This is a genomic window from Paraburkholderia sp. RL17-368-BIF-A (assembly GCF_046054045.1).
Lineage (GTDB): Bacteria > Pseudomonadota > Gammaproteobacteria > Burkholderiales > Burkholderiaceae > Paraburkholderia > Paraburkholderia graminis.
Window position 1 is genome coordinate 397,515 of sequence record NZ_JARESN010000002.1, and the last position, 57,671, is coordinate 455,185.

General features: G+C 64.3%; 49 protein-coding genes (2 of these 49 cut by a window edge). 32 read left to right on the plus strand and 17 right to left on the minus strand.

All coding sequences use genetic code 11. The features are described from left to right. Positions 1-157, plus strand: partial view of a YodC family protein gene (locus P0D87_RS04870; RefSeq protein WP_006046941.1) — the 3' portion only. Its footprint begins 113 nt before the window's first position; 157 of the gene's 270 nt are visible here — the last part of the coding sequence; the start codon falls outside the window, past its left edge; it ends in the stop codon at positions 155-157. Positions 158-191: 34 nt separating this feature from the next. On the opposite strand, the gene P0D87_RS04875 is transcribed toward P0D87_RS04870, so the two are convergent. After that, positions 192-503, minus strand: coding sequence for a superinfection immunity protein (locus P0D87_RS04875; protein WP_006046942.1), 312 nt, complete (start codon positions 501-503; stop codon positions 192-194). Positions 504-721: 218 nt separating this feature from the next. Between P0D87_RS04875 and P0D87_RS04880 the strand changes: the two genes are divergently transcribed. The 3 genes from P0D87_RS04880 (at position 722) to P0D87_RS04890 (ending at position 4,672) form a co-directional block, all read left to right on the plus strand. Further along, positions 722-2,185 (plus strand): M20 family metallopeptidase, encoded by a 1,464-nt coding sequence (locus tag P0D87_RS04880; protein WP_006046943.1) that lies wholly within the window; start codon positions 722-724, stop codon positions 2,183-2,185. 91 nt (positions 2,186-2,276) lie between these two features. After that, a complete protein-coding gene (locus tag P0D87_RS04885) occupies positions 2,277-3,380 on the plus strand; it encodes a malate/lactate/ureidoglycolate dehydrogenase (RefSeq protein ID WP_053859185.1) in 1,104 nt (367 codons plus the stop codon). Positions 3,381-3,784: 404 nt separating this feature from the next. Further along, positions 3,785-4,672, plus strand: a complete 888-nt coding sequence (locus P0D87_RS04890) for a crotonase/enoyl-CoA hydratase family protein (protein WP_029965677.1) — start codon at positions 3,785-3,787, stop codon at positions 4,670-4,672. A gap of 73 nt (positions 4,673-4,745) precedes the next feature. Here P0D87_RS04890 and pdeR read toward each other — a convergent pair whose 3' ends face one another. Beyond that, positions 4,746-6,749 carry a cyclic di-GMP phosphodiesterase gene (gene pdeR / locus P0D87_RS04895; protein WP_006046946.1) on the minus strand — a complete coding sequence of 668 codons (2,004 nt, stop codon included), beginning with the start codon at positions 6,747-6,749 and terminating at the stop codon, positions 4,746-4,748. Between the two features lie 267 nt (positions 6,750-7,016). Then, positions 7,017-11,723: a DEAD/DEAH box helicase gene (locus P0D87_RS04900; protein ID WP_082367081.1), complete on the minus strand. Its 4,707-nt coding sequence runs from the start codon at positions 11,721-11,723 to the stop codon at positions 7,017-7,019. 241 nt (positions 11,724-11,964) lie between these two features. Here P0D87_RS04900 and P0D87_RS04905 point away from each other — a divergent pair, with 241 nt between their 5' ends. After that, positions 11,965-13,014 (plus strand): aldo/keto reductase, encoded by a 1,050-nt coding sequence (locus P0D87_RS04905; protein WP_006046948.1) that lies wholly within the window; start codon positions 11,965-11,967, stop codon positions 13,012-13,014. A gap of 312 nt (positions 13,015-13,326) precedes the next feature. On the opposite strand, the gene P0D87_RS04910 is transcribed toward P0D87_RS04905, so the two are convergent. From P0D87_RS04910 to P0D87_RS04925, 4 genes are all read right to left on the minus strand, one after another. After that, positions 13,327-13,899, minus strand: a complete 573-nt coding sequence (locus P0D87_RS04910) for an FUSC family protein (protein WP_006046949.1) — start codon at positions 13,897-13,899, stop codon at positions 13,327-13,329. A 67-nt stretch (positions 13,900-13,966) separates the two neighbouring features. Then, complete coding sequence (locus P0D87_RS04915) at positions 13,967-15,286, minus strand: cation:proton antiporter (protein WP_053860711.1); 1,320 nt, start codon at positions 15,284-15,286, stop codon at positions 13,967-13,969. 162 nt (positions 15,287-15,448) lie between these two features. Beyond that, on the minus strand, positions 15,449-15,859 hold the full coding sequence (locus P0D87_RS04920) for a DUF3175 domain-containing protein (RefSeq protein WP_053859184.1): 411 nt from the start codon (positions 15,857-15,859) through the stop codon (positions 15,449-15,451). Positions 15,860-16,061: 202 nt separating this feature from the next. Continuing rightward, positions 16,062-16,577 carry a PRC-barrel domain-containing protein gene (locus tag P0D87_RS04925; protein ID WP_006046953.1) on the minus strand — a complete coding sequence of 172 codons (516 nt, stop codon included), beginning with the start codon at positions 16,575-16,577 and terminating at the stop codon, positions 16,062-16,064. A gap of 237 nt (positions 16,578-16,814) precedes the next feature. Between P0D87_RS04925 and P0D87_RS04930 the strand changes: the two genes are divergently transcribed. Then, the gene (locus tag P0D87_RS04930) at positions 16,815-17,111 is read left to right on the plus strand and encodes a hypothetical protein (RefSeq protein WP_006046954.1); all 297 of its coding nucleotides are present in this window, start codon (positions 16,815-16,817) and stop codon (positions 17,109-17,111) included. Between the two features lie 74 nt (positions 17,112-17,185). Here P0D87_RS04930 and P0D87_RS04935 read toward each other — a convergent pair whose 3' ends face one another. Then, a complete protein-coding gene (locus P0D87_RS04935) occupies positions 17,186-18,556 on the minus strand; it encodes a DNA topoisomerase IB (protein ID WP_053859183.1) in 1,371 nt (456 codons plus the stop codon). Between the two features lie 170 nt (positions 18,557-18,726). Here P0D87_RS04935 and P0D87_RS04940 point away from each other — a divergent pair, with 170 nt between their 5' ends. From P0D87_RS04940 to P0D87_RS04960, 5 genes are all read left to right on the plus strand, one after another. Then, on the plus strand, positions 18,727-19,074 hold the full coding sequence (locus tag P0D87_RS04940) for a hypothetical protein (RefSeq protein WP_006046956.1): 348 nt from the start codon (positions 18,727-18,729) through the stop codon (positions 19,072-19,074). Between the two features lie 185 nt (positions 19,075-19,259). Then, complete coding sequence (locus P0D87_RS04945) at positions 19,260-19,811, plus strand: type 1 glutamine amidotransferase domain-containing protein (RefSeq protein ID WP_029965665.1); 552 nt, start codon at positions 19,260-19,262, stop codon at positions 19,809-19,811. A gap of 71 nt (positions 19,812-19,882) precedes the next feature. Beyond that, positions 19,883-20,449 (plus strand): DUF4142 domain-containing protein, encoded by a 567-nt coding sequence (locus P0D87_RS04950; protein ID WP_006046958.1) that lies wholly within the window; start codon positions 19,883-19,885, stop codon positions 20,447-20,449. Further along, positions 20,446-20,790: a DUF1488 family protein gene (locus P0D87_RS04955; RefSeq protein ID WP_053859182.1), complete on the plus strand. Its 345-nt coding sequence runs from the start codon at positions 20,446-20,448 to the stop codon at positions 20,788-20,790. The genes P0D87_RS04950 and P0D87_RS04955 overlap by 4 nt, the downstream gene beginning before the upstream one ends. 117 nt (positions 20,791-20,907) lie before the next feature. Next, positions 20,908-21,489: a hypothetical protein gene (locus P0D87_RS04960; protein ID WP_006046960.1), complete on the plus strand. Its 582-nt coding sequence runs from the start codon at positions 20,908-20,910 to the stop codon at positions 21,487-21,489. Between the two features lie 120 nt (positions 21,490-21,609). Here the strand turns inward: P0D87_RS04960 and P0D87_RS04965 are convergent, their stop codons facing one another. Next, complete coding sequence (locus tag P0D87_RS04965) at positions 21,610-21,867, minus strand: hypothetical protein (protein WP_006046963.1); 258 nt, start codon at positions 21,865-21,867, stop codon at positions 21,610-21,612. Positions 21,868-22,150: 283 nt separating this feature from the next. Between P0D87_RS04965 and P0D87_RS04970 the strand changes: the two genes are divergently transcribed. Beyond that, positions 22,151-22,600 (plus strand): ferritin-like domain-containing protein, encoded by a 450-nt coding sequence (locus P0D87_RS04970; protein ID WP_006046964.1) that lies wholly within the window; start codon positions 22,151-22,153, stop codon positions 22,598-22,600. A 104-nt stretch (positions 22,601-22,704) separates the two neighbouring features. Here P0D87_RS04970 and P0D87_RS04975 read toward each other — a convergent pair whose 3' ends face one another. Next, complete coding sequence (locus P0D87_RS04975; protein ID WP_006046965.1) at positions 22,705-23,043, minus strand: BON domain-containing protein; 339 nt, start codon at positions 23,041-23,043, stop codon at positions 22,705-22,707. A gap of 339 nt (positions 23,044-23,382) precedes the next feature. On the opposite strand from P0D87_RS04975, the gene P0D87_RS04980 reads away from it, so the two are divergent. The 9 genes from P0D87_RS04980 to P0D87_RS05020 all read left to right on the plus strand — a co-directional run bounded on the left by P0D87_RS04980 (position 23,383) and on the right by P0D87_RS05020 (position 34,159). After that, on the plus strand, positions 23,383-23,565 hold the full coding sequence (locus tag P0D87_RS04980) for a hypothetical protein (RefSeq protein ID WP_132384603.1): 183 nt from the start codon (positions 23,383-23,385) through the stop codon (positions 23,563-23,565). After that, entirely contained in the window at positions 23,552-25,030 is a 1,479-nt protein-coding gene (locus P0D87_RS04985) for an RNA polymerase factor sigma-54 (protein WP_006046966.1), read from the plus strand. The genes P0D87_RS04980 and P0D87_RS04985 overlap by 14 nt, the downstream gene beginning before the upstream one ends. Before the next feature lie 172 nt (positions 25,031-25,202). Continuing rightward, positions 25,203-26,372: a pyridoxal phosphate-dependent aminotransferase gene (locus tag P0D87_RS04990; RefSeq protein WP_053859181.1), complete on the plus strand. Its 1,170-nt coding sequence runs from the start codon at positions 25,203-25,205 to the stop codon at positions 26,370-26,372. Between the two features lie 84 nt (positions 26,373-26,456). Further along, positions 26,457-27,185, plus strand: coding sequence for a FadR/GntR family transcriptional regulator (locus P0D87_RS04995; protein WP_029970512.1), 729 nt, complete (start codon positions 26,457-26,459; stop codon positions 27,183-27,185). Positions 27,186-27,347: 162 nt separating this feature from the next. Further along, positions 27,348-28,091 (plus strand): (Fe-S)-binding protein, encoded by a 744-nt coding sequence (locus P0D87_RS05000; RefSeq protein WP_029970513.1) that lies wholly within the window; start codon positions 27,348-27,350, stop codon positions 28,089-28,091. Beyond that, positions 28,088-29,479, plus strand: coding sequence for a lactate utilization protein B (locus P0D87_RS05005; protein ID WP_053859180.1), 1,392 nt, complete (start codon positions 28,088-28,090; stop codon positions 29,477-29,479). The genes P0D87_RS05000 and P0D87_RS05005 overlap by 4 nt, the downstream gene beginning before the upstream one ends. After that, positions 29,466-30,056: a LutC/YkgG family protein gene (locus P0D87_RS05010; RefSeq protein WP_029970515.1), complete on the plus strand. Its 591-nt coding sequence runs from the start codon at positions 29,466-29,468 to the stop codon at positions 30,054-30,056. Before P0D87_RS05005 ends, P0D87_RS05010 begins: the two co-directional genes overlap by 14 nt. 54 nt (positions 30,057-30,110) lie before the next feature. Beyond that, a complete protein-coding gene (locus P0D87_RS05015) occupies positions 30,111-31,898 on the plus strand; it encodes a VRR-NUC domain-containing protein (RefSeq protein ID WP_053859179.1) in 1,788 nt (595 codons plus the stop codon). Further along, on the plus strand, positions 31,895-34,159 hold the full coding sequence (locus P0D87_RS05020; RefSeq protein ID WP_053859178.1) for an ATP-dependent DNA helicase: 2,265 nt from the start codon (positions 31,895-31,897) through the stop codon (positions 34,157-34,159). Before P0D87_RS05015 ends, P0D87_RS05020 begins: the two co-directional genes overlap by 4 nt. A gap of 34 nt (positions 34,160-34,193) precedes the next feature. Here the strand turns inward: P0D87_RS05020 and P0D87_RS05025 are convergent, their stop codons facing one another. After that, positions 34,194-36,938, minus strand: coding sequence for a mechanosensitive ion channel family protein (locus P0D87_RS05025; protein ID WP_053860710.1), 2,745 nt, complete (start codon positions 36,936-36,938; stop codon positions 34,194-34,196). Between the two features lie 598 nt (positions 36,939-37,536). Beyond that, positions 37,537-38,988, minus strand: a complete 1,452-nt coding sequence (locus tag P0D87_RS05030) for a sigma-54-dependent transcriptional regulator (protein WP_053859177.1) — start codon at positions 38,986-38,988, stop codon at positions 37,537-37,539. Between the two features lie 1,195 nt (positions 38,989-40,183). Between P0D87_RS05030 and P0D87_RS05035 the strand changes: the two genes are divergently transcribed. From P0D87_RS05035 to P0D87_RS05050, 4 genes are all read left to right on the plus strand, one after another. Next, the gene (locus P0D87_RS05035) at positions 40,184-40,591 is read left to right on the plus strand and encodes a hypothetical protein (RefSeq protein WP_310033772.1); all 408 of its coding nucleotides are present in this window, start codon (positions 40,184-40,186) and stop codon (positions 40,589-40,591) included. Positions 40,592-40,729: 138 nt separating this feature from the next. Further along, positions 40,730-42,175 (plus strand): nicotinate phosphoribosyltransferase, encoded by a 1,446-nt coding sequence (locus P0D87_RS05040; protein ID WP_053859176.1) that lies wholly within the window; start codon positions 40,730-40,732, stop codon positions 42,173-42,175. A gap of 171 nt (positions 42,176-42,346) precedes the next feature. Further along, positions 42,347-42,826, plus strand: a complete 480-nt coding sequence (locus tag P0D87_RS05045) for a nuclear transport factor 2 family protein (RefSeq protein WP_006046978.1) — start codon at positions 42,347-42,349, stop codon at positions 42,824-42,826. A gap of 54 nt (positions 42,827-42,880) precedes the next feature. Continuing rightward, positions 42,881-43,792, plus strand: coding sequence for a 2OG-Fe(II) oxygenase (locus P0D87_RS05050; protein WP_408636738.1), 912 nt, complete (start codon positions 42,881-42,883; stop codon positions 43,790-43,792). A gap of 39 nt (positions 43,793-43,831) precedes the next feature. On the opposite strand, the gene P0D87_RS05055 is transcribed toward P0D87_RS05050, so the two are convergent. The 3 genes from P0D87_RS05055 to P0D87_RS05065 form a co-directional block, all read right to left on the minus strand. Further along, positions 43,832-44,293 carry a GNAT family N-acetyltransferase gene (locus tag P0D87_RS05055; protein WP_053859174.1) on the minus strand — a complete coding sequence of 154 codons (462 nt, stop codon included), beginning with the start codon at positions 44,291-44,293 and terminating at the stop codon, positions 43,832-43,834. A 28-nt stretch (positions 44,294-44,321) separates the two neighbouring features. After that, entirely contained in the window at positions 44,322-45,776 is a 1,455-nt protein-coding gene (locus P0D87_RS05060) for an MFS transporter (RefSeq protein WP_053859173.1), read from the minus strand. A gap of 462 nt (positions 45,777-46,238) precedes the next feature. Then, the gene (locus P0D87_RS05065) at positions 46,239-47,120 is read right to left on the minus strand and encodes an isocitrate lyase/PEP mutase family protein (protein WP_053859171.1); all 882 of its coding nucleotides are present in this window, start codon (positions 47,118-47,120) and stop codon (positions 46,239-46,241) included. Positions 47,121-47,339: 219 nt separating this feature from the next. Between P0D87_RS05065 and prpR the strand changes: the two genes are divergently transcribed. From prpR to ahpF, 3 genes are all read left to right on the plus strand, one after another. Next, on the plus strand, positions 47,340-49,364 hold the full coding sequence (gene prpR / locus P0D87_RS05070) for a propionate catabolism operon regulatory protein PrpR (RefSeq protein WP_053860709.1): 2,025 nt from the start codon (positions 47,340-47,342) through the stop codon (positions 49,362-49,364). A 126-nt stretch (positions 49,365-49,490) separates the two neighbouring features. Then, positions 49,491-50,054: an alkyl hydroperoxide reductase subunit C gene (gene ahpC / locus P0D87_RS05075; RefSeq protein ID WP_006046984.1), complete on the plus strand. Its 564-nt coding sequence runs from the start codon at positions 49,491-49,493 to the stop codon at positions 50,052-50,054. Between the two features lie 179 nt (positions 50,055-50,233). Then, positions 50,234-51,826, plus strand: a complete 1,593-nt coding sequence (gene ahpF, locus P0D87_RS05080) for an alkyl hydroperoxide reductase subunit F (RefSeq protein WP_053859170.1) — start codon at positions 50,234-50,236, stop codon at positions 51,824-51,826. A gap of 169 nt (positions 51,827-51,995) precedes the next feature. Here the strand turns inward: ahpF and P0D87_RS05085 are convergent, their stop codons facing one another. Then, positions 51,996-52,721, minus strand: coding sequence for a pirin family protein (locus tag P0D87_RS05085; RefSeq protein ID WP_006046986.1), 726 nt, complete (start codon positions 52,719-52,721; stop codon positions 51,996-51,998). Between the two features lie 176 nt (positions 52,722-52,897). On the opposite strand from P0D87_RS05085, the gene P0D87_RS05090 reads away from it, so the two are divergent. Then, on the plus strand, positions 52,898-53,788 hold the full coding sequence (locus tag P0D87_RS05090; RefSeq protein ID WP_053859169.1) for a LysR family transcriptional regulator: 891 nt from the start codon (positions 52,898-52,900) through the stop codon (positions 53,786-53,788). A gap of 59 nt (positions 53,789-53,847) precedes the next feature. Here the strand turns inward: P0D87_RS05090 and P0D87_RS05095 are convergent, their stop codons facing one another. Next, positions 53,848-54,864 carry a 1-aminocyclopropane-1-carboxylate deaminase gene (locus P0D87_RS05095; RefSeq protein ID WP_053859168.1) on the minus strand — a complete coding sequence of 339 codons (1,017 nt, stop codon included), beginning with the start codon at positions 54,862-54,864 and terminating at the stop codon, positions 53,848-53,850. 161 nt (positions 54,865-55,025) lie between these two features. Between P0D87_RS05095 and P0D87_RS05100 the strand changes: the two genes are divergently transcribed. The 3 genes from P0D87_RS05100 to P0D87_RS05110 form a co-directional block, all read left to right on the plus strand. Further along, positions 55,026-55,553, plus strand: a complete 528-nt coding sequence (locus P0D87_RS05100; protein ID WP_006046989.1) for an Lrp/AsnC family transcriptional regulator — start codon at positions 55,026-55,028, stop codon at positions 55,551-55,553. A 203-nt stretch (positions 55,554-55,756) separates the two neighbouring features. Continuing rightward, the gene (gene msrA / locus P0D87_RS05105) at positions 55,757-56,500 is read left to right on the plus strand and encodes a peptide-methionine (S)-S-oxide reductase MsrA (RefSeq protein ID WP_053859167.1); all 744 of its coding nucleotides are present in this window, start codon (positions 55,757-55,759) and stop codon (positions 56,498-56,500) included. Positions 56,501-56,897: 397 nt separating this feature from the next. Then, positions 56,898-57,671: the 5' portion of a MipA/OmpV family protein gene (locus P0D87_RS05110; RefSeq protein WP_006046992.1), read on the plus strand. Its footprint extends 123 nt past the window's final position; 774 of the gene's 897 nt are visible here — the first part of the coding sequence; its start codon is at positions 56,898-56,900; its stop codon lies beyond the right edge, outside the window.

Sequence of the window (57,671 nt, forward strand, 5' to 3'; positions counted from 1 at the left end):
GGTGGCGCTCAATCCTGGCGAGTGGCTGATCTGCGAATGGTTCGACGACCACGGCGAACTGCGCCGCGAAATGTTTTCGCCTTCCAGCGTGCGCGCCGAGCCGCGCTGCATTCCGGCCGGCTCCGTGCAGTGGAACCGGATCGGCCGCGCGGCGTAAGGCCGTCGTCTGTGAACACACGGCTGCGCGCTTGTTATCTGTCGGGATGATCGCGCGCCGTGTCACGCCTTTGCACGCGTAGCAGTAGCGCGGACGAAAACGCGCGCATCCGCACCAGCTTCCGTTTTTCCACCACCTCGCCCGCGAGATCCTTCGGCGGGTTCGGCTGCAACGCCCAGTAGAGCGCGAGCAGCCAGCCAAGCACCGTCCAGCCCATGCACGCGTTGAACAGCGCGAGCGTCAGCACGTCGACGCGCTTGCGGCGGTCGGCCAGAATCGCCGGCAGGAAATACAGCGCCAGCGCGATCACCACGGCGATGATCTGAATGGCAACACGCTCATTCATATGCCGCCTCCCCGAAACGCGACCTGCGTGTCTTACGCGACGTAGGCACCTGACATCGATTGTCGCGCGATTGTTTGCCACGTGCAGCTTCGTTGAAAGGCTTCCGCGCGTGCAGCCCCGCGCTGCGTTGCACCGATGAGCGACGAGCCCTTCAGCACATTCGCCATCAGGACTATCATGTTCGTTTCGAGTGAACGAAACCGTTACGGACCGCGACCATGATCTCCGACGATACGACCCAGCAGACGCAGCGCCTTAACCCCGACACGCTCCGCGAGTTCGTGGACCGCAAATGGAACGACGAGATCGTGCCCGCGCTGACCGACTACATCGCGGTGCCGGCCAAGAGCCCGGCGTTCGATCCCGAGTGGGTCAAGCACGGTTACCTGGAGCGCGTGATTACCGACGCCGCGCAATGGGTCGAGCAGCAGCCGGTGCGCGGCCTGAAGCTGGAGATCGTGCGCTTGCCGGGCCGCACGCCGGTGATTTTCTTCGAGACGCCGGCCACGCGTTCCGGCAGCGACGAAACCATCGTGCTGTACGGCCATCTGGACAAGCAGCCGGAGTTCGACGGCTGGCGCAGCGACCTGGGTCCGTGGACGCCGAAGCTCGAGAACGACAAGCTCTATGGGCGCGGTGGCGCCGACGACGGCTACGCGATCTACGCGAGCATCACCGCGATCGCCGCGCTGGACGCGCAAGGCGTCGAGCGACCGCGCTGCGTCGGCCTGATCGAAACCTGCGAGGAGTCCGGCAGCTACGATCTGCTGCCTTACGTCGACGCGCTGCGCGAACGGCTCGGCAACGTCGGGCTCGTCGTGTGCCTCGATTCGGGCGCGGGCAATTACGATCAATTGTGGCTTACGACGTCGCTGCGCGGACTCGTCGCCGGCGATCTCGAGGTGCAGGTGCTCGACGAAGGCATCCACTCGGGCGGCTACGGCGGCATCGCGCCGTCGAGCTTCCGCATCATGCGGCAACTGTTCGACCGGCTTGAAGACGCCGCTAACGGCACGCTGCTGCCGAAGGGTTTTCACAGCCCGATTCCCGCCGACCGTCTGCGTGAAGCCGAAGCCACTGCACAGATCCTCGGCGACGATGTGTGGAAGAAGCTGCCGTGGGCTTGCGGCCAGGACGGCCGTCAGGTGCTGCCCACCACGACCGATCCGAAAGAGGCGTTGCTTAATTCGACGTGGCGTCCGTCGCTGTCGGTGACCGGCGCGGCCGGCTTGCCCGCGCTCGCCGACGCCGGCAATGTGCTGCGTCCGCGTACCGCATTCAAGCTGTCGCTGCGGCTGCCGCCGCTGATCGAAGCGGAGAAGGCCGTCGCGGAACTCAAGGCGCTGCTCGAATTCGACCCGCCGTACAACGCGAAGGTGACGTTCAAGCCGGACGCGGGCGCGGCGAGCGGCTGGAGCGCGCCCGACCTCGCGCCGTGGCTCGCCACCGCGCTCAACGACGCATCGCGCGAGCATTACGGCGCCGATGTCGCCTACATGGGGCAGGGCGGCACGATCCCGCTGATGAACGTGCTCAAGGCGGGCTTCCCGAAGTCGCAATTCATGGTGTGCGGCGTGTTGGGACCGAAGTCGAATGCACACGGCCCGAATGAGTTTCTGCATGTGCCGTATGGCAGGAAACTTACGGCGGCGGTGGCTGAGGTGATTGCAGCCGCGCCTTGAGGGGGCGGATTTTCGTTGCTGATCTTCGTCGCGAATTTCGCTGCCGATAAGTGCCCAACTCGAGCGCTCGATTTCGAGCGCCCAACTTCGCATGACCGATAGCAATCTCGCTCGATCCAGCACGCCCCGCATCGCGGCCGACCAACTGCACGCCTACGTGAGGGCGATCTGGGAGCGGGCCGGCAGCGCGCCGCGCGAAGCCGAGCTGGTCGCGGATCATCTGGTGGCGGCGAACCTCACGGGGCACGATTCGCACGGCGTCGGCATGATTCCGCGCTATGCGGCTTCGCTGGCCGACGGGCAACTGCAACTGAACCTGCATGCGGAAGTCGTCAAGGACGCGGGCGCCGTGCTCACCGTGGAAGGCCACAAGGGCTTCGGCCAGGTGGTTGCCTTCGAGGCGATGGAAGCGGGCATCGCTCGCGCGCAGCGCATCGGCATTTGCGCGGTGGGCTTGCGCGGCGCGCATCACATTGGCCGCATCGGTCACTGGGCCGAGCAGTGCGCGCGCGCCGGGCTCGTGTCGTTTCACTTCGTCAACGTGGCCGGCGATCCGCTCGTCGCGCCGTTCGGCGGCGCCGACCGCCGTATCGGCACGAATCCGTTTTGCGCGGCTTATCCGCGGCCCGGCAAGCCGCCGCTCGTGCTCGACTTCGCGACCAGCACCGTGGCTTACGGCAAGACGCGGGTCGCGTATAACCAGCGCAAGCAGGTGCCGGCCGGCGCGCTCATCGACCATGAAGGCGTGCCGACCGCCGATCCCAAGGTCATGCACGAGGCGCCGTTCGGATCGCTGACGCCGTTCGGCGGCCACAAGGGTTTCGGGCTCGCGGCCATGTGCGAGATTTTCAGCGGCGCGCTCGCGGGCGGCTTCACCACGCATGCGGACACGCTGGGCACGACTAACGCGATCATCAACTGCATGCTGTCGGTTATCGTCGATCCGGCCGCGTTCGATGCCCCCGACGCGCAAGCCGAAGCCGACGCCTTCATCGCATGGGTCAAGGCTTCGCCGCTCGCGGTGGGCACCGAGCGCATCTATGAGCCGGGCGAACCGGAACGCGTCACGCGCGCGGAGCGCGAAGCCAACGGCATTCCCGTCGACGCCGCCACGTGGACGCAGATCTCCGCGGCGGCACTCGCGGTCGGCATGAGCGCGGATGAAGTCGCGCGCTGGTCGGCGTTGCTCCAATAGCCTTCATCATGCCGACGAGCGGTTGCGCATTCATGCAATATACATATTCCGTCTGCCACCCCACCAACAAAACCCCATTCGCAAGCAGCAATTTCGACTGCCTCGTCTAATCGGCCTTTATTGCTTTTTCTTTCACCTTTTCAACGCGCATTTCCACTCACACGCGCCACCGGGCCTTTCCATCGATAGCGCAAAACATCGCGCTATCTCGCACCATTTTGGCCGCGCAAGCGTTTGCGCGCCAGCGCACGTCACGGCACGGAATCGCCCCGCTGCGACGCCCGCCGCGCAAGGGTTTGACATTTCCTTGCGTTGCTCTGTTGGTTATCCCGCTCCCATCGGATTCCGGTCTGTTTTAGGCTCGCACTGCAATATCAGTGTTTAACCTTAAAGGACCGTTCAAAATGAATCTGCATAACCACCACGCCTGCCGCCCGTTCCTCGAAGCCGGCAATCTGTCGCAAATCGCCGCTTACTACGAAGAAGGCCGCAATGTCATGTGGATGATGCTGCGGGCGCAGCCGCGTCCCTGTTTCAATCTCGATCTGGTGCACGACATTCTCGGGCTCGCGCAGGCAGCGCGCGAGTCGGGCTTGCCGATCGATTTCTGGGTGACGGGTTCGCTGATTCCGAACATCTACAACGTGGGCGGCGACCTCGATTTCTTCGCCGACGCGATCCGCTCGGGCAAGCGTCAGGCGCTGATGGCCTACGCGCGCGCTTGCGTCGACTGCGTTCATGCGGCGGCGCGCGGTTTCGATACCGGCGCGATCTCGATTGCAATGGTGGAGGGCACGGCGCTCGGCGGCGGCTTCGAGGCGGCGCTCGCGCATCACTTCCTGCTCGCGCAGTCGGACGCGCGCATGGGCTTCCCCGAAATCGCCTTCAATCTGTTCCCCGGCATGGGCGGCTATTCGCTCGTGGCGCGCAAGGCCGGCATGCGCCTCGCCGAGGAACTGATCGGCGGCGGCGAATCGCATACGGCCGAGTGGCATCAGGAAAAAGGGCTCGTCGATCAGTTGTTCGAACCCGGCGACGCGTATGTGGCGACCCGCACGTTCATCGACACGCTCAAGCCGAAAATGAACGGCATCCGCGCGATGCTGCGTGCACGTCAGCGCGTGCTGCAACTGCCGCGCGCCGAGTTGATGGAGATCACCGAGGATTGGGTCGACGCCGCGTTCATGATCGAAGAGAAGGATCTCGCCTTCATGGAACGGCTCGTGATGCTGCAAAACCGCCGCACGTCCAACCTGCGGCAGACGGCCGCGAGCGCGGCCAATTTCGGCTGACTCTATCGCACCAAGCGCATTCAAGCGCACTCAATCGCGATGCGGCCCGCCGTGCCCGTCGCGGCTGACAGGCTCAGGCGATCAGCCTGAGCTTCTGCCGGTCCTGCAACCAGCGCTCGAAATCGGCGGCGGGCATCGGGTGAGCGTACAGGTAGCCTTGCACATACTCGACGCCCAGCCCCTTCATGAAGGCTTCTTCCGATTCGGTCTCGATGCCTTCGGCGACCACCTTGAAGCCGAGTTCCTGCGCGACCACGACCATCGAGCGCACCAGCGCTTGCGCTTTCGTATCGGCGTTGATCGAGCGCACGAAACTGCGGTCGAGCTTGATGACGTCGAGCGGAATGCGGCCCAGTTGCGACAGCGACGAATAGCCGGTGCCGAAGTCGTCCAGATGCACCTGCGCGCCGATCTGGCGGAAGTGCTTGATGAGGTCGATGGCCGCGGCTTCGTCTTCGATCAGGCAGCTCTCGGTCAACTCGACATCGACGAGGCACGGCTCGAGATTGGCCGCGGCGAGCGCTTCGGTGAAATGCCGGACCACGGCGGTGTCCACCAGTTGCCGCGCCGACACGTTGATGGCGATGCGCAGGTTGTAGCCGTCCGCTTTCCATTTGGCGGCCTGTTTGGCGGCCGTTTCCATGACCCAGCGGCCGAGCACGCCGATCAGTCCCGACTCCTCGGCATAACGAATGAATTCGGCCGGCATGATCTGCCCGCGCTCCGGCGAATTCCAGCGGACCAGCGCTTCCACGCCTTGCACCACGCCGGTTGAAAGCACCAGCTTCGGCTGATAGTGCAGCGTCAGTTGGCCTTCGTCGAGGCCGCGCCGCAAGTTCGTGTCGAGCCACATGTACTCGGCGACCTTGCGGTTCATCTCCGGCGAGAACACGCGATGCGTGCGCTTGCCTTCGTCCTTGGCGACGTACATGGCGGTATCGGCCGAGCGGATCAGCGACTCGAGGTTGTCGCCGTGTTCCGGATAGCGCGCGATGCCGATCGAGCAGCCCGTATAGACTTCGACGAGCCCAAGGCTGAACGGCGTACGCATGCGTTCGAGGATGCGCTGCGCGGTCGCTTCCAGTTCGTGCGCCGTGCCTTTTGCCGCAAGCACGATGAACTCGTCGCCGCCGAGCCGCGCGAGCGTGTCGCCTTCGTTCAGGCACATGCCGATGGCGGCCGACACGTCGCGAATCAGACGGTCGCCGAATACGTGGCCGTAGTGATCGTTGACCTTCTTGAAGTTGTCGAGATCGAGAAACAGCACGCCCACCGATTCGCCGGGCGCCGCTTCTTCGATCGCGGTGCGAATGTAGTCCTGAATCGCATTGCGATTCGGCAGGCCGGTGAGCGAGTCGGTGTTGGCGAGTTGCCTCAGGCGTTCCTGCGCGAGACGTTCTTCGGTGATGTCGGTGCCCGAGCAGATCAGATATTGCTCGTCGATGCCGCTGCCGCTTTGCACGAACTTGTTGCGAAACAGGAAGAGCCGCTCGCCGTGCAGCGTCTTCACGCGCCGCTCGACTTCATACGACACGCCGCGATTGAAGAAGCCCGCAATGTTCTGACTCGACGCCGCGCCGTCTTCCGAGGACATGAACAGCGCCCACACATTGCGCCCGATGATGTTCTCTTCCTTCACGCCCGTGAGCTCTTCGGCGAGGCGGTTAAAGCGCTGGATTCGCCCATGCCGGTCGACGATCACGACCACTGAATTGACTTCCGACACGACCTGCTCGGCGAACGACAAACCATGCATCAGATCGCGCGCGACCGACTCCGTGTCGTCATAAGCCGAGGCCGTGCCCGCCCAACTGATGCTGTTGATTTTTCTGCCGACGAGATGCAGCCGCAGCGGCTCGCCGAACAGGCGAACGTCGAGAACCACATGCGAGGTGATGCCCGTGAGGCAACGGATTTGCGATGCCTGCTGGGGATTCAGCGGAATGGCCACGTTGGCCGGCACGTCCCCGGTGACTGGCGTCAGTTCGAGCGCGTTGCTGTCGCTCGACAGACGCCAGCAAGGGCTGCTTGTGCCGAACTGCGCAAAAAGCACCTGCTCGTGTTGGTCGTCATTCATGGAATCCCCGGGCGGTGTGCCGTTCGGCCCTGATGGCGGATAGCGGCAGACAGTCTTCATCATACTTAAAGACGGGCCCATTGTAGCGAAGCCACTGAAATTCGGGCCATAAAACAATGAAGGACGCGCGGTTGTGTGGCGCGCGCGTCGATCGGTAAAAGGGAGTGGGGAGGGTGCGTGGTGAGGCATTCTTTACATCGGGGCGTCGCGCATGGGGCATGGGGCGCGCGGCTGATGCGGCTCACGCTGCTCACGCGGCGCCAGGCATCAGAAGCGCCGCGTCAGCCAGCTCCGCGCGCGCTCGCGCTCAGCCGGGCTTGCTTCGAGCGACGCGTCGAACCAGAACGCGCCCGCCACCAGCGTGGCCACGACGACGCCGTCACGATACAGAACGCGGTTGCCGCCCACAGCCGGCACCCGTTCCCCGACCAGCAGCGTGCCCGCCAGATTCAACGGATCGGTGCCGCCGACGCACACAAAAGCACCATCGTTCGCATGCCTTCGTACTTCGCGCAGCAACGGAATCGCTTCGGGCAACGCGAATTGCTCGCCGGCCAATCCATTGACGAAGCGGCCGCCGCGAATCACGCCGCGCGCTTCGAGCCGCTGATATACACGAAGCAGATCGCGCCACGGCGGCAGCCAATCGGCTTCGCGCTCGAGCAGGCGCCAGAAAACGACACCGTAGCGCCGCAGCAACGTCATCGCGACATGTTCGACGATCTCGGGCGGCAACGTGCGCCGCCGCTGACTTTGCAGTGGTTGCGGCGGCGCCTCGTTCGCGCTGACGGCCGCCGGAACAGGGCGGTTGACGAGCGCCCAACGCCCGGCATCGTCCATTCCGCCGATCAGCGCCGTCGAGCGCACACGCCGGCTGCCGGAATAAGCATTGCGTTTGGCGGCCGGCTTGAGCAGCGCGCGCAGGCCCGCGAAACTGTCCGAGTTCACGAGACCGGCCGCCACCAGTTCGCCGAGCGCGTTTTCCAGTTCGATACGCAAGACGCGAAGTTCGTGCAGCAATTCGTCGAAGAACATCGCGCCGTGTTGCGACAGCGCGTCGTGAACCGCTTGCGCACGCGGCGATAACTCCGGCTGACGCGCCGGATCGATCAGTGCGCTCCACACGCGCACCTGTGGACGCGGCAGCAACACGATAGGCGTGCCGCGCACGGGGCCCGCTGCGCTGCGCGAGCGCTCCGTAAACCGCGTCCAGACGATCTTGCCGGCGCGGCATAGTTCGTCGAGCGAAGTATTCGTGTATGCCTTCACGCGCGCGGGCAGAATGTCTTCCTCCCAGGCGCTGGCCGCGGCCTCGAAACCTTCCAGTTGTTCGAGCACGGCCGCGAGCGCATCGCGGCCTTCGCTGCGCGTGTCCGGCGTCAGATGCTGCCACTCGAACAGAAAACGCATGAAGTCGTGGCGTTCGACCGGCTCGATTTCGCGGCGCAAGCGCCTGACCGTGTAGCGGTGGATGCGCGCGAGCAGGTGCCGCTCGCACCATTCGTCGCCGGGTGCGTCGGGTGCCTGGAGCGCTTGCGGCGTGAAGCGGCCGCGCATCACATAGCCTTCGGCTTCGAGGCGGATGAGCGCCTGTTCGACCGATGTCTGCGGCAGCCGCAACGTGTCCGCAATCGCAGCGGCGGGCAGTGGACCGAAGCCTGTGAGCCGCGCGCGCAGCACGTCGACGAGGGCGTCGTCGGCGCTCCACTCGTCGGCGTAGCCCTTCGGCGCGGTCAGCGGCGGCGCGAAGCGCGGGCCGTCCGGCTCCGGGTAAAGCGCGGCGAAGCAGGTGAGCCGTTCGGCGGGCAGCCACAGCGCGGCGTCGGCGGCAATTTGCAGGCGGGTCGCGCGGCCCGACTGCGCGAGCGACTCGAGCCATTGCGGCCAGCCTTCGTTCCCGCGTGCCTCAGCCTCGGTGATGCACGCGAGGCCCGTGAGCGCCTCGTGCATTTCGTCGACGCTGCGCGCCTGCGGCCAGGCTTCGTCGCGCACGCTCGCAATCGCGTCGGGGTCGAGCGCGCCGAGGTCGTCGGCGCTCGACGGATCGGTCCAGCGGCGGTTGAGCACGGCCTGCGTGCGACGCTCCTCGATGGGCGCGTCGTCGAGATAAGCGTAGGGCTTCGCGTTGAGGATTTCGGCGGCAAGCGGCGAGGGCGCAGGCAGATCGCGCGCGACGAGCCGCACGTCGCCGCTTTCGATACGGCGCAACAGCGCGATCCACCGCTCGCTGTCCATCGCGTCGTGCAGACAGTCGTCGACGGTCTGATCGACTAGCGGATGACGCGGCAGTTCGCGCTCGCCGACCACGTTCTCGAGACACGCGGCCTGTTCGGGAAAGACGCTCGTCAGCAGATCCTCGCTGCGCATGCGCTGCAATTGCGGCGCCGTCTTGCGTCCACCGGTGTAGCGCGGCAGTCCGAGCGCGGTCGTCGCGTTCCAGCGCCAGCGCACGCCGAACAGCGGCGCGTCGAGCAGCGCCTGGATCAGCAGATGTTCGGCGCTCGCCGAATGCAGATAGCGCCACACTTCGTCGAGCACGAACGAGTGGCTGCCGGTCAGCGACAGCACGATCGCGTCTTCGGTCGCGGCCGCTTGCAGCTCGAAGTTGAACTGGCGGCAAAAGCGCTTGCGCAGCGCGAGGCCCCACGCGCGATTCACGCGGCTGCCGAACGGCGCATGAATCACGAGCTGCGTGCCGCCCGATTCGTCGAAGAAACGCTCCATCACGAGCGTGTCATGCGTCGGCAATACGCCGAGCGCGGCGCGCGCCCGTGCGAGATAGTCGACGATCTGACGCGCCGCGGCTTCGTCGAGGCCGAGCTCGGCGATGAGCCAGTCGATCGCGCGTTCGAGGCGCGCGGGCATGGGGTTGTTGGGGGTTTGTGTCGGCTGGGTGACTTCTGTGACTTCTGTGACTTCTGTGACCTCTGTGACCTCTGTGACCTCTGTGGCTTGCGTGGCTTGCGTGGCTTGCTTGGCTTCGGCGGGCGCTTCGCCATTCGTTGCCCGCTTGCTTTGCAACCGCGCTCGCGTCTTCGGCGACTGCGCAATGAGCGGCGCCGCGGACGCCATCGCCGCCTCGTCCGCGTCGAGCAGCGCAGCCGACGCCGTCGGCTCATCCGCCTCCAGCAGCCGCCCGATCTGCTCGCGCAGCCGCGCGACGCCCAACGACAATTCATCGCTGCGGCCCGGCGCCTCGCCGAGCCAGAACGGGATGTTCGGCGGCTGGCCTTGCGCATCCTCGACGCGCACGCGGCCGCTTTCGATCCGCAGAATCCGGTACGACGCGTTGCCGAGCTGGAACACATCGCCCGCGAGACTTTCGACCGCGAAATCTTCGTTGACCGTACCGATGTTGATCGCTTGCGGCTCGAGCACGACCGCATAGTCGGCGTTCTCGGGAATCGTGCCGCCCGACGTGACCGCGACGAGTTTGCCGCCGCGCCGCCCGCGCAACGTGCCGCTCACCACGTCGCGATGGAGGTAGGCGGCGCGCGGTCCGTTGCGGCTCGTGTAGCCCTCGGCGAGCATGCGCAGCACCGCGTCGTACTGCTCGCGCGTGAGTTCCGCGTAGGGCGCGGCGCGTCGCATCAGGTCGAACAGCGCGTCCTCGCTCCATTCGGCGCTCGACACCTCGGCGACGATCTGTTGCGCGAGCACGTCGAGCGGCGCGCGCGGAATGCGCAGCGCGTCCAGTTCGCCGCGCCGCACGCAATCGAGCAGCGCGGCGCATTCGATCAGATCGTCGCGCGAAGTCGGGAAAAGCCGGCCTTTGGGCATGCCGCCGACCTGGTGGCCCGAGCGTCCGACGCGTTGCAGAAACGGCGCGATCGCGCGCGGCGAACCCATCTGGCAGACCAGATCGACGTCGCCGATATCGATGCCGAGTTCCAGCGACGCCGTCGCGATCAGCACGCGCAGTTCGCCGCGCTTGAGCCGCTGTTCGGCGTCGAAGCGATGCTCTTTCGCGAGGCTGCCGTGGTGCGCGGCGACGGCCTCCTTGCCGAGCCGCTCGGTCAGATGACGCGCGGCGCGTTCGGCCATGCGCCGCGTGTTGACGAAGATCAGCGTCGTGCGATGCAGCGCGACGAGTTCGGCGAGCCGGTCGTAGACGCGCTCCCATACCTCGTTCGGCATTACCGCTTCGAGCGGCACCGGCGGGATCTCCAGCGCGAGATCGCGCGCGCGGATATGGCCGACGTCGATGATCGCGCAATCGGCCGGAACGTCGCTGTCGATACTCGCGCCGCCTACGAGAAATCGCGCAACCGCGCTCACCGGTTTTTGCGTCGCGGACAGGCCGATACGCGGCAGACGGCGCCCGCACAACGCGTCGAGCCGCTCGAGGCTGAGCGCGAGATGGCTGCCGCGCTTGCTGCCCGCGAGCGCATGGATTTCATCGACGATCACCGTGCGCACCGTCGACAGCATCCGCCGGCCCGAGTCCGAGCCGAGCAGCACGTATAGCGATTCCGGCGTGGTGACGAGAATGTGCGGCGCGCGCTTTCGGAGCGCGTTGCGCTCCTGCTGCGTGGTGTCGCCGGTGCGCACGGCGGTGCGGATGTCGAGCGGCGGCAGCCCGCGCGCGTCGAGTTCGGCGGCGATGCCTTGCAACGGTATCTGCAGGTTGAGGCGGATGTCGTTGGAAAGCGCCTTGAGCGGCGACACGTAGACCACCAGCGTTTCGTCGGGCAGCGCGCCGTGGTTCGCGAGACCTTGCTGGACGAGATCGTCGAGCGCGGACAGGAACGCGGTGAGCGTTTTGCCGGAACCCGTCGGCGCGGCGACGAGCGTCGAGCGGCCACGGCGGATCTGCGGCCACGCGGCGGCTTGCGCGTCGGTCGGCGCGGGGAAGGTCTTCAGGAACCAGCCGGCCACCGCGGGGTGGAAGGCCGCGAGCGGGCCGCCGTGCTCGGCTGCATGCGCAGCGGGCGGCGTGGCGGCTGTCGTGGTGGCGGTGGCGGCTGAAGTCATACGTGTTTAGATGGGGACGCGATGCCCAATATCCAGACGACGGAAAACCCCCTGCGTTGCGAGAAAACCGCAATCGCGGGATGGGGAAATCAGTCTCGCAGGTTTTGATGGGGTTTGCCAAATGCTGCATCGGTCGATGGTTCGACCGCAAACTTGCTGCGCCCGCCACCCAACCGACCTCACCCAATTGCAGTACCCTTTACAGCTAACCTGTCCACTCATCCACAACGGAGTTCCGACAATGCGATACAACCAGCTTGGCCGTACCGGCGTCTTCGTTTCAGAACTGTGTCTCGGCACGATGACCTTCGGCGGCGGCGAAGGCATGTGGAAGCAGATCGGCGATCTGCAGCAGGCGGACGCCGAGCGGCTGGTCGGCCGGGCGCTCGACGCGGGCATCAATTTCATCGACACCGCCGACGTCTATGCCGAAGGCCTGTCCGAGCAGATCACCGGCCAGGCGCTGAAAAATCTCAAGGTGCCGCGCGACAAGGTCGTGGTGGCCACCAAGGTGTTCGGCCCGACGGGAGAGTTTCCGAATGCGCGGGGCGCGTCGCGGTATCACATCATCGACGGAGTGAAGGCCAGTTTGAAGCGCCTGCAACTCGATCACGTCGATCTGTATCAGATTCACGGTTTCGATCCGGCCACGCCGATCGAGGAAACCGTGCGCGCGCTCGATACGCTCGTGCAGCACGGCCACGTGCGCTATGTCGGCGTGTCGAACTGGGCGGCCTGGCAGATCGTGAAGGCGCTTGGCATCGCCGAGCGTCTGGGGCTCGCGCGCTTCGAAACCCTTCAGGCTTATTACACCGTCGCGGGCCGCGACCTCGAGCGCGAACTGGTGCCGATGCTGCAAAGCGAAGGCCTCGGACTGATGGTATGGAGTCCGCTCGCGGGCGGGCTGCTGAGCGGCAAATACGGCCGCGAGCAGCAGGGTGAAGCGGGCAGCCGGCGCACCACGTTCGACTTTCCGCCGGTCGATCGCGAGCGCGCGTACGGCTGTATCGACGCGATGCGCGAGATCGCCGAAGCTAAGCGCGTGTCGGTCGCGCAGATCGCGCTGGCGTGGCTGCTGCATCAGCGGGTGGTGACGTCGGTGATCGTCGGCGCGAAGAAAGTCGAGCAACTCGACGACAACATCGCGGCCACCGGCGTCGCGCTCACCGCTGACGACCTGGCGAAGCTCGATCAGGTGAGCGCGCTGCCCGCCGAGTATCCGGGCTGGATGCTCGCGCGCCAGGGCGAGGCGCGCCGCAAGCAACTGGAGGAAGCGCGCCGTCTGGTGTGACGCTTTGCGTGAAGTGCGGCCGCTTCGTCGATACGCCGGGCTCGTCGGCCTTGCTGCTGAACGCGCTGCGCGATCCGTTGCACGGATTTCCTCATGCAAACCCGTATGACGATCAACGATCGCCTGCGATCCGCAGCGCCGGACCGCAGCGCAGCGCCGCGAAAATCGGCGAAACGATGCGCTATCAATCTGAAGCGGCGCTCGGCAAAGCGTTTCAGCAAAACGTCGGCGTGACGCCGGAACGCTACCGACGTCCACCGCACGACAACGCGCCGGCTGCAACTGCCTGGCCCGAACGGCGAACCCTGGCCCTCAGCGCCCATCGTCGCCCGCGCCGAACACGCGTTTTTCGACAACCGACATCAACCATGCGACCAGCAACGCGCATACGGTGCCGAGCGTCACTTCGCCGAGGCGCAGGATCGCCCTGTCCCACGCGGGGCCGATGCCAGGCACCAGCAGCATGATGGTCGCGGTGATGCCGCCGAGCCGCGCCGCGCTGCCCACGTTGACGATCCAGCAGATCACGATGGCCGCCGCCACCGTCGCCGCGTAGGCCGCGAAATAGCCGTCGCCGAGCGTCGCGCCCGCGAGCCCGCACAGCCCGCCGACCATCGCGCCGATGAACTGATCGCGCGACAGCTTGCGCGTGTCGATATAGCTGTGCTGGCTCACGGCAATGGCGGTGATCGCGGCCCAGAACGCCTGCTCGGTGTGGAGCGCCTGGCCGATGCCGAACGCGAGGCTCGCGCCCGTCACCGCCTGCAATGCCATCAAACTGCCTTCGACGAGCCGCTCGCCGAACGGCAGCGATTTGAGGAAGGCGAACAGCGACTCGCCGGCGCTTGCGCGTTTCGTTCGTGCTGGGTGATCGGAAGGAGTCATCGGCGGGCGAGGTAGCAAAGGCTGGTGAAAACGAAAGGTACGCGAGCTGCGAAAGCCCGCCCGTATTCTAGCTTTCGCTACGACGCAGCCGGCGATAACGGTTCATCAGCGGCGTCGCCGACACGCCGTGAATCACCACCGACGCAGTCACCACCGCGAGCGCGAGCGGCACGAGCGGCTTGATGTCGGCGGCTGGCCCGTGTTCGAGCGAATACGCGAGGTAGTAGAACGAGCCCACGCCGCGAATCCCGAACCAGCTCATCAGGCGGCGCTGCGTCGGCGAAGCGGCCGAGCCGATCAACGACAACGCGACCGACGCCGGCCGCACGAACATGAAGAGCGCAATGACGAGCGCGAGCGCCTGCCACGTGAAGAGCGGCGCGGCGAGTGTGGCGAGCACGTTGCCGACCATCGCCATGATGATCACTTCGGCGATACGTTCCAGTTCGATCGTGAAGCCGAGCACCGACTCGGTCATGAACGCGTGCGCCTTGTCGGGATCGGACGCGGTCGCTTCGACGTCGGCGGAATCGACGGTGCCGATCGTTTCGCGCGGCGACGTGCCGCCGCTCGCGCGATATTCGACGCGGCGCATCGACACGCCCGCCGCGAACACCGCGAGAAAACCGTAGGTGCGCGCGAGCTGCGCCGCGCCGAACGACAGGCCGATCAACCCGAGCGCGAAGAAACCTTCGAGGCCGAGCGCATGCGCAAAGCGCGTGCGCAGCCAGGCGACCGCATGGGTCGTCACCCAGCCGAGCAGCGCGCCGATCGCGATGGCGCCGAGCACGCCCCACACGGCGGACGCGGCGAGTTTAAGGTTGAGCACGTCGCCCGCGCCCGCGCCGTGCATCGCGCAAAACGCGAGGCCGATCATCGCGAAGGGCAACGCGATGCCGTCGTTCAGACCGCCTTCGCCGGAGAGCGCGAAGCGCAACAGATCGTGATCGCCGGGGTTATGCACCTGCACGTCGTGGGCAAGCACCGGGTCCGTCGGCGCGAGAATCGCGGCCAGCAGAATCGCGGGCCCCCAGCCGAGATGAAGCACGTACACGCAGAAGAGGGCGAGAAGCGGCACGGTCGCGAGCATCGCAAGAAAGCCAAGACGCAGCGGCACCATCCACAGTTTGTCGAGCACGCCGACGCGCAGGCGCAATCCGATCGCGAAGAGCGACACCAGCAGCGCGACTTCGGTGAGCATGCGCAGCAAGTGCGCGTCGGCGGCCATGTCGAGATGCAGCAGCCCGACACCAGGCGGCCCGAGCGCGTAGCCGATCGCGACATACACCATCGCCGCGCTGACGGGCAGGCGGCGCAGCGTCGTCGCGGCCACGCCCATGAAAACGAGCACGGAGCCGACGATGAGAAACCACAAAGTTTCGTGCATGAGCATCCAGTCAAGGCCGGCATGCAAACGGCGCGTGCCGGCCGGGGTGGAAGGGCGCAAGCCTTGATGCGTCACGCGCACATGAGGGCATGGGAGCGCATGTGATGCGTCAGAGCGCGCATGAATGCGGTGAAAGGCGAATGGATGCGGACGAAAGCGGCTTCAGGGCGCGCGTCCAAACGCTTCGCGCAGCTTGCGCTTGGCTTGCTCCAGCGTTGCGCGGCGAGTTTTCGGCAGGTTTCGGCCCGCGCGGTTGATGTAGAAGTTGAGCATCGACATCGCCGATTGAAACGGTGTGCCTTTGCGGCGGCGGCTTTTCGTCGACGACTGTTTGAGCGACTGTGCGATTTCCTCCGCGTTGCCGTTCTTGAAGATGTCCCGCTGGAGGTCCATCGCGTCGCTCGTTTCCATCACGTGATGCGACCACTTGTGCGGGCTCTTGCCGCCGTTCGCGCGCGACGCCTTCTTGTGCTGCGCCGCATGAGCCTGCGCGTGACGTTGCCGCGGCGGACGTCCGGACCGGCTTTGCGCCTTCGGGCGCTTCGTCTTGCGTGTGGTCTTGCTGGTGGCCATCGGAGCCGCCTCCTTTGCCAGATGTCTGGTGCTGTTTGCGGGTCGTACTCGCTTTGCATGCGTGATGCGCGATTCGTGATGCGCTATTCGCGACGCCGTTCTCTCGTTCGAAATTAAAAGCGCCGGCCGCCGCAACGGCGGCATGCCGGCGCGTAGTCTATAAACCGCGCAGCGAACCGCGCGGTTTCGCGTGCCTCGCCGATTACAGCTTCACGCCACCGGCTTCCGGCGCGTCCGACGAGCCTGCCGGAATATCGCCGACGCCGGCGTCATCGCGCATATCGAAACGGTCGCGGCTCCAGTACGGCTCGCTGCCGTAGTACTGGTGCACGGACGTGGCCCATGTCGCGTCCGCCATCGACGGCCAATGGTCCTTGTCGAACCCCGGCGCGTTTTTCACGCGCTCGGCCGGCATGTTCAGCACGAAGCATTTCTGCTCGGTGTCGAGCGTGAGCGCGTGCCACGGAATGGCGAGCAGTTTGTCGCCGATGCCGAGGAAGCCGCCGCTCGAAAGCACTGCATACGCGATACGCCCTGAGCGCACGTCGAGCATGATGTCCTTGATCTTGCCGATATCCTCGCCGTCGCTGCTGAGCACTCTGTTGTCGTCGAGTGTGTCTGCCGCCATTACGTCCGGGCCCGGGCCTTCCGCCGTCGCGCTGCCTTTACCGACGATGCGTGCGCCTTGCGTGCCTTGCGTCTGACTTTGCATGACCATGATCTGTCTCCTTCGCAGGTTTGGGGGTGATGACGAGTGCAGCAACGCGCGTTCCTCGTCCGCTTTCGCCAAGCGTTTGCCACGCGCTCGCGCGGTCCGCGTAAATGATGCGCGCCCCATTGAAATTCCTGCGCCGGTGCCGTGCTTTCGAACGCGTTGTAAAGAATGCGCTCGGCATGTCGATTGCTCGATTCATGGTGAGCATCATGAATCCACGCATCTGTGGGAGACCTCATCATGAACAACCGAATTCACTATCAGTCGAACATCTGCGGCGGCGATTTCGCGCATGTACTCGAATGCTTTCGCGACTGGAAATCGCAGACGCTCGTGTATCGCAGGGATCAGCGCATGTTCGAAGGCAAGCAGGAAGTCCGGCCCTTGACGGAGCGCGTGTTCCCCAACGGCGAGATCGCGCATGAAGCGCTCGCGCAGATTTGCGATCCGCGCGATCCTTATGCGTTGGCCGCGGAAATCCGCGACGGCGAGCGCGACGTGTGGCTCGTGATGGCCGCATTCGAAGAGAAAATGTGATTCGTTGCCCGAACTAATTGCGCGGTGTACGCGGTGCAATCGTGCAGCGCAGCGCTGATCCGAAGTGAGCCGATTCAACTCGCTGCGGGTTTGTCCGCGGACTGCGGCGAGCCGACGCGCTCCCCCGCGGCTCGCCGCGTGCTTCGCGCGCCGGTTTTCCGGCTGGCTTTTCCGGTGACTTCCTCGTTGACCTTAGCGCGAGCAGCCCGGCCGGTTTTTGCGCCGGCTTTCGCCGCGGCCTTGTTCGCTTCCTTGCGAATCACACGCGACTTCTGAAGCAGCGTCGAAATCGAGCCGTTGATGCTGTCGGCGGCTTGTGCTTCGCGCAGCTTGCGGCCCTTCGCGCCCGCCTGACGCGCGAGTTTCGCCGCGCGTTTTTCCGCATGTGCGAGCAACGCGGCAAACGCCACTTCGTCCACTTTCAGACCGCGCCTCGACTGGCCCGGCGGCAAGGTCTGCAATTCGTCGGCTTCGAATGCGCTGATGACGGCCGGATGGATATAGCAGCGCCGGCAGACAGCGGGCGTATTGCGCAGCAGGCCCGCGACTTCCTTCACGGTCGCGACGATATGGCGCCGCGCTTCCGTGGCGCTCTCGCACACGAGGCGCCGCAGCGTTGCGAGCGCATACACGCTGCCGGCCCATGTCCGATAGTCTTTCGCGGTGAAGTCCGCGCCGCTTGCACGGCGCAGATAGTCGTTGATGTCGGCAGAGCCGACGGTGCGGCGCGTGCCGTCCTCGTCGAGATACTGGAACAGGTCGTGCCCCGGCAGTTCCGCACAGCGCCGCACGATGCGCTTCACGCGCGGGTCGTCGACCGTGACGTCGTGCTCGATGCCGCTCTTGCCGCGAAACCTGAAACGCAACTGTCCCGCTTCGACCTTCACATGTTTCTTGCGCAGCGTCGTCAAACCGTATGACTGATTTTCGCGCGCATATTCGACGCTGCCGACGCGCACAAGCGTCGTATCGAGCAGCCGCACGACGGCCGCGAACACCTTGTCGGCAGGCATGCCCGGCAGTTCGAGATCGCGCGCGACGCGGGCGCGAATCCTTGGCAACGCGCGGCCGAATTCCGCCATGCGTTCGTACTTGTCCGCGTCGCGCGTTTCGCGCCAGCGCGGGTGATAACGGTATTGCTTGCGGCCGCGCACGTCGCGTCCGGTCGCCTGAATGTGGCCGCGCGGATCGGGGCAAATCCATACGTCCTCATAGGCGGGCGGAATCGCAAGCGAGTTGATGCGCTGGATTTCCGCTTCGTCTTCAATGCGTTTTCCTTCGACGTCGAAATACGCGAAGCCTTCTTTCTCGCGCTTGCGTGTGTAGCCAGGCTTGCTGTCGTCGGCGTGGCGCAAACCAGGCGGCATCGCGGCGGGCGCGGCCTGCTTCGCGCTGTCGTCGGTCGATGCATGACCGTTTTGAGTTGTGCTGTTCGTCATAGCCATCTTCGCAGGTAGAACTTTCAAGCGTGAAGCGCGTTGCGCCAGTGATGGCCCGGAGCAAGGCCGGTGCCTGGCGCATACGCTGCGAGTGCGCGGGCGGAACGGTCCTTGCGAACAACGTCATACGTATCAACGCAAACGCAAACGCAAACCCAACCCAAAAGGAGAGCGCCATGAGCAGCACGCTGAATCCCGATGAAGAGCCGCAACAGGTGGTGAAGCAGACCTCCGGCACGACGGGCACGTTGGGACCGAGCGATTCGTCCGATAGCGGCAGCGATGTCGCCGGCGAGAAGCGTCACGAGTTCGACGTCGAAACTGAACTGGACAATCACGCGCTCGAAACCGGGGAAGCCGAACTCGCCAGCGACACCGATCGCGCCGGCACGGGCGAGCGCGCCGCAGCCGACGGCGATTCGACGCTCGATCCCGATCGCGATATCGAGCCCGATCACATCGTGCGGCCATCGGCAGCCGATGACGGCGACGACGGTCTCGACGAGGACCCCACCGGTCTTTAATCGACCTGTCCGGTTCACACCCAACGCGCCGCAACGCCGGCCCAGCGGGCGGCGCAGCCAGATCGACGGGCACGCGCGGGCGGCAGGCACATGCCTTGCTGCCGCATAGTCAATGAGTAGCAAATCACGGAGGCGGCCGCGTCGAACGCGCGCAGCCCCGCACTGGAATTGAAGGAGAGAACGCAATGGCTAACAGCCTCGACGGTCTAAAGATAGCGGTACTCGCAGTCGACGGTTTCGAACAGGCGGAACTGGTCGAGCCGAAACGCGCGCTTGCCGAAGCGGGCGCGACCGTGCATGTGATTTCACAGAAGCCGGGCAAGATCCAGGGCTTCAAGCACGTCGACAAAGGCGACACGGTCGACGTCGATTCGACTTTCGACAAAGCCACCGCCGACGACTACGACGCAGTCGTATTACCGGGCGGCGTGGTGAACGGCGATGCGATTCGTTTGCTGCCGCAGGCGCAGGCCTTCGTCAAAGCCGCCGACAGTGCGAAGAAGCCGATCGCGGTGATTTGCCACGGCACGTGGCTGCCCGTATCGGCGGGAATCATCAAGGGTCGAACGGTGACGAGCTGGCCGAGTCTGCAGGACGACATTCGCAACGCGGGCGGCACATGGGTCGATCAGGAAGTGGTGGAAGACAACAACCTGATTTCGAGCCGTAAGCCCGATGACATTCCCGCATTCAACAAGGCGCTGATCGGGCAACTGTCGAAACGCAAGGCGGCATGAGCGGCGCAACGCGATTCGCGCATGCGGCGAGCGAGCAGCGCCGGTGACTCCGTAAGCAAGGGAGAAAAAGCATGAAACTACGGTATTCCCTACAAGTGATGACTGTCGCGCTCGGTCTTGGCGTGGCGTCGGCCGGCGCGGTCCACGCGCAGGCAAGCGACGCCCCTGCAAGCGATGCGCCCGCGGGCGGCACGCAGCTCTCGCCCGCGGACCAGCAGTTCATCCAGGACGCTTCGCAATCCGACGCCACCGAAATCGCCGCGAGCAAGATCGCGTTGAAGAATTCGCGTGATCCGCGTGTGAAGAAGTTCGCGCAGCAGATGATCACCGATCATACAAAGCTCTCGCAAAGCATGGCCGCGCTCGCCGCGAAGAAGCGGCTGCCGGCGGCGGGTGCGGCCGATTCGGCACTCGTCGGCAAACTGCAAACGCTCAAGGGCCAGCAGTTCGATGAAGCGTACGTCGAGCAGGTCGGGGTCGAGGCGCATCAGCGAGCGGTCGATCTGTTCCAGCAGCAAAGCCAGAGCGGCACCGACTCGCAACTGAAGGCTGCGGCGGCGCGCGCGCTGCCCGTCATCAAGCATCATCTCGAGATGGCGAAGCAGCTCGCCGGCACCATGAAGGGTTCTTCATCATGAACGCTATCCTGCCGCGGCCTGCCTATGAGGACTCCCTTATGCAGATCACTTTCCCCGACGACAAGCCGACCTTCGACGGCGCGAACCTGACGGTTCGCTTCATGGCGCGCGTGGACGGCGAACCGGTTGTCTGCGCGATTACCGTCGAGGCGCTCGAGGATCACTTCGGCGCGCCGTCGCCGCTCGAAAGCGCCTTGATGGAGGCCTTCGACAAGGGCCGCAACCGGATCCGTTCGGTATGCGCCGAAGCGCTCGACCAGAACAACGGCGAAGGCGTAATCTTGCATAGCGGACTGTTCCGGGTGGAAGGCATGGAACCCGATCGCGGCAACGCTGCCTGAGTTCATCGCGCCGCTGCTCCGCTGCTCGCCGCCGGTCTTCGTCAACTCCTCGCCACAAGGCGCACCGCGGTTCGCGAGCGTCGTCTGTAAAAACGCATCACGATGCAAGGAGGCCTTATGTCACTCATCGTCGCAGCACGCTTTACGACTTTTCCCGCCGCTGAGGAAGCGGCGCAAAAACTCTTCAATGCAGGCTTCGTCGAAGAAGACGTCACGCTTTTCTTCGTCAATCCGCGCGGTCAGCATGCGCGTTTTCCGATTGGCGGCGACGTGCATACCGACGCCGGTGCGAAAGGCGCGCCGAAGGGCGCCGGTCTCGGCGTGACGGTCGGCGCGGTGGCGGGCGCGATCATCGGCGTCGGCATCTTCGCGGCGTTCTCGGCGCCGCTGCTTGTCTCTGTGATTGCGGCGGGCGTCGGCGCCTATATCGGCTCGCTTGCCGGCGCGATGTGGCGCACACGCAAGGACGGCGACGCAGGAAACGGTGCGGTGTTTCACCAGGAGGCGCGCGATTCGGGCGTGCTCGTCGCCGTGCACGTATCGCCCGACAATCAGCTCGAGGCGGCGCGCGTGCTGCGTGAAGCGGGCGGTGTGTCGATCGAGCGTGCAACGGGCCGTTGGCAGCAGGGGCGCTGGGCCGACTTCGATCCGTTGAAGCAGCCGGTGCCGCTCAACGAGTACAGCGAGAAGCGCGCTTGATGGACGCTCGTACGAGCGCTGCGTAACAGCGAGTAGGCCCGACAACTTAATGTCGGGCCTTTTCTTTTACGGACCGCAAACCGCGGAACACGCGTACAGCTTGCCTTAGACCCTTGCGGTTCATACCCAGACGCGTGCGGCGCCGCGCTGCGGCAAAGGCAGCGCATGCTCCGCCGGCGGTTGCTCGCGCGCCGGCTCGCATGAAGCCGGAATGATGCCGTTGCGCGACGTGCCGCACGACGAAGGCGCTGTTCGTACGCTTTCGGGCGTGCTTGCGGTAACGCCTGTAGGCGGCTCCATATGCTGACGAATCTGAAACACGCCCGCCGACGTGACGATCGCGACGGTGGCCAGAAGCTCTGCGCTGCTGATCTTCATGATGTTGCTCTCCCTGTCGTTGCTGCCCGCGATTCTTTTCAACTCTTGTGCACTGCATGACATCGCGCGGGCGAGATGAAGAGAGCAACGCACATGCCAATCCCAACAGCTTGCTGTGCATGCGTCGTTCGACACGCCAGGCACGCGCCGTGCGAGTAGTTGAGTGAACTCCGTCGCGTGCATTCATGAGCAGTTCACGACAAAGCAGGGCACGCGCATAACGACACACGCGCTAACCCTCGCGACGGATTCCGCGATTAACGAAACCCCTTGGAGGTATTGAATGGCTACGAACGTTGTTTCCGTGCTGAACGATCTCGTCGAAACATCGAAGGATGGAGAAAAGGGCTTTCGCAAGGCAGCCGAAGATGCGCGCGACACGCAGTTGAAGACGCTCTTCCTCACGCGTGCCGAAGACTGCGCCCGCGGCGCACGCGAACTGCAGGATGTGGTTCAGCGTTTGGGCGGCAAGCCGGAAACGGGTGGCAGCGTGAGCGGCGCGCTGCATCGCGGTTGGGTCGACATGAAGTCGGCGGTGACGGACCGCAGCGATCATCAGATACTCGTCGAGGTCGAGAAGGGCGAGGACGTCGCGAAGAAGAGCTATCACGACGCGCTCGAAAAAGAATTGCCCGCGGATGTGCGCGCGATCGTTGAGCGTCAATATCAGGGCGTGCTGCAGAACCACGACCGCGTGCGTGATCTGCGCGATCAGTATGCGGCGAAGAGCTAACGGCTAAGCCTCGCGTTCACGCAAAAAAGCCGTCCGCATGCGGACGGCTTTCTCTTTGCCCGGCGCGGAATTCATGAAACGCGCCGGGCTTGCTGCAACCGCATTTACTCGGCTGCGATTTTCAGGCGGTTCTTGACGCTCGTCACACCCTTCACGCCTTCCACGACGTCCTGGGCGGCGAGTTTATCGTCGGCGGAAGGCACGGTGCCCGTGAGCCACACGACGCCCTTGCGCGTCTTCACATGGATATGCGTGGACTTCACGTTCTTCGCGCCCAGCAGTTCTGCCTTGACCTTGGTGGTGATCGTGCCGTCGTCGATATGCTGACCGATGCTTTCCGACGATGCGGGCGGCGCCGAGGCGCTGGTTTGCGCGGTAGCGTTCAGTGCGAATGCGACACACGCGATGCTGCCTGCGGTCTTCAACAGATGGATGGTCTTCATGGTTCCTCCTTCGGGTGTTGATGAAATGGCGGTCTTGTTGCCTGCGGTCGATCGCGGCCTGCGCCGCCGATGACTCGCGTGGGATCGTTGCCGCTACGGTTCCGTCAGGGCCCGTTATCGACACCGGCCGGGTCTTCGCAGTCGTTGCGCCTCAGTCGTTAAACGATTAGCGCCGGATGCGAGGACGCACGTCCGTCCACATAGAGCCGGGTCGCAAAGTCTGTGCCCGCGGATCAGTCCGCGCAGTGCAAAGCCGGTCGAGCCCCGATTGCAGCGGCGCTTTTCCGCTGATGAATAAGCGCTCAGCACGCCACGAAAGGGCGGAGCAAAAGATAAGAAGTGAACCCGGAATTTGCCGCCTCGCTTGTAAAAAAGGCGCCGCGCGGGGCCGCAATTCGCAAGCCCGAAAAAGCAAAGGCTAGAAAAAACAGCGTGTTGCAAAAGCTGGTACGGCAGTTGCTCTGTTCAGGTTGCTCTTTACTTCAGCTATTCATGGGACCTCAACACGATGCCTTCAATTGAACTTCGCACAAGGCAGTCTCTTGCACTCACGCCGCGCTTGCAGCAGTCCGTGCGTCTGTTGCAGCTATCGTCTCTGGAGTTCCAGCAGGAGTTGCGAACCGCGCTCGATACGAACCCCTTCCTCGAATACGATTCGTCGGAAACGGAAGACGTCGCGCTCGCAACGCCGACCCCCGACGAAGCCGGCGCGCTGCCCGCCACCGATGCGGTCGCGGCCGCCGAGCCCGACGCATTGCCCGCCGAAGCGGTGACGAGCGAGACGCTCGACAGCGGCGGCCCGGACGACATGCCGGGAGACTTCTCGGGCGACTACAGCAGCCGCAGTTCGGCACGCCAGAACGGCGATTCCGACGGCAGCGATCCCGCCGAATGGGCGCGCTCGCAGCCGACCTTGCGCGAGCAGTTGCATGACGCGCTGCGTCTTTACCGGCTGGACGACCGCGATCGCGCCGTCGCGCGCTTCATCATCGAGGCGCTCGACGACGACGGTTATCTACGCCAGGACCTCGCGGATCTCGCGGACAGCGTCGATCTCGAGCCCGAGTTGACCGAAGAAGAATTGCTGGTGGCGCTGCGCCTCGTGCAATCGCTCGACCGTCCGGGTCTCGGCGCACGTTCGCTGTCGGAATGCCTGCTGCTGCAGGTCAACGCGTTGCCCGCGGAGACGCCGGGGCGCGACGTCGCGCGGCAGATCGTCGAGCATCATCTCGAACGGCTCGCGCGTCGCGAGCAGGCTGAATTGCAGAAGCAGATTGGCTGCAGCGCGGAAGAACTGCGCGTGGCCTGCGCGCTCGTGCGCAAGCTCGACCCGAAGCCGGGCAATTGCTATGGCCGTACCGAGGACAACTACGTCGTGCCCGATGTGATCGTGCGTCAGGTGCGCAACAAGTGGGTCGTGACGATCAACCCCGCCGTGCAGCCGCGCGCGCGGATTCACCGCATGTATGCCGAGCTGTTCGCGCAGTCCGCGGGCGCGAGCCGTTCGCCGCTCGCGCAGCAGCTTCAGGAAGCCCGCTGGTTGATCAGGAATGCGCAACAACGCTTCGATACGATTCAACGCGTGGCCGAATGCATCGTCGCGCATCAGAAGGCGTTCTTCCAGTACGGCGAAATCGCGCTGAAGCCGATGGTGCTGCGCGATGTCGCCGACGAACTCGGTCTTCACGAATCGACCATCTCGCGCGCGACGGGCAACAAATATATGGCCACGCCGCGCGGCATTTTCGAATTCAAGCATTTCTTCCCGCGTGAACTCGGCACGGAAAGCGGCGGCACCTGTTCCGCCGCCGCGGTGCGCGCGCTGCTCAAGGAAATGATCGCCGCGGAAAACACGCGCGATCCGCTGTCCGATGTGACGCTTGCGAAGATGCTCGCCGATCAGGGCGTGCTCGTTGCGCGCCGCACGGTCGCGAAGTATCGTCATCTGATGAAAGTGCCGCCGGCGGAGTTGCGCCGCCAGGTTTGAGCCGCGAGTTTGAGTCGCGAATTGAGTCGGCTCGACGTTTGTTGCATGCGGTGATTCGATCGAAACTGAAGCGCCACGCGAGGCTGTCCGCCCGCGTGGCGCTTTTTCGTATCTGGACGTTTCGCGCACGCCCCATTACATTGGCGGGTCAAATCGGAAACGGGTGAGCGCGATGAAGTATTCGAGTCGGGTCGAGGGTTTGCAAGGCAGGCGCACGTCGGCGTGGGAAATTCATCGGGTCGCGCAGCAGGCGGCCGCGAAGGGCGAGGACGTGATCGTGCTCAGCGTCGGAGACCCCGACTTTGCGACGCCCGCGCCGATCGTCGAGCGCGCCATCGACGCGTTGCGCGGCGGCGATACGCACTACAGCGCGGTCTCCGGCCGCGATCCGTTGCGTGCGGCGATTGCGAGCGAACACTCGCGCATGAGCGGCGTCGCCGTCGCGCCGGCCAACGTGATCCTCACCGCGGGCGCGCAAAACGGCGTGTTCGCCACGTCGCTGTGTCTGCTCGAAGCAGGCGACGAAGTCATCGTTCCAGAGCCGATGTACCTCACGTACGAAGCCTGCGTGCGCGTGGCCGGCGCGACGCTCGTGCCGGTGCCGGTGGACCCCGCGCGTGCGTTCCACCTCGACTGCGACGCGCTCGAAAGAGCGGTCACCTCGCGCACCAAGGCGATCTTCTTCGCGACGCCCTGCAATCCGACCGGCGTCGTCATGCCGCGCGCGGACCTCGAGCGGATTGCGCGCGTCGCCTGCGAGCACGATCTGTGGGTGCTGTCCGACGAAGTCTATGCCGACCTCACGTTCGAGCGCGAACATGTAAGCATCATGTCGCTGCCCGGCATGGCGGAGCGCACGGTCACGCTAGGCAGTCTGTCGAAATCGCATGCGATGGCCGGCTGGCGTGTCGGTTGGGCAATCGGCCCGACGCAGTTGATCGAACACATGGGGCGGCTCGCGCTCGCGATGCTGTACGGCTTGCCGGGTTTCATCCAGCAGGCCGCGCTGACGGCGCTGCAAGAGAAGGCGCGAATCGTCGATGAAATGCGCGAGATTTACCGGCGCCGCCGCGATGTCGTGTTCGAGCACTTGAGCCGCATTCCGCGCTTGCGCTGCCTGCTTCCCGAAGCCGGCATGTTCATGATGGTCGACGTCAGCGGCACAGGTCTCGATACGATGGATTTCACGTGGCGGCTGTTTCGCGCGCAAGGCGTGTCGGTGCTCGATGCAAGCCCGTTCGGCGAGACCGCTAACGGCTTCGTGCGCCTCGGCTTCGTCGTGGATGAAGCACGTCTTGCCGAGGCATGCAAGCGGATTGCGGCGTTTGTGGCGACGGTATAATTCATTCGCGATTCCGCGAATGCCTGCAAGTGCCTTGCATTCGCCAACGAACCTTGAACCATTCGGCTTTACGAGCCGCCGCCTATGCACTTTCGCCCGATTCAGTCCTTCACGCGCAAGCGGCTTTCCGACGTAGTCGCCGATCAGATCAAGCAATTGATCTCGGACGGCGTGCTGATGCCGGGCGACCGTTTGCCGGCGGAACGCGATCTCGCCACGCAACTGGCGGTGTCGCGGCCCTCGCTGCGCGAGGCGCTGATCCGGCTCGAGTCGGACGGTTATATCGCCACGTCAGGGCGCGGCGGTTTTACGGTGGTGGAACTCACCGCGCCGCTCATTTCGGGGCCGCTCGCCGAACTGCTTTTGCAGAATCCGCGTACCAGTGCCGATATTCTCGAATTGCGCCAGGGGCTCGAATCCATTTCGACGGTGTATGCCGCCGAGCGCGCGACAGCCGCCGATCTTCGCAAGATCAAGGCCGCGTTTGAAGCGTTGAAGGCGGCGTCGCGATCGCAGGACCGTGACAATCTCGCGGAACTGGACGCCGCGTTTCACCTCGCGATTGCCGACTCCACGCACAACATCGCGCTTGCGCATGTGATGCACGGCATCCATACGCTGATTCGCGAAGGCATGCGCCAGTACCATCGGCTGATCGATTACGACGAGGCGATGGAAAAGCAGTTGATGAGCCAGCATCAGGCCATCTACGACGCGGTCATGGCGCGTGACGCGCAAAAAGCGCGCAAGGCCGCGGAGCGGCATCTCGCCTTCGTGCGCGAGATTTATCAGGAAGACGCGGCGAAGCTGTAGACGTTTATGGGCGGTCGCGGGCGCCTGTCGCTCAGCGCCCGTCGCGATCTTCCGATTGACACGAACCGGGGACTTCCTTATATTTTTGGTCAGACCAAGCTGACCAACCTTGCCAACATGACCGCCGGCGTTGTCTCCTGCCGCGTTCCGTCCAATGAACTCATGAAAGTCGCCCTCTTTATTCCGTGCTTTATCGACGCGTTCTACCCCGAGGTCGGCATCGCCACACTCGAATTGCTGGAGCGCTTCGGCATCGAGGTCGACTATCCGCAGGAGCAAACCTGTTGCGGCCAGCCGATGGCCAATAGTGGCGCGCACGCGGACGCGGCCGGCGCCGAGCGCGTGTTTGCGCGCAACTTCGCGGGCTATGACTACATCGTCGGACCTTCGGCGAGCTGTATCCATCACGTGCGCGAGCATCTGACCGCGATCGAGCAGACGGATGAAGTCAGAAACGTGCGCGCAGGTGCTTATGAACTCGTCGAGTTTCTGCATGACGTGGTCGGCGCGCGCGAATTTCCGTGGGCTGAGTTTCCGTATCGCGTCGGCTTGCATAACAGTTGCAGCGCGTTGCGGCATCTTAAGGAGGCGTCGGTGTCGGAAGTCGCGGGGCAGCCGTTTTCGAAACCACGCACGTTGCTCGAAGGCGTGAAGGGCATCGAGTTCGTCAAACCGTCAAGACCGGATGAATGCTGCGGTTTCGGCGGCACTTTCTCTGTCACTGAAGAGCCTGTCTCCGTGCGCATGGGGCAGGACAAGGTGCGCGATCATCTGAACGCAGGCGCGCAATACATCGTATCGGGCGACATGTCGTGTTTGATGCATCAGCAAGGCTGCGCCGAGCGCATGAAAGCCGACGCGCGCTTCATCCACATCGCTCAGGTGCTGAACGGGGCACGCGCATGAGCCGCATCGACCACGCGAAGGCAGCCGGCGAGTTCATCAGGAAGACTGAACACGTTGCGTTTCACGACAAGCGTCTGTGGGATTTGCGTGAGAAGCGCGACGCGCAGGCGCACGGCATTGCCGAATGGGAGACGCTGCGCGAACTCGCCTCGGGCATCAAGGAACATACGCTGTCGAATTTGTCCGAGTACCTCGAACAGTTTGCCGCGGCAGCGGAGGCAAACGGGGTCGTCGTGCATTGGGCGTCCACGGCGGAAGAGCACAACGCGCTCGTGCACCAGATCATGTCCGCGCGCGGCATGACCACGCTGGTCAAAAGCAAGTCGATGCTCACCGACGAATGCAAGATGCGCGAGTATCTCGAACCGCGCGGCATTACGGTGATGGAAACCGATCTCGGCGAGCGCATCCAGCAACTCGATCATCAGGACCCGAGCCATATGGTCGTGCCCGCGGTCCACAAGTTGCGCGCGGACGTCGCGCAACTGTTCGGCCGAACCATCGGCACCGACCCGAACAATAGCGATATTCACTATCTCGCCGAAAGCCAGCGCATGAATACGCGGCCTTATTTCGTGCGCGAAAAAACGGCCGGTATGACGGGCTGCAATTTCGCCGTCGCGGAGACGGGCACGGTCGTGGTGTGCACGAACGAAGGCAACGCGGATCTTTCGGCGAATGTGCCGCCGTTGCATATCGCGTCGATCGGTATCGAGAAGCTGATTCCCAAGGTCGCGGACCTCGGCGTGTTTATCCGCATGCTGTCGCGCAGCGCGCTGGGTTCGCCGATCACGCAATACACGTCGCATTTCCGCGCGCCGCGTCCGGGCACGGAGATGCATTACATCCTCGTCGATCATGGCCGCTCGGAGCGGCTCGCGATGGACGACTTCTGGTACTCGCTCAAATGCATCCGCTGCGGCGCATGCATGAATACGTGCCCGGTCTACCGGCGCAGCGGCGGGCTGTCGTATGGCGGCACTTACTCCGGGCCGATCGGCGCGATCATCAACCCGACCTTCGATCTGAAGCGCTATAGCGCGTTGCCGTTTGCGTCGACGCTCAACGGCAGTTGCACGAACGTGTGTCCGGTGAAGATCAATATTCACGAGCAGATCTACAAATGGCGCACGGTAATCGCCGAGCGTCATGAAGTGCCGTTCGTGAAGCAGGAAGTGTTGAAGATGGCGGGGCGCCTGCTGGCGAGTCCGACCTTGTATCGCGCGACCGTCGCGTCGATGAGCGGCGCATTGCGGCGGCTGCCGAATTTCGTGCTGTATAACCCGCTGAATATCTGGGGCAGGCAACGCGAGTTGCCCGAGGCGCCGAAGCAGACCTTCCACGCCTGGTACAAGAAAAACCGCGGAGGTGGCGATGGCAACGCGTGAGGCTTTTCTCGCGAAAGTGCGGCAGGCGCAACCGGCCGCGCGTCCGCGTCCCGATGTGCCGCTCTTTCCCGCGATGGGCGGCGATCTGCGCGAGCGGTTCGCGGCTGCATTGCAAATGATGGGCGGCACATGCGTGCAAGCGCAGGCCGCGTCCGATGTCGCCGCGTTGATCCGCGAGCGGTTCGGCGCGGCCGTGTCGATCGCATCGGCTACAGCCGAAGTGCCCGGCACGCGCATGCTGACCGCCGACACCGAACCGGCATCGCTGCAGGACATCGACGTCGGCGTGGTGCGCGCGCGTTTCGGCGTCGCGGAGACGGGCTCTGTGTGGTTCAGCGAACGCGAGTACGTGGTCAACGCGTTGGGTTACATCGTGCAGCATCTGGTGGTGCTGCTCGATCCGGCGCAACTGGTGGACGGTTTGCAGGACGTTTACCGGCGCGACGACTTTCGCGATGCGCGTTATGCGGCGCTGGTCACGGGGCCGTCCGCGACCGCGGACATTGAAGGCGTGCTGATTCGCGGCGCGCAGGGCGTGCGTTCGCTGACGGTGGTGTGGCTCGCGGCAAAGCCGTAGCGGCAGTGGAGTTTGCTATCATCACTGTATAAACGTACAGGTCCTGCAAACTCCGTGGCAACCGATGCTCCGCCGGATTCCCTCGCCGGCGCTCCTTACTATCTGCTGAACTTCGAGCGTGCGCTTGCATGGCTCGCGCAACGTTACGACGATCTGCTCGATGCAGGCGAGCGCGCTTTTCTCGGCGCGTTTGCGTCATTGCCGCAAGCGTCGCGCGCATTGCTGGTCCGCATGCTGATGCGCAAGGGCACGCTGTTTCGCGCGAGCCGCCTGGCTTACGACGAAATCGGCTGCCCGTTACGCGCCGCCGCGCCTGTTACTGCGCTCGGCTGGCTGGACGCGGCGCCGCATCTAACGCTCGACGATCTCTTTGCACTCACCACGCGCGCCGAATTGCTGAATATTTTCGCGGACGCGCTTGCCATGATTCCCGGCGCGCGCAGCCTGCGCAAGCCCAAGTTGCTGGATGCATTGCGTCCGTTCTATGCGGAAGAAGATGAGCGTGAGAATGGCAGCGGCGCCGCGCGTCCGTTGTCCGCATGGCATGCCCAGTCGAGCGATTGCGTGTTTCGTGTCGACATTGCGCCGCTTTGCGAGCGCTTTCGGCTGATGTTCTTCGGCAATCTGCAGCAGGACTGGTCCGAGTTCGTGCTCGCCGATCTTGGCGTGTTCCAGTATGAGAAAGTCGCGTTCGGGCCGGCGTCGCGTGCATTTCAGCAGCGCGCGGACGTCGATGTATATCTCGCGTTGCAGGCATGTCGCGATCAGCTTGAATCGATAGAATCGTTCGGATCGCTGATTAATTCGGAAGCGACAAGTGACGCGATCGACGCCCTTGTCGCGCGCGTTCGTGCAGTCGAAACGTCTAATTCGTGGCTCGAAACGCGCCGCGCGAAGCTGCTGTTTCGCATCGGCCAGTATTGCGAACGGCGGCAGATGTGGCCATCGGCGCTCGCCGTGTACGAGAGTTGCGCGTGGCCCGGCGCGCGTCATCGGCGCATGCGCGTGCTCGAGCGCAGCGAACGTTTCGATGCGGCGCTCGCGCTCGCGTCGCAGGCCGCGGCATCGCCGGAAAGCGAGGAAGAGGCGCAACGTATCGCACGCATGTTGCCGCGTTTGCAGCGCAAGCTCGGCGAGCCGGCGGTTCGCGTGCAGGCGGCGCGCGCGGCCGAGCGCAGCACGTTGACGTTGCCGAGGCCGCAAGCGCCGCAGGCCGTCGAATTCGTCGTGCGCGATCATCTGACTTGCGACGCCGCACCGGTGCATTACGTCGAGAATGCGCTGATCAATTCGCTGTTCGGCCTGCTCTGCTGGGAGCCAGTATTCGCCGCGTTGCCCGGTGCGTTTTTCCATCCGTTTCAACGCGGTCCCGCCGATCTTCACGCGCCGGATTTTCATGCGCGCCGTGCCGTGCAGTTCGCCGCGTGCCTGGCTCAATTCGATAACGGCGCGTATCGCGAGACGATTTTGCGGCATCTGCATGAGAAGGACGGCGTGCAATCGCCGTTCGTGTTCTGGGGATTGCTCACGCCCGAACTCGTGACGACTGCGCTCGACTGTCTGCCCGCCGCGCATCTGAAGTTGTGGTTCGAACGTCTGCTGCGCGACGTGCGCGGCAATCGCTCGGGGTTGCCCGACCTGATCCGCTTCTGGCCCGCCGAGCGCCGTTACGAGTTGATCGAAGTGAAGGGACCCGGCGACCGCTTGCAGGACAACCAGATCCGCTGGCTCGCATACTGTGTGCAGCATGGCATGCCGGTGCGCGTGGTCGACGTGCGTTGGGCCGACGAAGCCGAGTGCAATTCCACGCCCGCCACATTCACAGCGGAGCGCACGGCATGAGCTACATCGTCGCCGTGCGAGCGATGTGCGAGTTCACCGCAAGACGCGGCGACCTCGATCTGCGGTTCACGCCCGCGCCGACTTCGCTCGAAGGCATGGCGGGGCACGTGACCGTCGCGGGGCGTCGCGCGAGCGGCTACGAAAGCGAAATGACGCTGACTGCCACGCATCGCAATCTGACCGTGCGAGGCCGCGCCGACGGCTACGACCCGGCGGCCAATCGTCTCGAAGAGATCAAGACGCATCGCGGCGATCTCGAACGCATGCCCGCGAATCACCGCACTCTGCATTGGGCGCAGGCGCTGGTGTACGGACATATGCTGTGCCGCGCGCGCGGACTTGGCCAATTGACCGTCGCGCTGGTTTATTTCGACGTCGGCAGTCAGAAGGAAACGTTGCTGACGCAAACGCATACGGCGCGCGAGCTCGAGGTTTTTTTCGTCGAACAATGCGAGCGCTTTCTCGACTGGGCCGTGCAGGAGGAAGCGCATCGTGCGGCACGCAATGCCGCGCTCGGCGCATTGCAGTTTCCGCACGCGCAGTTTCGCAGCGGCCAGCGCGAACTGGCGGTGTCCGTCTATCGTGCGGCGCGCGACGGCAAGCCGCTGATGGCGCAGGCGCCGACGGGCATCGGCAAGACGCTCGCTACGATCTTTCCGTTGCTGAAGGCCTGCGCGGCGGAGCAGATCGATCGCGTGTTCTTTCTGACCGCGAAGACGCCGGGCCGCGCGCTCGCACTCGATGCAATCGAAACGCTGCGCCAGAGCGCTGCGCCGTTGCCGCTGCGAACGCTTGAACTCGTCGCGCGCGACAAGGCCTGCGAGCATCCGGACAAGGCGTGCAACGGCGAGTCGTGTCCGCTCGCGCGCGGCTTTTATGACCGGCTCGACGCGGCGCGCAGCGCGGCGCTTGCCGGGCCGCGTCTCGATCGCGCCGCGGTGCGCGAAGCGGCGCTCGCACATGACGTCTGTCCGTACTACCTCGCGCAGGAACTCGCGCGCTGGGCCGACGTCGTAGTCGGCGACTACAACTATTACTACGACAGCAGCGCGATGCTTTACGCGCTCACGCAGATCAACCAGTGGCGCGTCGGCGTGCTGGTCGACGAGGCGCACAATCTGCTCGATCGCGCGCGCCGCATGTACACGGCGTCGCTGGATCAGGCGGCGTTGCGGCTTGCGCGCAACACGGCGCCGCCCACGTTGCGCAAGCCGCTCGAACGCTTGCAACGCGAATGGAATGCGCTCAAGCGCGCGCAGACCGCGTCGTATCAGGTCTACGCCGACGTGCCGGGCAAGCTGTTATCAGCCGCGCAGAATCTGATCGGCGCGGTGACGGATCAGCTTGCCGAAGCGCCGCTTTCCATCGATCAAACGTCGCTGCGTTTCTTCTTCGACGCGATGCATTTCGTCGCGCTCGCCGAACAGTTCGGCGAGCATTCGATTTTCGACATCACGCTGACGACAGACCGCCACGCACCGCGCGATAAAACCAGTTGCGTGCTGTGCGTGCGCAATGTGATTCCCGCGCCGTTTCTCGCGCCGCGCTACGCCGCCGCGCGCACCACGGTCATGTTCTCCGGCACGCTCAGCCCGCATCATTTTTACCGCGATACGTTGGGGCTTGCCGAGGACACGTCATGGCTCGACGTCGAAGGGCCGTTTCGCGCGGAGCAATTGCAAGTGCGGGTTGCGGGCAACGTGTCGACGCGTTGGCGCGATCGCGACCGTTCGCTGGAACCTATCGTCGAGTTGATTGCGAGGCAGTACACGGCGCAGCCCGGCAATTACCTGGGGTTCCTGAGTAGTTTCGAGTATTTGCAACGCGTGGTCGCGCTGATGCGCGAACGCAACCCTGATGTACCTGTCTGGGCGCAGGAGCCGGGCATGGACGAAGCCGCCCGCGACGCATTTCTCGCGCGCTTTCGCGGCACCGACCAGGGCGTCGGCTTCGCGGTGCTGGGCGGTGCGTTTTCCGAGGGCGTCGATCTGGTCGGTCAGCAGTTGATCGGCGCATTCATCGCGACGCTCGGCTTGCCGCAAATGAACGAAGTGAACGAACAGATGCGCCGCACGATGGAGGCGCGCTTCGGCAGCGGCTACGAATACATGTACCTGTACCCCGGTTTGCAAAAGGTGGTGCAGGCGGCGGGGCGCGTGATTCGCACCGAGCGCGACGAGGGCGTCGTGCATCTGATCGACGACCGGTACAGGCGGCCCGAAGTGCGCCGCCTGTTGCCTCGCTGGTGGCAGGTTCAATAGATAGCGCGCGCCCGGCGCCCGGTCAGTCAGTACGTCATTCGTGCGGCGAGGTCGGTCCCGGATTCGCGGGCGTGCCCGGCCCGCCCGCGGGCTTCGAGTCGACGGGGATCTGGTCCTCGACGGGCGCGTCGCCCTTTGATGCGCCATCGGACGAAGCACCGTCGCCGGAAGCATGCGTCGAAGGTTCCTGCTGCGGTTCCTGTTTAGGCGGCTCGCCGGCTTCGACGCGCGGCGCGACGCTCTCCGGGTCCCACGTCAGCAGGTTGCGCTGCGGATTGGCGATCTCGATGCCGCGTTCGCGGAAGCGGTCGAGAATGCGCCGGTTGAATTCGCGCTGCACGCCCCAGCGAGCCGAGTCGCGGCATTGCATCTGGCCGGCCAGTGTGACGGCCGAGCCGTCCACCGCGTCGACGCCCCAGAAGCTGAAGTCGGACAGAATGCCGTCCTTGAACTTCTCCTCCTCGCGCAGGCCGGCGCCGATTTCCTTGAGCGTGTCGATCGCGAGATCCACGTCCTGGCCGAATACGATGTTGACGCGGACAGCCGCATTGCCGATGCCGCGATTCGTATTGTTGACCGTCGATACCGAACTGAACGGCACGGTATATAGAGAACCGTCGCTGCCGCGCAGGCGCACCGTGCGGATCGACAGATATTCGACGGTGCCGGACACGCCCGCGAGCGTGACCCAGTCGCCGACCTGCATCGCGTTTTCCATCAACAGAAAAATGCCTGTGATGAAGTCCTGCACGAGTTTTTGCGAGCCGAAGCCGAGCGCCACGCCGAAGATGCTCGCGCCCGCAAGAAGCGGCCCGATGTTCACGCCGAGCTGGCTCAGCCCGGTTAGCACGACGACGAGAGCGATCACGCAGAAGAGGCCGGTGCGCAGCATCGGCAGCAGCGTGCGCAGGCGCGCGGCGCGCACGAGGTCGCCGGTCGTGGTCCAGCGATCGAGCCGCCGTTCGACCGATACGTTCACGCTTTCCCACACGAGCAGCGCGATCACGGCCGCCACGCCGATCGTGACGATGGCCGACGCGAGCCGGTGGCCGACGCTGCCGTCGCGGAACAGTTCGCCGACATCGACGCCCCATACCGCGAGCAACGCAAGCGCGGTCACGATGCCGATGATCCACGCCACCACGCGTCGCGCGAGCGGATAGTAGCGGTACGCATGCCGGTTCACGAGCGAGCGGTCCGCGTCCTCGCGTCCGTTGAAGAGCCGCGCCAGTGCACCGAAGATCACGATGGCGAGCACGCGCGCGCCCACCAGCACCGCGAGCGACGCGCCGCCCAGATGCAGCAGCGCGTGATAGCCGTTGCGCACGTCGAGCGCCCAGACGAACCACAGCGCCATCACGACGAACACCGAGAGCCATGCCCATGCATCGGCGAGCGCATTGCCGAACATTTCGAGCGATGGCCGCGTAGCGGCGCGCTGCCGGATCAGTTCGCCGACCGGCTTCGCGCATTGCAGGATCAGGATCGAGAGCATCACGTGGCCGGCGAGCGCGACGACCTTCATCAACGCGAGATGCGCGGCTTCGTTCAGGCCGAGCGATTGCCCGATTTCCGCAATCGCCGAGCCGACGCCGACCACGCTGACAATGCGGATCACCCAGCGATGCACGAACACGGCCCACGCATCGCTCATGCGCAACAGGCGCAGACGCGGCGCGGCCGGCTGCAGGAAGAAGCCGCTCACGATCACGATCAGGCGGCACAGCACATAAATGTCGACGAGCGAATCGAGCGCGCGGTCTGGCGGCGTGCCGTCGTCGGTGAAGATCGACATGAGGGCGCTCGCCGCGCCCACGAACACCGCCAGCGGCAGCAGGCGCAGAACCGTGATCAGCAGCGCGCGGGGCAGGCGCTGCAGGAGCGTCCAGTGATGCGTGGCGTTTTGCTTGCCTTTGGCTTCGGCCGCTTTGCCGCTGGTGGCGGACGGCGTGGGGCTCGGTGTGGATGTTGGCGTCGCGGCAGGTTGGCCGGTTGCGGGCAACGCTGCGGCGGCGGCCGCGGCGGCTTGTGCGCGGGCTGTTGTTGTGGATTCGGCTTTCGATTCCGCTTGGGCCCGTGCTTCGGCCTGCGCCTCGGCGACCGGCGGTGCGGGCAACGGCGGTGCGGCATGCGCGGCGTCGGCAGGCTGTGGTTCGACGTCGACGGGCAAGTCGGTGCGCGGCGCGTCGGCGGGATCGCCATGCTCGCGGCGCGCGGCCAGCATGCGATACGCGCGGCGCAGCACACGCCGCGCGAGCCATTCGAGCGCGAGCGCCGGCAACAACGCGGCCAGCAGCGACCAGGCGACGTGCGCGAGGATCGAGCGCGCTTGCGGACTGGTCGATTGCCAGTTCCACCACGCGCGCACCGAAGCGACGTCGAGCAGCGCCGTCACCGAGTTGCGCAGCGATCCGCCGAGATGGACCGCCCAATGCGCGCCCTGACGGGCGAGCTGCGAGGCCAGTCCGTTCGATTTAAACGCGGCGGGCACGAGCGACGCTGCGCCGCTCGCGGCAGCGGGCGCGGAGGCGGCCGTCGGTGCCGATGCCGGCGCACTCAGCGCGCCGGCCGCGGCGATGGCCTGCAAGGTATCGGCGACCTGCGCGCGGCGCCTGGGGTCGTTGAGAACCGAGAGCGCCTGGCGCGCCTGGTCGGGCGTCAGCGTGACGGCGGTGCCGGAAGCCTCCGCGGCGGGAGTGGCCGGCGTCACCGCGGCGAAAGCGGGCGGGGCGCCGAGAATGAGCAGAACGACGAAGCAGGCGTGTAGAAATTTGCGCATAAGGTATGGGACGGGCTGCGGAATGCGGACGGCGGCAGGACGCATCGGCCGGTCTCGCTGTTTTGGGCCTGGGCCCCGGTCTTGACCGACACGAGTTTCGCCGCGCAAGTTCCTGAGGCGGCGGCCGCTGCGTCGTTATGGAATGCGACGCGGCGTCCGGGCTCGCGAAGACGCGCGCGTCGCCGACGCGTCGGCAACATGCGGTAGCAAGTTGCTTGCCCGTGGGTTTTGGAGGGACCGCGCAGGGAGAGGGAAGGACTCCGTTGCGTGTGGCTCAGCGGCCAACGGGGCGAGATGCCGTGAACGGATATTAGGCGATATAACGCCAAGGACAACGCTAAGACAGCAACGCGAGGCAACAACGCCAAGAACAACGCCGAGGCAGCAACGCGAGGCAGCAACGCGAGGCAACAACGCGAGGCAACAACGGCTGGCACAACGGCACGCAACAACGGCAGGCACAACGCCAAGAACAACGCTAGGCACAACCAGGCTCGACACCCGAAGCCCCGCAACCAGCGCGTCAATCGCACAACAATCCGCCAGGCGGACCACCAACCCTCAACAGCCCGCCCTCTACACCGACAACCACCTAAACCTAAACCGAAGCCGTCGACACCAATCCATGCCCGCGCCGCTCAGCCTCGCTGTCCCCGTCCGCATCCGCGCCGCCGTTCGACCCGTTGCCGCCCGAAGGCTCCGGATGCAGCCGGTCCGCATGCATCAGCCGGTACAGCGTGGCGCGCGAGATGCCCAGTTCGACCGCCGCCTCCGACAACTTATAGCCATGCCGCTGCAACGCATGTTCGATCGCGTCTTTCTCGGCCTTGCTGCGAATTTCCGCGAGCGTGACAGCAGGCCCGTTGTCCGTGGCCGGCAAGCCGAGGTCGTTCGCGGTGATGAAACGGCCCTCGCTCATCACGACGGCGCGCCGCACGCAGTTGATCAGCTCGCGCACATTGCCGGGCCATGCATAGTTCGACATCGCGACGATCGCGTCGCTCGACAGCCCGCGCAATTTGCGCGCGCCGTCCTGCTTGTACATGCTGAGCGCATAGTTCGCGAGCAGCTTGATGTCGCCGCCGCGTTCGCGCAACGGCGGCTCGACGAGGCGCAGCACGCATAGCCGGTGATACAGGTCGGCGCGGAAGCGGCCGTCTTCGACTGCCTTGTCGAGATCGACGTGCGTCGCCGAAATAACGCGGACGTCGACGTGAATCGGGCCGTTGCCGCCGAGCCGCTCGATCGTGCCCTCCTGCAGAAAGCGCAGCAGCACCGCCTGGCATTCGTGCGGCATGTCGCCGATTTCATCCAGAAAGAGCGTGCCTTCATGCGCGCTCTCGATCCGCCCGATCTTGCGCTGAAGCGCGCCGGTGAACGCGCCGCGTTCGTGACCGAACAGTTCCGCTTGCAACAGGCTCGGCGGAATCGCCGCGCAATTGATCGCGACGAACTGCCGGCCGGTGCGCGGGGAGCGCTCGTGAATCGCGAGCGCGGTCAGCTCCTTGCCCGTGCCCGATTCGCCGGCGATGAACACCGGCGCCTCGGTCGCGCCGCATTTGTCGATGCGCCGGTACAACTGCTGCATCGCCTCGCATTGACCGACCATGCCATGCCGCCCGAGCGACGGTTCCGGCGCTACATGTCCATGCCTCAGCGACGACAGCCCATGCGCGTGGCCGAGCGCGAACACGAGACGCTCGTTGAGCCACGGTCGCGTAACGAAGTCGAAGCAGTAATCGAGGATAAAGCGGCTGACCAGTTCGTTATCCGCCTGGCCCGGCGCGATCTGCGCGACCCAGTTGGTTTCGGGGCGGCGCATGCACGCAGCGAGCGCGGACAACTGCTGCGTCGTGCAGTCTTCCGGCAGTTCGACCAGACCAACCTTGACGTTGTCGCGCTCGATCATGCGTTCCGCGCCCGCCGCGTTTTTCGCGTGCACGGCATGCCAGCCCGATGCGGCGAGGAAGTCGGCGAGTTTCTGATCGGGCGAGCTCGACACATAAAGAACGGTGCGTCCGGTGTCCGCAGATGCGAAAGTCATTTCCATTACCCCCGATTCCTACTGCTCGAAAGACTGCTGTGCGAGATATTGAAGACCGGTGTGGCGGCCTACAGTCGACGTTTGCGGCGGAGCGAGCAGGGCGCGGCGCAAGCCGCGAGGCGCCGCATTATCGCGGCAGGCGACGGAAGGTGCCTCGTGGCAACCGCCGGAGTAGTTCATCCCCGAATCACTTATACCGTTTCTTAACTCGTTCGTTTTTTTTATGGCGCTCTGACTGGCGCATGACTCAAACATAAGCGAAAGCGCTTTGGAATGCTATACAAACAAATCAGTATCGAGAAAGTTTCCCGATTTGACGTGCGCTTATTCGGCAGTCGCCTGATTTTGCAAGGCGCCGCGCGGCTAATCCGATACTGTTCGGACGGCGATACGTCAAGCCGTGTTATGCGCGCTGGAGTACACAGCGCGTGAACGAATGCGCTTTACGCATCGGCATACATCCATTTGCGATGTTTCATGCATGCAACAAAAATCGCATAAGCCTTTTCGGCCATTTTCGTGTCGCTTTTATGTGTTTCGGCGTCGGCATTAATGACCGGGCTCGCACACAAACCGCGAAGCCGCGCGGGCGTGGCAGCGAATGGCGCTTATCGGAAGCGTGTATTCGATGCGTTAGATGCGCATCTTGCAGACCGCGTGAGCGCCCAGACGCGTCTCGAATACGAATCACCGGCGGTTTTTCAGTCGGGCGATCGGGCGGACGGTAGCGTTGCATCGTCGGCGACGCTCCGCGCGACGGCACCTGGGCGCACATGGCATAGCCATTGCATTAAGGGAGTCGCAGCGAATCTGTTGTGCCGGTCAGTAGAGGTAACGACCGGCGCAATAAACGACTTCGTGGACGTGGCCGGGGAATGCCATTGCGTCTACGAGGCTGCGGCGGGGCCACTGACAGACGGACGTCAAACAACACGGGGCGAACGACCGATGCGAAGCGGTCGTTCGTCACCCGACGACGCAACGCTCTGACCTCGCCGGTTTTTTTCGTCTGTGAAGGTGCAAGTGTTGGGCCTATAACGACAGGTCGTCGCGCGGCAACGTTTGCGCGACCGACGTGCATAACAGGGAAGGGGCAGCGTACGGTCTGGACCAACCGGCGCGACGAAACGGGGAGAAGGCCACAGCCTCCATAAGAGAGGCACATAGCGAGGTGGACCGGGCGCCGTGTTCGCGCTTTCGCGTGGGCACGGCGGACCTGGAAGGCTGCAACGCGGCCGTCAGCGCATTTCAATGTGTCATTCTCACGGGGGATGTCATGAAAGCACCTGTTTCCGGGCCGGCCCGCGCGCCGCGCCACGATCAGCCGGCCACGCCGGGTACTTGCTCTGTTACTCCTTCAGTTGCTCAATTTGCGGGCAGCGTTGTCCGTCTTCGTTACCGGGCATGCGCCGGCATGCAGCGCGCGTTGTTCGCCGCGCCGCCGGTCGATCTGCTGACGCTCGTGATCGCCGACGCAATCAAGCGCCGCGAGCAGGCCGAGATTCAACGCCCCGCACTGCGCGATGCCTATGAATTGCCCGTTTCGCAGGAGCGCAACGCAGACCGCGATGCGGACATCCGCCGGCGCGAATACGACGATCTGGACTGAACACCGTTGCGCAACAGCGGGCGGCACGGGCAAGTTGCATGAGCGCGGAAGCTGAAGCCGAAGCCCGCGCCCGCATCGTGCCCGTGGCATCATGTAAAGCCAGCTACCGTCAGCGAGCCGAATGCGGCGTCATCCACGATGAACGAATTCAGCGGTCCGAGCGGCGCTTCCGCGATCTTCTCGAATCCGATCCTCAACACGGATTCATACAAGGCGTCGCACTATCTCCAGTACCCGCCGGAAGCGTCGGCGATGTTTTCATACATCGAATCGCGCGGCGGGCGCTACGACCGCACGCTCTTCTTTGGCTTGCAGATGCTCATCAAGCAGTATCTGTGCAGTCCCATTACCGCACCCATGATCGACGAGGCCAAGGCGTTTTTCAGCGCGCACGGCGAGCCGTTCAACGAAGCGGGCTGGCGTCATATCGTCGAACGTCATCGCGGTTATCTGCCGGTGCGCATTCGCGCGGTGCCCGAAGGGTCGGTGGTGCCCACGCATAACGTGCTCGTCACCGTCGAATGCGACGACCCCGAGGTGTTCTGGCTCGCGTCGTATATAGAAACCATGCTGTTGCGCGTGTGGTATCCGGTCACGGTCGCGACGCAAAGCTGGCATCTGCGCAAGACGATTCGCGAGTATCTGCTGAAGACCAGCGACGATGTCACGCAACTGCCGTTCAAGCTGCATGACTTCGGCGCACGTGGCGTGTCGAGCGCGGAATCGGCGGCGATCGGCGGCGCGGCGCATCTGGTCAGCTTCATGGGTTCGGATACCGTGCTCGGCGTGGTGGCGGCGAATCATTACTACAACGAGAGCATGGCCGCGTTTTCGGTGCCGGCCGCCGAGCACAGCACAATCACCGCGTGGGGCCGCGAGCGCGAGACCGACGCGTATCGGAACATGATCGCGAAGTTCGCGAGGCCGGGCGCGGTCGTTTCCGTGGTGTCCGACTCTTACGATCTGTTCGCCGCGCTGAAAGTGTGGGGCACGGAGCTGAAGCAGGCGGTGCTCGACTCCGGCGCGACGCTTGTGGTCCGCCCCGATTCCGGCGATCCGCGCAGCATCGTGTTGCAAACGCTGCGCGCGCTGGAGGCGTCGTTTGGATCGGTGCTGAACAGCAAAGGCCGGCGCGTGCTCAACAACGTGCGCGTGATTCAGGGCGACGGCGTGAATCCCGACTCGCTCGAAGCGATTCTCGCGGCGATGGACCACGCGGGTTTTGCAGCGGACAACATCGTGTTCGGCATGGGCGGCGCGTTGTTGCAGCAGATCAACCGCGACACGCAGCGCTTCGCGATGAAATGCTCGGCGATCCGCCTCGGCGATACATGGCATGACGTATCGAAAGACCCCGTGACGGACAGCACCAAACGCTCGATGAAAGGACGGCTCACGCTGCTCATCAATCGTCGAACGGGCGAGTACCGCACGGCGACGCTGCCGCTCGCGCCGGATCGGGACGCGCGCGCCGATGGCTCCGATTGGGACGATGCGATGGAAACGGTGTTCGATTCGGGCAAGCTGCTCGTCGATGTATCGTTGTCGGAAATCCGGGCTCGCGCTCACGCGCACGAGGGCTAGTGCATCGCGGATGCAAGCGCGGGCGCGATCATTCGATACAATCCCGCGAAACTCGGCTGATCGTGGGCGGCGCGTGCGGTTCGGCTGCCGTTTGGCATCGCGCACAATCAAACCGGCTTCCATATCGGCTTCAATACGGGCTTTTATACCGGCAACTCAAGTACACAACAAATGAGCCATCCCAACACCGAACTGATCGAGCGCTTCTACACGGCGTTCCAGCGGCGCGACGCCGCCACCATGATTGCCTGCTATGCCGATGACGTCGTCTTCAGCGACCCGGCGTTCGGCGAATTGCGCGGCGACGAAGTGCGCGACATGTGGCGCATGCTCGTCACGCGCGCTCAGGATTTTTCGCTGACGTTCGATAGTATCGAAGCCGATGAACATAGCGGCCGCGCGCATTGGACCGCGGGCTATGTCTTCAGTCAGACGGGGCGTCCGGTGGTCAATCATGTCGAAGCGCGCTTTGCGTTTCGCGATGGACTCATCGTCGAGCATCGCGACAGTTTCGACTTGTGGGCGTGGATGCGCCAGGCGCTGGGCGCACGCGGCGCGCTGCTTGGATGGTCGCCGCTCGTGCATCGCTCGATCCGCGCGCGAGCGAGAAAAGGGCTCGCGATTTACCGGCGCCAGGATCATGGCGCCTGAGCGCGGGCTTCCGCCGATGCATTATTCTTGTTCTATCCAACAGCGGAGGCGCGTATGCCGGTAGTGGATGCCGCGTGGCAGGAATGGCTGCGCACGAATGCAGCGCGCGGCTGCACGATCGATTCGATGATCGACGCGATGGTCCAGACGGGTTTTGCCGCCGACGCAGCCGCACAAGCCGTGCGTGGCGCGTTCGACGCGTTCGGCGTGGCCGCGTCGGGTTCAGCGGCGTCGCCGGTAGCGGCGGGCGGGATTGAAGCCGCGCTGCCGCAAACGGCGCCGAGTGCGCCGGGCGGGCAGCGTACGCCCTATGCGTACGACGGGCCTGTCGCGCGAGGCAACACAATCCGCGCGTTCGACCGCGATGTCCAGGTGTTGATGCGCTGCGAGCGTCCGCAGGTGATCGTGTTCGCGAACGTGCTCTCGCCGGAAGAATGCGAAGAAGTGATCGAGCGTTCGCGGCATCGGCTGAAACGCTCGACCATCGTCGATCCGGCGACCGGCCAGGAAGACGTGATCCGCAACCGCACCAGCGAGGGCATCTGGTATCAGCGCGGGGAAGACGCGTTCATCGAGCGGCTCGATCAGCGCATCGCGAGCCTGATGAACTGGCCGGTCGAAAACGGCGAGGGCTTGCAGATTCTTCACTACGGCCCAACCGGCGAATACCGGCCGCATTTCGACTATTTCCCGCCCGATCAGCCTGGCAGCACGGTGCATACGGCACGCGGCGGACAACGCGTGGCCACGCTCGTCATCTATCTGAACGATGTGCCGGACGGCGGCGAAACGATCTTTCCGGAAGCGGGTTTGTCGGTGGCCGCGAAGCAGGGCGGTGCAGTGTATTTCCGTTATATGAACGGCCAACGTCAACTCGATCCGCTGACCTTGCACGGCGGCGCGCCGGTGCGTGCCGGCGACAAGTGGATCATGACGAAGTGGATGCGCGAACGGGCGTATGTTTGATTGGTGCGAGGGTTGCGGAGGCACGTCGCCTCCGCTTCATCAGGCGCTGCGGTAAACGTCCGCGTTATGCACTTCCATGAAAAGCCCGGGGTTCGACAAAGCGCTGAACCCATGCGGCCGATACACGTGATGCGCGTCCGTCGTCGCCAGCATGATTCTTCGCAGGCCCTGCAACGACTCGCTCGCGAACAGTTGCGTGAGCAACGCGTGCGCATAACCTTTGCCGCGATACTCCGGCAGCACAAAAACGTCGCACAGGTACGCAAAAGTCGCGTGATCCGTGACGACGCGCGCGAACGCCACCTGCTTGCCGCTCGCGTAGTCGCCCGTCTGGTCGCCGAGATAGCCGCCGAAACACAGCGACCCTGCAATCGCGCGTTCGAGCGTTTCGCGCGGCATGCCCTTCGCCCACGGCGTTTCCTGCGACAGGAACGCGTAGATCATCTCGACGTCGAGTTCGTTCTTGTCGCTTGAAATTCGCAGATCGGTGACGGTGCTCATGTAGTCTCCTGAACGCTCCAGAAACTTATCAGCCCTTCGCGGGATCTTCCGTTCCGCGCGAACCGCCGCCGATGCTCTGGCCGGCATCGCGCGCAAGACCCATGTAGCCGATCACCGACAGCAGCGTCAACACGCCCGCGAGCAGAAACGCGAGGCGGAAATCGTCGAGCGTGAAGACGAGGCCTGCGGTCTCATGGCCTGTGGTCTCGCCATTGAAAAACGTGGCTGCACGCAGCGACACTGCGCCGAATGCGATGCCGAGCCCGATCGTCATTTGCGCCGCCGCGCTCCACAGCGTGCTGGCCGCGCTCATTTGCGGCTGCGCGACGTCGGCGTAGGCGAGCGTTGCGAGCGTCGAAAACTGCATCGAGCGCGCGACGCCATACACGAACACCACGATCAGCACGAGCGCGAGCGGCACCTCGGGCGTCAGCAATCCGCACGCGATGATGAAGATGCCGGCCACCGTTACGTCGACGATCGACACCATGCGAAAGCCGAAGCGCTGCAGAATGCGCGTGGTCAACGCCTTCATGCCGAGATTGCCGAGCGCGCTCGCAAGCAGCAGCAGGCCCGACTTGAACGCCGACAAGCCGAAGCCGACCTGGAACAGCAGCGGCATCAGATAAGGCACGGCGCCAATGCCGATGCGCGTGAAGGAGCCCGTCACGACGGTCACGGAAAAGGTCGGGATCTTCAGCGTGGACACGTCGATCAGCGGATGCGGATGTCGCTTCGCATGCTGGAACGCGACGACGCCGACCAGCAAACCGGCGACGATGATCGCCCCGGCAATCCACGGGTTCTCGGCCGGCTGGCTCGCCAGTTCCGCGCCGTACAGGATTGCCGTGAGCGCGGTGCCGCTCAGCAGCAGGCCGACCAGGTCGAGTGGTTTGCGTTCGCTGCCGCGCAGGTTCGGCACCATCGCGAGCGCGACGGCCATCGCCGCGAGACCGAACGGTACGTTGAGCAGGAAAATCCAGCGCCACGACGCGTAGGTCGTGATGAAACCGCCTATCGGCGGACCGACGACCGGCGCGGCGATAGCGGGCCAGGTGATCGTCGAAATGGCCTGCATCATGCGGCTTTTTTCGGTGCTGCGAACCACGATGAGCCGGCCGACCGGCACCATCATCGCGCCGCCGATGCCTTGCAGCAGACGCGCGGCGGTGAATTCGGCGACGTTCTGCGACAGTCCGCACAGCACCGAGGCCACGGTGAACACGCCGATCGCGCTGAAGAACACGGTGCGCGAGCCGCAGCGGTCGGCAATCCAGCCGCTCGCCGGAATGAAGATGGCGAGCGCCAGCATGTAGGCCGTCATGCCTAGGCTGACGCTGTTAGGGCCGACGCCGAACGAGTGCGCCATCTGCGGCAACGCGGTCGCGATGACCGTGGTGTCGAGGTACTCCATGAAAAACGTGGCTGCGACGATGTACGGCAGCCAGCCGACGTGCTTGTGCGGCGCGCTCGCTGCGCTCATTGGAAGGCTCCGGGCAGCGTGGGCATGGATGCATCGTCAGGCGTGCGGCGAATTGGCGGGCGAATGCGGGGCGCCGGGGACGCTATGCGCGTTATGCACGCTATGCGCGATGTGATGGGCTTCATTTTTCTGACTACCTTTCGCTGGCGAATACGTGTTTTGCGGGCGTTTGCGCGCGTTTGCTCCGTCCGGTGCGAGGGGACTCGCGGCGGCCGCCTCGGGTTGCTCAGCTGGCGGTTGTGCAGCAGGGCGGGCGCGATTGCGCCGGTCCCGCTGACGTCGTTTCGCGCGGCTTTGCACGCCGGCCCTGAATCGTAGCGCAATCGAGCCTGGCGCATCAGCACGATGCGCATGCTTGCGGCGATGGCGCGCGAGGGGAGCGCCGAACGCCGAGCATGCGACCACCCAGCACCCCGCGTGCCGCCCTCCACGCTACGGCAACACGTTTTCCTCAGCTTTCCCTCAATCCTTCGCGGCATACTCCCGATCCAGCCGGTCATACAACGGCTTGTTCACGAGACGCTGGCGCTCGCTGAACGGCGCGACCAGCGTCGCGTCCTCGTCGAGGCGGCCATTCGTTTGCAGGCTGCCGAGCGCGCGGTGCATGCCGAGCACCGCGCCTTGCAGCGCCGCGTTCGCGTACAGCACGATGCCGTAGCCGAGCTTGCCGAGCGCCTCGCGCGACTGCACCGGCGTCTTGCCGCCGATCACGATGTTGATCAACTGCGGCGCGTCGAACAGCGACGGCAGCCGCTCGATGTCCGCGAGCGATTCGGTCGCCTCGATGAAGAGAATGTCCGCGCCCGCCTCGATGAAGCGATGACCGCGCTCGATCGCATCCTCGATACCGTGGACGGCCGCCGCGTCGGTGCGCGCCATGATCTGCAGATTGCCGTCCTCGCGGGCATCGACGGCCGCGCGGATCTTGCCGGCCATTTCGCTCGCTCCGATCACTTCCTTGCCCGAAAAGTGCCCGCATTTCTTCGGCATGATCTGGTCTTCGAACTGGATCACGTCGGCGCCGCTGCGCTCCAGCACGCGCACCGTCTGGCGCACGTTCAGCGCGTTGCCGAAGCCGGTGTCCGCGTCGACGATCAGCGGCAGCGCGACCGCGTCGCGAATCCGCGCCGTGTGCTCGGCGACTTCGGCGAGTCCGATAAAGCCGAGATCGGGGAGGCCGAGCGACATGTTGGTGACGCCCGCGCCCGTGATGTAGATGGCCTCGAAGCCGGCGTCCTCGATCACGCGGGCGCTCATCGCATTGAAGGCGCCGGGCACGAGCAGGCCCTGGCGTTGGTTGACCTTGGCGCGGAAGGCGGCGCGGCGTGTGGCGGAAGTGGTCATGAGAGGTGTCTCCGGAAAGGTTTGAGGTGTTGAGGTGACTCGGGGATTGCAGGATGCATGCCATTGACGGCGGGCCACAGGTTTTCCATGAAGAATCAAACGCTTGCACGCGACTCTGGGCCGCGCAGCGTTTCATGGCAAAATGGCTGGGCGTTTCATGAAACGTTTCGCGGAACGCTCATAATGCCGCCTTTTGGCCGCAGCAACCGGAGCATCCCGTTGTCCACGTTCACGCCTGCTTTCGTCAACGCCGACCCGGGCCGGCCCGGCATCGCCCTCGTCAGTATTAGCCGCCTGCAGTCGCTTTGCGAGACTATCGCGCCGCGCTACGCCGGCCGCGCCCGATTTTTCTCGATCCGCGAAGGCTATGGCGCGGCGGTCACAGCGCTCCAGGCGCACGTCGATGCCGGTTCCGTCGATGTCGTGCTCGCCGCCGGCTCGAACGGCGCCTATCTGCGCGAGCACCTGAGCGTGCCGGTGGTCATGGTCAAGGTCAACGGCTTCGACGTGCTGAGCGCGATCACCCGCGCCACCGCCGCGCGGCCGGGCGCGCCGATCGGCCTTGTGCTGCACGAAACCATCTCGCACGAACTCGCCGATCTCGGCGGCTGGCTAAACGTTCGTCTGACGCAGCGCGCCTACCGTTCGGTCGATGAGGTGCGGACCGCCGTCAACGATCTGGCCGCCGAGGGCTGCCGCGTCATCATCGGTCCCGGCATGGCTTGCGATCTGGCGCAGCAGGCGGGTCTGGACAGCGTGTTCCTGTACTCGCTCGGCGCGGTCGAGGAAGCCTTCGAGCGTTCGGTCGAACTCGCGCGCGTGAGCCGGCAGAAGGAATCGAAACGCGTGCGCCTGAACACGATCGTCGCGCATCTGCGCGACGGCGTGGCCGCTTTCGACGACGCCGGCCAGCTCGAAGCCGTCAATCCCGCGATGCTCGATCTGCTCGGCCTGACCGGCGACCGCCACGGCCATCATGACCACGGCGGCGATGTGCCCGCCGAACTCGCCCGCACGCTCGGCCCCTGGCTGCGCGAAGCAGCGGAGCGCGGCGGCGGCGCCGACGAGCGCATCGAGCAGATCGGCGAACGTTCGCTGATCGTCAATTGCGTCCCGATCCTCGAGCAGGGCGCGCGTTCCGGCTCCGTGGTCACGGTGCAGGACGCGCTCGTCGCGCAGCGGATCGACCGGTCGCTGCGCACGAGCCAGCGGCCGAAGCATCTGGTCGCGCGGCATCGGCTGGACGATCTGGTCGGCGAATCCGCGGCGCTCGAACGCGTGCGGCGGCTCGCGCGCGCAGGCGCGGCGCACGACGCGACCGTCCTGCTGACCGGCGAGAGCGGCACCGGCAAGGAACTGGTCGCGCAGGGCATCCACAACGCGAGCCGGCGGCGCGGCAATCCGTTCGTCGCGTTCAATTGCGCGGCGCTGCCGGAAGGCTTGATCGAAAGCGAGCTGTTCGGCCACGAGGAGGGCGCGTTCACCGGCGCGCGGCGCGGCGGCAAGCCGGGGCTGTTCGAGATCGCCCACACGGGGACCATTTTCCTCGACGAAATCGGCGAGATGCCGGCCGCGCTGCAAAGCCGGCTGCTGCGCGTGCTGCAGGAACGCGAGGTGATGAAGCTCGGCTCGGGCCGCGCGACGCCCATCGACGTGCGGGTGATCGCCGCCACGCATCGCGATCTGCATGCGCTCGTCGAGCGGGGCGCGTTTCGCGCGGACCTATATTTTCGTCTGAATCTGCTTCAGATAGAATTGCCGCCGCTGCGCGAGCGGCGCGCCGATGTCGTTCCGCTCGCCCGGCACTTGTTAAGCCGCGGGTCGCGCCAATATGGGTTGTCGGAGGCGTCGATCGGGCGGGTGCTGCAGTTTCTGGCGCCGCTGTTCGAGCGCTACGCGTGGCCGGGCAATGTGCGCGAACTGGAAAATCTGTTGACGCGCGCGGCCATTTATCTCGGGGACGCGGCAGGCGATCTCGACCGTGACATCGGGCCCGATCTGCTGGCGCTTTTCCCGGAATTCGACCGAATGCAGCGCGAAGGCGGCAAAGATCCGCTTCGTATTGCTCCCAACGCGCACGCCGCCGACGCCGCCAGCGCTCCAGCGGCGCCCCGGATCACCCCGACCCGCGACGACGTCGCGAAGGCGCTCGAGCAGTGCGGCGGCAATCGCGCGGCGGCAAGCCGGGCCTTGGGCATAGGCCGAACCACACTGTGGCGGCTGCTCAAAGCCGACGACGCATGATAGCCCGAAGCCCCGGAGTAGATAGAATCAATCTATCGAAAGAATTAAAACAATCCACTTTACCTATTAAGCGTGGTCTGACATACTGACTCCACTTTCCAACCACTCAGAAAGAGGACTCAGCAAATGCCGATCATCAATAGTCAAGTCAAACCGTTCAAGGCACAGGCTTATCACAACGGCGAATTCGTGACCGTCACTGAAGAAAGCCTGAAGGGCAAGTGGTCGGTTTTCGTTTTCTATCCGGCCGACTTCACGTTTGTTTGCCCGACCGAACTGGGTGACCTGGCCGATCGCTACGCCGATTTCCAGAAACTCGGCGTTGAAATCTACAGCGTGTCGACCGATACGCACTTCACGCACAAGGCCTGGCACGACACGTCGGACACGATCCAGAAGATCAAGTACCCGATGATCGCCGACCCCACCCTGGCAATTTCGCGCAACTTCGACGTGCTGATCGAAGAAGAAGGTCTGGCTCTGCGCGGCACCTTCGTGATCAACCCGGAAGGCGAGATCAAGCTGTGCGAAGTGCACGACAACGGCATCGGCCGTGACGCAGGCGAACTGCTGCGCAAGGTGCAGGCTGCGCAATACATCGCGGCGCATCCGGGTGAAGTCTGCCCCGCCAAGTGGACGCCGGGCGCAGAAACGCTCACGCCGTCGCTCGACCTGATCGGCAAGATCTAAGGTCTCGCAGCTTCCAAAGCTGCGCATAGCCTCAAAGCTTCAGGCAGTCGCGCCCACGCGGCGCATCACCGTGCGAACCGCTTCATGCAGCAGTTCGCGCGTCCCCGGGCCGCACGCGTTTTACATGAATGCGTGCGGCGCCGGGAATCCAACACCCATCGTCACGGAATCGAATAGCCATGCTTGATGCCAATCTCAAGACTCAGTTGAAAACGTACCTCGAAAAGGTTAGTAACCCTATCGAGATCGTCGCGTCGCTCGACGACAGCGCGAAATCGCAAGAGCTGCTGGCATTGCTGAACGATATCGCGACGTTGTCGGAACGCGTTACCGTCATCGAACGCCGCGGCGACAGCGAACGCAAGCCGTCGTTCTCGATCGGCGAGCCGGGCAAGGACATCGGCATCCGTTTCGCGGGCATTCCGATGGGGCATGAATTCACGTCGCTCGTGCTTGCGTTGCTGCAGGTCGGCGGCCATCCGGTCAAACTCGACGACGCGGTGATCGAACAGATCCGCAGTCTCGACGGCGACTATCAATTCGAAACGTATTTCTCGCTGTCATGCCAGAACTGCCCGGAAGTCGTGCAGGCGCTGAACGTGATGGCGTTGATCAACCCGCGCATTCGCCACGTGGCGATCGACGGCGCGCTGTTCCAGAACGAAGTCGAAGCACGCCAGATCATGGCTGTGCCGACCATGTTCCTGAACGGCGAAGTGTTCGGCCAGGGCCGCAGCGGCGTGAAGGAAATCCTCGCGAAGCTCGACACGAATGCCGGCGCGCGTGCAGCGAAGGAACTGGAAAACAAGCCGGTGTTCGACACGCTGATCGTCGGCGGCGGGCCGGCTGGCGCGGCCGCGGCGATCTATTCGGCGCGCAAGGGCATCGCGACGGGCGTCGTCGCGGAACGCTTCGGCGGCCAGGTGCTCGATACGCTCGCGATTGAAAACTTCGTGTCCGTCACCGAGACCGAAGGACCGAAGTTCGCCACCGCGCTCGAGCAGCACGTCAAGACGTATGAAGTCGACATCATGGACGTGCAGCGCGCCGAGGCGCTGATTCCCGGCCGCATCAACGAAGTGCGTCTCGCGAATGGCGCGGTGCTGAAGGCCAGAACGATCATTCTCGCGACGGGCGCGCGCTGGCGCGAAATCAACGTGCCGGGCGAGCGCGAGTACCGCAATCACGGCGTCGCGTACTGCCCGCACTGCGATGGCCCGCTCTTCAAGGGCAAGCGTGTCGCGGTGATCGGCGGCGGCAACTCGGGCGTGGAAGCGGCCATCGACCTCGCGGGCATCGTGCGCGAAGTGACGCTGTTCGAATTCGGCGCTACGTTGCGTGCCGACGAAGTGCTGCAACGCAAGCTGCGCAGCCTCGCCAACGTGACCATCGTCACCCAGGCGCAGACCACGGAAATCACCGGCGACGGCAAGAAGGTCAACGGTCTCGTCTACAAGGATCTGCGTTCGGGCGAAGTGAAGAAGGTTGAGCTGGAAGGCGTGTTCGTGCAGATCGGTCTCGTGCCGAACACCGAATGGCTGAAGGGCACAGTCGAGTTGTCGAAGCACGGCGAGATCGTCGTCGATGCACGCGGCGCGACGTCGGTGCCGGGCGTGTTCGCAGCCGGCGACGTGACCACGGTGCCGTTCAAGCAGATCGTGATTGCGGTCGGCGAGGGCGCGAAGGCATCGCTCAGCGCGTTCGATCATCTGATCCGCAACAGCGAGGAAACGGAAGCGGTTAGCGAGGTGGAAGCCGAAGCGACGGTTTGATAATCGCGCCTGGCAAGTAAGTAGCGAATGACGGCGGCCCGCGGGCCGCCGTTTTTATTGCATCTGCGCTGAACATGTAAAAACACGCGGAAAAACAGGCGCAAAAAAGCCGCCCGGCGCAAACCGGGCGGCTCTCAACGACGCAAGCGAGTGTCGCGCGTCAGACCGCTTAGGCCCACAACGCCGAGGTCTCGATGTCGCGCAGATCGAACACCAGCACTTCGGCGTCGCGGCCTTGCGTGAAGCTCAACGCTTCCTCGCCGCGCACGCGCACGCCGTCGCCTTCGCCGAGTTCCACGCCGTTCACCGTCACGCTGCCGCGCGCGACGTGCACATAAGCGTAGCGGTTATTCGCGAGTTCGAGCCGCGCCGTTTCGTCGCCGTTGAACAGGCCGGCATACACGCGAGCGTCCTGTTGCAACACCAGCGAACCGTCCGCACCATCCGGCGACATAACGAGGCGCAGCACGCCGCGCTTGTCGTCCTCGCTGAAATGCTGTTGCTGATAGCGCGGCGCGGTGCCCTTTTGCGCCGGTGCGATCCAGATTTGCAGGAAGTGGACCGGGTCCGTCTTCGAATGGTTGTATTCGCTGTGCGCCACGCCGGTTCCCGCGCTCATCAACTGGATGTCGCCGGGCACGATCACCGAACCGGTGCCCATCGTGTCCTTATGTTCGAGCGCGCCTTCGAGCACGTACGAGAAAATCTCCATATCGCGATGCGGGTGCTTGCCGAAGCCCTGGGCCGGCGCGACGCGGTCGTCGTTGATCACGAGCAGGTCGGAGAAGCCGTTTTGCTTCGGATCGTGATAGTGCGCGAACGAAAAGGTGTGACGCGAACTGAGCCAGCCGTGCTCCGCGCGGCCGCGTTGATTGGCGTGTCTGATTTCAAGCATCTCTTTCTCCTGTGAGCCGACGCTTTGGCGTCGTGATCGTCGTCCATGCAACTTTCGTTGCGGGCGATCGGGACTGATGTGTTGTCCGCGATCCATGAACAGGAGTGTAGGTCAACTCTTGAGGCTATAATCGGCCGTTAATCGGAAACACCGTCTCGTTTTAGTGGACAATAGCCATGCAACTGGATGACATGCGGATTTTCGTCGCGACTGTCGACGCGCATAACTTCACCGCCGCTGCGAAACGCCTGTCGCTGTCGAAGCAGTTTGTCAGCCGCCGCGTAATGGCGCTCGAAGAAGCGCTCGGCGTGCCGCTGCTCGTGCGCAACACGCGCAAACTGGCCGTCACCGAGCTGGGCCAGGAATTTTATGAGCGGGCCAAACGCATTCTCGGCGAGGTCGAGGACGCGGAGCAGGCCATGTCGCTGCGGCGCGCGGGGCCGCGTGGTCTGCTGCGGGTGAGTGCGCCGATGTCGTTCGGCATGATGCATTTGTCGCCGCTCGTCGCCGACTTTCTGCGCGAGCATCGCGACGTGCGTTTCGACATGGAGTTGAGCGACCGTACCGTCGATGTGGTCGGCGAGGGCTTCGACATGGCGGTGCGGATCGGCGTGTTGCCGGACTCGACGCTGATTGCGCAGAAATTATTCGACGTGAATCTCGTCGCGTGTTGCAGTCCGCGCTATCTGCGCCGTCGCGGGACACCGGCCGCGCCCGCCGACCTCGCGCGCCATTCATGCCTGCTTTACGGGCACGGCGGTGTCGTGGCGTGGGAGTTCGCCGTGGATGGCGCGTTGAAAAGCTTCGAAGTGCAGGGGCCGCTGCGCGCGAACAACGGCGATCTGATTCGCGATGCGGCCGTGGCCGGCCTCGGAATAGTTCGGCTTCCTGATTTCATTGTCGCCGACGCATTGCGAAGCGGCGAGCTCGTCACCGTACTCGACGAATTTCTGCCGAGCCCGACGGGCGTGTATGCGGTCTATCCGCAACATCGGCAGAGTTCGTTGACGATTCGTGCTTTCGTCGACTTTCTGCGCAAGCATTTGAAGAAGCGCCTGACGGCGTGAACGCCAGGCGCGGCATTACTCAGCACTCAAACGACACTCAGGCGACACTCAGGCGTCACTCAGCCGTCGCGGAAAATAAAGCTGTAGCCATTCAACGCGGGCACGCCGCCAAGATGCGCATACAGCACGCGCGAGCCTTCCGGAAACTCGCCGTTGCGCACCATGTCGATCATGCCGTGCATCGACTTGCCCTCGTACACAGGATCGGTCAGCACACCTTCAAGGCGCGCGCACAAACGGATTGCCTCCAGCGTGCCAGCGTTCGGCAAGCCATATTCCGGGCCGCCGAAGCGCTCGTCGAGCACCACGTCCTGAGCGGTGATGTCACGCGCGAGGTCCACTTTCTCCGCTGTTTGACGAGCGATTCTCGTGATCTGCTCGCGCGTCTGCGTGGGCTTGGCCGATGCGTCGATGCCGATGACGCGCTCGGCGCGGCCGTCGGCGGCGAACCCCACCACCATGCCGGCCTGCGTGCTGCCCGTCACCGAGCACACCACGATATAGTCGAACCGAAAACCGAGTTCCGCTTCCTGCTGACGGACTTCTTCCGCGAAGCCGACAAAGCCGAGGCCACCGAGCGGATGGTCCGAGCAGCCGGCCGGAATCGCATACGGCTTGCCACCGGCGGCGCGCACGCTTTCCAGCGCATCTTCCCAGCTTTTGCGAAAGCCTATGTCGAAGCCGTCCGGCACGAGACGCACGTCGGCGCCGAGTATGCGCGACATCTGGATATTGCCGACGCGGTCGTACACCGCGTCCGAATAGTTGACCCAGTTCTCTTGCACCAGCACGCACTTCATGCCGAGATGCGCGGCAACCGCGGCGACCTGGCGTGTCTGATTCGACTGAATGCCGCCGATCGACACGAGCGTGTCGCAGCCCTGCGCGAGCGCCTCGGGAATCAGGTACTCGAGCTTGCGCGTCTTGTTGCCGCCAAACGCAAAGCCGCTGTTGCAGTCCTCGCGCTTCGCATAGAGATGCACTTTGCCGCCCAGATGATCGCTCAGGCGCTTGAGCGGCTGGATGGGCGTCGGCCCGAAAGTGAGCGGGTAGCGGGGGAAGCGTTGCAGGTTCATGGCATCTCCGTGATCGATGGGTCCGGCGCGGGCAAGCGGTTGCCGCGTTCAGCACATGGTAGGAAAAATGCCGGGAAATGAGCTTGCGAAGAAAATGCGTCAGGCGTAACTTTGGGACCGACGATGCCGCTTCCGTTTAATTTTATTTCGCCGTAAAGCCAATGAACAAAACGAAAGTTCGCGCTGCTTCAGCCGCGCCCGCCGCCGGCAATGCCCCCAGCGACTCGCTGCAATCGCTTGACCGCATCGACCGGGCAATCCTGCGCCAGTTGCAAACGGATGCGTCCATCTCGAACGTCGCGCTGGCGGCAAAAGTAAAGCTGAGCGCGCCGGCCTGCTTGCGGCGCGTCGAACGTCTAAAGGAATCTGGCCTGATTCGCGGCGTGGTTGCGTTGATCGACCCGAAGTCCGCGGGCGCGGGCATGCTCGTGATCATCGGCGTGGTGCTCGATCGCTCCACGCCCGAATCGTTTGCGAACTTCGAAAAGGCCGCGCAGAAAGTGCCGGGCTGCATGGAGTGCCATGTCGTGACCGGCGAATTCGATTACTTCATGACCATCCGCACGCGCGACAGCGACAGCTTCAATCGCCTGCATGCCGAGCAGTTGCTCTATTTGCCCGGCGTGCGGCAGATCCGCTCGTTCATGGTGCTCAAGGAAATTCTGTCGACCACCCGTTTTCCGCTTTGACGTCGTCTGTAACGGTTCGCGTTCGCCGGCGTGAAGCGAAAAACACGCGCATGCTATTGGAGGTTGTCATTAATGCGGCGCTCGCGCGACTAATACTCGGGGCCATTCGAGCCACGCGAAACGCGCCGGGCCGCGTGAACCGCGCGTGAACCGAAAGGTATCGCCGTTATGCAGGTGCAATGAGGACAGACAGGACAGACATCATGAACATCGACAAACGTATCGACACCAAGCGCTCCCGCTCGCGCGTGGCAAGAATTTCCGTTGGCATCGGCTTCGGCGCGCTCGCACTGCTGCTCGCGCAACGCATAGCGCTTTCGTCGGAAAACGCGGTGCCGATTGCGCCGCCTGCGCTTGACGAGCCCGTCTCCGCCGCGTCGGCGCATGAAGAAACCGCCGTCTTCGCGGGCGGCTGCTTCTGGGGTGTGCAGGGCGTATTCCAGCACGTGCGCGGCGTGAAGCAGGCGGTGTCCGGCTATTCGGGCGGCCAGCGCGACACGGCGCATTACGAAACGGTGAGCGGCGGCGCGACCGGCCACGCGGAATCGGTGCAAGTCGCGTTCGATCCCGCGCAAGTCACCTACGGCCAGTTATTGCAGGTGTACTTCTCGGTGATTCACGACCCGACGCAATTGAATCGCCAGGGCCCGGACAGCGGCACGCAATACCGGTCGGCGGTGTTCCCATTGAACGATGCGCAGCGGCGAGTCGCGCAGAGCTATATCGCGCAACTCGAGAAAGCGCACACATTCACGGCACCCATCGTGACAAAGGTGGAACCGTTCAAGGGCTTTTATCCAGCCGAGTTCTATCACCAGAACTACCTGACGCAACATCCGAACTCGGGGTACATTGCGCTTTACGATTTGCCGAAGGTGGCAAGTTTGAAGCGCCTTTTCCCCAATCTGTACAGTGACAAACCCGTGCTTGTTCAGGCTGCGCAATGAGGCGCGCGGCGTCGTCCGGTCATGGGCCTAACGAGCCTTGAATCGGCTTTAGAAAAAAGCGCTGCCCGTGCAGCGCTTTTTTATTGGCTTCTCTCGCGGTGAAGAGAGGCGGCTGGAGGCGCGCCTCCACGTCGTAGGCCCGCATCTTGCACTAGCAGGTCCGTCGGCAAAACTTTCGCTCTGTCTGTTCCGACGAATACCGTAGCAGTAAGCCTTGTGCATTGCGGTAGAGGGACCTGGCGCAGTAACCGGTTTTGCCGTGCAACGCATCCTGTTGCTGAAAAACTTACATGCCGCGCGTAGCAACGCGGCGGTCGCCCGAGTTCATCGCCCGACGCGCTGGGCTTGGAGCGAGCAAACGTAACCCTCTTCGCGATACGCGAGATTGGAGGCATTGGTGTTGAACAGCCGTAGAAAGCGGATCAACGAGGTCCGCAATAAACAAACAGGCATCGCGGCAATTTGCGGGGTAGCCGTCGCCATCGGCGGCGTTGCTGCTCTTCCGGGGACGGCGTTCGCGCAAACGCCTTCGCCATTGGGCGAATGGCAGTACTCGGTGGGCATTCCGCTGCAAAAGATGTGGCAGCCGACGATCCCCGACTGGCAATTGCGCGTTGGCGCTGCAGCGTCGTTTCAGCCGCGCTACGAAGGCTCGGACCGCTATCACCTGATGGCCGGCCCGAGCATCGACGTGCGCTATAAAGACCTGTTCTTCTTATCGAGCGGCGAAGGTTTCGGGGTCAACTTCGTGCAAGGCCCGAACTGGCGCGCGAGCCTCGCAGCGGTCTACGACCTGGGCCGTCGCGCACACGACGATCCGCAGGAACTGAACGGTCTGGGCAATATCAATGCCGCGCCGGGGCTCAAGCTGTCCGGCGAATACGTCATATCCAAAGACTTTCCGCTGGTCTTGCGCGCGGACGTGCGCCGCTATTTCGGCGGATCGAATGGATGGATCGGCGATCTCGGCGCATATATGCCGATGCCCGGCAGCACGAAGAAATTCTTCTGGTTCGCCGGCCCGAACGTCACGCTCGCGGACTCGACTTATATGAATAGCTGGTTCGGCGTGAATCAGCAACAGGCGGCGCATTCGCAGTTTCGGCAGTACCACGCGAGTGCGGGCTTCAAGTCGGTGGGCTTCGGTATCAGCGCTGTGTGGCTGTTCGAC

Excerpts from the sequence above, each read along its gene's own strand:
- P0D87_RS04875 (WP_006046942.1), bottom strand. The coding sequence starts at position 503 with ATGAATGAGCGTGTTGCCATTCAGATCATCGCCGTGGTGATCGCGCTG.
- P0D87_RS04880 (WP_006046943.1), top strand. The coding sequence starts at position 722 with ATGATCTCCGACGATACGACCCAGCAGACGCAGCGCCTTAACCCCGAC.
- P0D87_RS04885 (WP_053859185.1), top strand. The coding sequence starts at position 2,277 with ATGACCGATAGCAATCTCGCTCGATCCAGCACGCCCCGCATCGCGGCC.
- P0D87_RS04890 (WP_029965677.1), top strand. The coding sequence starts at position 3,785 with ATGAATCTGCATAACCACCACGCCTGCCGCCCGTTCCTCGAAGCCGGC.
- pdeR (WP_006046946.1), bottom strand. The coding sequence starts at position 6,749 with ATGAATGACGACCAACACGAGCAGGTGCTTTTTGCGCAGTTCGGCACA.
- P0D87_RS04900 (WP_082367081.1), bottom strand. The coding sequence starts at position 11,723 with ATGACTTCAGCCGCCACCGCCACCACGACAGCCGCCACGCCGCCCGCT.
- P0D87_RS04905 (WP_006046948.1), top strand. The coding sequence starts at position 11,965 with ATGCGATACAACCAGCTTGGCCGTACCGGCGTCTTCGTTTCAGAACTG.
- P0D87_RS04910 (WP_006046949.1), bottom strand. The coding sequence starts at position 13,899 with ATGACTCCTTCCGATCACCCAGCACGAACGAAACGCGCAAGCGCCGGC.
- P0D87_RS04915 (WP_053860711.1), bottom strand. The coding sequence starts at position 15,286 with ATGCACGAAACTTTGTGGTTTCTCATCGTCGGCTCCGTGCTCGTTTTC.
- P0D87_RS04920 (WP_053859184.1), bottom strand. The coding sequence starts at position 15,859 with ATGGCCACCAGCAAGACCACACGCAAGACGAAGCGCCCGAAGGCGCAA.
- P0D87_RS04925 (WP_006046953.1), bottom strand. The coding sequence starts at position 16,577 with ATGGTCATGCAAAGTCAGACGCAAGGCACGCAAGGCGCACGCATCGTC.
- P0D87_RS04930 (WP_006046954.1), top strand. The coding sequence starts at position 16,815 with ATGAACAACCGAATTCACTATCAGTCGAACATCTGCGGCGGCGATTTC.
- P0D87_RS04935 (WP_053859183.1), bottom strand. The coding sequence starts at position 18,556 with ATGGCTATGACGAACAGCACAACTCAAAACGGTCATGCATCGACCGAC.
- P0D87_RS04940 (WP_006046956.1), top strand. The coding sequence starts at position 18,727 with ATGAGCAGCACGCTGAATCCCGATGAAGAGCCGCAACAGGTGGTGAAG.
- P0D87_RS04945 (WP_029965665.1), top strand. The coding sequence starts at position 19,260 with ATGGCTAACAGCCTCGACGGTCTAAAGATAGCGGTACTCGCAGTCGAC.
- P0D87_RS04950 (WP_006046958.1), top strand. The coding sequence starts at position 19,883 with ATGAAACTACGGTATTCCCTACAAGTGATGACTGTCGCGCTCGGTCTT.
- P0D87_RS04955 (WP_053859182.1), top strand. The coding sequence starts at position 20,446 with ATGAACGCTATCCTGCCGCGGCCTGCCTATGAGGACTCCCTTATGCAG.
- P0D87_RS04960 (WP_006046960.1), top strand. The coding sequence starts at position 20,908 with ATGTCACTCATCGTCGCAGCACGCTTTACGACTTTTCCCGCCGCTGAG.
- P0D87_RS04965 (WP_006046963.1), bottom strand. The coding sequence starts at position 21,867 with ATGAAGATCAGCAGCGCAGAGCTTCTGGCCACCGTCGCGATCGTCACG.
- P0D87_RS04970 (WP_006046964.1), top strand. The coding sequence starts at position 22,151 with ATGGCTACGAACGTTGTTTCCGTGCTGAACGATCTCGTCGAAACATCG.
- P0D87_RS04975 (WP_006046965.1), bottom strand. The coding sequence starts at position 23,043 with ATGAAGACCATCCATCTGTTGAAGACCGCAGGCAGCATCGCGTGTGTC.
- P0D87_RS04985 (WP_006046966.1), top strand. The coding sequence starts at position 23,552 with ATGCCTTCAATTGAACTTCGCACAAGGCAGTCTCTTGCACTCACGCCG.
- P0D87_RS04990 (WP_053859181.1), top strand. The coding sequence starts at position 25,203 with ATGAAGTATTCGAGTCGGGTCGAGGGTTTGCAAGGCAGGCGCACGTCG.
- P0D87_RS04995 (WP_029970512.1), top strand. The coding sequence starts at position 26,457 with ATGCACTTTCGCCCGATTCAGTCCTTCACGCGCAAGCGGCTTTCCGAC.
- P0D87_RS05000 (WP_029970513.1), top strand. The coding sequence starts at position 27,348 with ATGAAAGTCGCCCTCTTTATTCCGTGCTTTATCGACGCGTTCTACCCC.
- P0D87_RS05005 (WP_053859180.1), top strand. The coding sequence starts at position 28,088 with ATGAGCCGCATCGACCACGCGAAGGCAGCCGGCGAGTTCATCAGGAAG.
- P0D87_RS05010 (WP_029970515.1), top strand. The coding sequence starts at position 29,466 with ATGGCAACGCGTGAGGCTTTTCTCGCGAAAGTGCGGCAGGCGCAACCG.
- P0D87_RS05020 (WP_053859178.1), top strand. The coding sequence starts at position 31,895 with ATGAGCTACATCGTCGCCGTGCGAGCGATGTGCGAGTTCACCGCAAGA.
- P0D87_RS05025 (WP_053860710.1), bottom strand. The coding sequence starts at position 36,938 with ATGCGCAAATTTCTACACGCCTGCTTCGTCGTTCTGCTCATTCTCGGC.
- P0D87_RS05030 (WP_053859177.1), bottom strand. The coding sequence starts at position 38,988 with ATGGAAATGACTTTCGCATCTGCGGACACCGGACGCACCGTTCTTTAT.
- P0D87_RS05040 (WP_053859176.1), top strand. The coding sequence starts at position 40,730 with ATGAACGAATTCAGCGGTCCGAGCGGCGCTTCCGCGATCTTCTCGAAT.
- P0D87_RS05045 (WP_006046978.1), top strand. The coding sequence starts at position 42,347 with ATGAGCCATCCCAACACCGAACTGATCGAGCGCTTCTACACGGCGTTC.
- P0D87_RS05050 (WP_408636738.1), top strand. The coding sequence starts at position 42,881 with ATGCCGGTAGTGGATGCCGCGTGGCAGGAATGGCTGCGCACGAATGCA.
- P0D87_RS05055 (WP_053859174.1), bottom strand. The coding sequence starts at position 44,293 with ATGAGCACCGTCACCGATCTGCGAATTTCAAGCGACAAGAACGAACTC.
- P0D87_RS05060 (WP_053859173.1), bottom strand. The coding sequence starts at position 45,776 with ATGAGCGCAGCGAGCGCGCCGCACAAGCACGTCGGCTGGCTGCCGTAC.
- P0D87_RS05065 (WP_053859171.1), bottom strand. The coding sequence starts at position 47,120 with ATGACCACTTCCGCCACACGCCGCGCCGCCTTCCGCGCCAAGGTCAAC.
- ahpC (WP_006046984.1), top strand. The coding sequence starts at position 49,491 with ATGCCGATCATCAATAGTCAAGTCAAACCGTTCAAGGCACAGGCTTAT.
- ahpF (WP_053859170.1), top strand. The coding sequence starts at position 50,234 with ATGCTTGATGCCAATCTCAAGACTCAGTTGAAAACGTACCTCGAAAAG.
- P0D87_RS05085 (WP_006046986.1), bottom strand. The coding sequence starts at position 52,721 with ATGCTTGAAATCAGACACGCCAATCAACGCGGCCGCGCGGAGCACGGC.
- P0D87_RS05090 (WP_053859169.1), top strand. The coding sequence starts at position 52,898 with ATGCAACTGGATGACATGCGGATTTTCGTCGCGACTGTCGACGCGCAT.
- P0D87_RS05095 (WP_053859168.1), bottom strand. The coding sequence starts at position 54,864 with ATGAACCTGCAACGCTTCCCCCGCTACCCGCTCACTTTCGGGCCGACG.
- P0D87_RS05100 (WP_006046989.1), top strand. The coding sequence starts at position 55,026 with ATGAACAAAACGAAAGTTCGCGCTGCTTCAGCCGCGCCCGCCGCCGGC.
- msrA (WP_053859167.1), top strand. The coding sequence starts at position 55,757 with ATGAACATCGACAAACGTATCGACACCAAGCGCTCCCGCTCGCGCGTG.